The 57,671-nt window shown below is 28.0% G+C and carries 53 protein-coding genes, 1 pseudogene and 1 other annotated feature (1 of these 55 running past the window's edge); of the genes and pseudogenes, 36 read left to right on the plus strand and 18 right to left on the minus strand.

Annotated features, from left to right (window positions below; all coding sequences use genetic code 11):
* The 7 genes and pseudogenes from BLS77_RS14980 to BLS77_RS19990 form a co-directional block, all read left to right on the plus strand.
* On the plus strand, positions 1–277 hold a 277-nt coding region (locus BLS77_RS14980; protein ID WP_139164852.1), incomplete at its 5' end, for an IS3 family transposase.
* A gap of 52 nt (positions 278–329) precedes the next feature.
* Positions 330–758: pseudogene (locus tag BLS77_RS14985) on the plus strand (Uma2 family endonuclease); the annotation flags it as partial.
* A gap of 167 nt (positions 759–925) precedes the next feature.
* Entirely contained in the window at positions 926–2,482 is a 1,557-nt protein-coding gene (locus BLS77_RS14990; RefSeq protein WP_089971683.1) for an AAA family ATPase, read from the plus strand.
* Positions 2,483–2,677: 195 nt separating this feature from the next.
* The gene (locus BLS77_RS15000) at positions 2,678–3,058 is read left to right on the plus strand and encodes a hypothetical protein (RefSeq protein WP_089971686.1); all 381 of its coding nucleotides are present in this window, start codon (positions 2,678–2,680) and stop codon (positions 3,056–3,058) included.
* 156 nt (positions 3,059–3,214) lie between these two features.
* Complete coding sequence (locus BLS77_RS15005; RefSeq protein ID WP_089971687.1) at positions 3,215–3,649, plus strand: nucleotidyltransferase family protein; 435 nt, start codon at positions 3,215–3,217, stop codon at positions 3,647–3,649.
* Positions 3,642–4,064, plus strand: coding sequence for a hypothetical protein (locus BLS77_RS15010; protein ID WP_089971691.1), 423 nt, complete (start codon positions 3,642–3,644; stop codon positions 4,062–4,064). The genes BLS77_RS15005 and BLS77_RS15010 overlap by 8 nt, the downstream gene beginning before the upstream one ends.
* A gap of 287 nt (positions 4,065–4,351) precedes the next feature.
* A complete protein-coding gene (locus tag BLS77_RS19990) occupies positions 4,352–4,525 on the plus strand; it encodes a hypothetical protein (protein ID WP_175490877.1) in 174 nt (57 codons plus the stop codon).
* 152 nt (positions 4,526–4,677) lie between these two features.
* Here BLS77_RS19990 and srtB read toward each other — a convergent pair whose 3' ends face one another.
* The 7 genes from srtB to BLS77_RS15040 all read right to left on the minus strand — a co-directional run bounded on the left by srtB (position 4,678) and on the right by BLS77_RS15040 (position 9,458).
* Complete coding sequence (srtB, locus tag BLS77_RS15015; protein ID WP_089971694.1) at positions 4,678–5,346, minus strand: class B sortase; 669 nt, start codon at positions 5,344–5,346, stop codon at positions 4,678–4,680.
* Positions 5,347–5,419: 73 nt separating this feature from the next.
* A complete protein-coding gene (locus BLS77_RS15020) occupies positions 5,420–6,997 on the minus strand; it encodes a vWA domain-containing protein (RefSeq protein WP_089971696.1) in 1,578 nt (525 codons plus the stop codon).
* Positions 6,994–7,455 carry a hypothetical protein gene (locus BLS77_RS15025; RefSeq protein ID WP_089971698.1) on the minus strand — a complete coding sequence of 154 codons (462 nt, stop codon included), beginning with the start codon at positions 7,453–7,455 and terminating at the stop codon, positions 6,994–6,996. The genes BLS77_RS15020 and BLS77_RS15025 overlap by 4 nt, the downstream gene beginning before the upstream one ends.
* Before the next feature lie 2 nt (positions 7,456–7,457).
* The gene (locus BLS77_RS19995) at positions 7,458–7,619 is read right to left on the minus strand and encodes a hypothetical protein (RefSeq protein ID WP_175490878.1); all 162 of its coding nucleotides are present in this window, start codon (positions 7,617–7,619) and stop codon (positions 7,458–7,460) included.
* Between the two features lie 21 nt (positions 7,620–7,640).
* On the minus strand, positions 7,641–8,330 hold the full coding sequence (locus BLS77_RS15030) for a BsaA family SipW-dependent biofilm matrix protein (RefSeq protein ID WP_089971700.1): 690 nt from the start codon (positions 8,328–8,330) through the stop codon (positions 7,641–7,643).
* Positions 8,323–8,847: a signal peptidase I gene (locus BLS77_RS15035; RefSeq protein WP_089971703.1), complete on the minus strand. Its 525-nt coding sequence runs from the start codon at positions 8,845–8,847 to the stop codon at positions 8,323–8,325. The genes BLS77_RS15030 and BLS77_RS15035 overlap by 8 nt, the downstream gene beginning before the upstream one ends.
* A 5-nt stretch (positions 8,848–8,852) precedes the next feature.
* A complete protein-coding gene (locus tag BLS77_RS15040) occupies positions 8,853–9,458 on the minus strand; it encodes a hypothetical protein (RefSeq protein WP_089971705.1) in 606 nt (201 codons plus the stop codon).
* Between the two features lie 418 nt (positions 9,459–9,876).
* On the opposite strand from BLS77_RS15040, the gene BLS77_RS15045 reads away from it, so the two are divergent.
* From BLS77_RS15045 to BLS77_RS15065, 5 genes are all read left to right on the plus strand, one after another.
* On the plus strand, positions 9,877–11,187 hold the full coding sequence (locus tag BLS77_RS15045; protein ID WP_089971708.1) for a DUF2812 domain-containing protein: 1,311 nt from the start codon (positions 9,877–9,879) through the stop codon (positions 11,185–11,187).
* Positions 11,188–11,205: 18 nt separating this feature from the next.
* On the plus strand, positions 11,206–11,526 hold the full coding sequence (locus tag BLS77_RS15050) for a PadR family transcriptional regulator (RefSeq protein ID WP_089971709.1): 321 nt from the start codon (positions 11,206–11,208) through the stop codon (positions 11,524–11,526).
* Positions 11,527–11,968: 442 nt separating this feature from the next.
* The gene (locus BLS77_RS15055; RefSeq protein WP_089971712.1) at positions 11,969–13,129 is read left to right on the plus strand and encodes an ABC transporter permease; all 1,161 of its coding nucleotides are present in this window, start codon (positions 11,969–11,971) and stop codon (positions 13,127–13,129) included.
* A 9-nt stretch (positions 13,130–13,138) separates the two neighbouring features.
* Positions 13,139–13,810, plus strand: coding sequence for an ABC transporter ATP-binding protein (locus BLS77_RS15060; protein ID WP_089971713.1), 672 nt, complete (start codon positions 13,139–13,141; stop codon positions 13,808–13,810).
* A gap of 93 nt (positions 13,811–13,903) precedes the next feature.
* On the plus strand, positions 13,904–14,614 hold the full coding sequence (locus BLS77_RS15065) for a carbonic anhydrase (protein ID WP_089971716.1): 711 nt from the start codon (positions 13,904–13,906) through the stop codon (positions 14,612–14,614).
* A gap of 109 nt (positions 14,615–14,723) precedes the next feature.
* Here the strand turns inward: BLS77_RS15065 and BLS77_RS20000 are convergent, their stop codons facing one another.
* Entirely contained in the window at positions 14,724–14,885 is a 162-nt protein-coding gene (locus tag BLS77_RS20000) for a hypothetical protein (RefSeq protein ID WP_175490875.1), read from the minus strand.
* A gap of 186 nt (positions 14,886–15,071) precedes the next feature.
* On the opposite strand from BLS77_RS20000, the gene BLS77_RS15070 reads away from it, so the two are divergent.
* From BLS77_RS15070 to BLS77_RS15090, 6 genes are all read left to right on the plus strand, one after another.
* Entirely contained in the window at positions 15,072–16,436 is a 1,365-nt protein-coding gene (locus tag BLS77_RS15070) for an FAD-binding oxidoreductase (RefSeq protein WP_089971717.1), read from the plus strand.
* Between the two features lie 51 nt (positions 16,437–16,487).
* Positions 16,488–17,684, plus strand: coding sequence for a sodium/glutamate symporter (gene gltS, locus BLS77_RS15075; protein ID WP_089971720.1), 1,197 nt, complete (start codon positions 16,488–16,490; stop codon positions 17,682–17,684).
* Between the two features lie 188 nt (positions 17,685–17,872).
* Positions 17,873–18,049, plus strand: a complete 177-nt coding sequence (locus tag BLS77_RS20005) for a hypothetical protein (RefSeq protein WP_167866174.1) — start codon at positions 17,873–17,875, stop codon at positions 18,047–18,049.
* A gap of 263 nt (positions 18,050–18,312) precedes the next feature.
* Positions 18,313–19,920: an alpha-glucoside-specific PTS transporter subunit IIBC gene (locus BLS77_RS15080; protein ID WP_089971722.1), complete on the plus strand. Its 1,608-nt coding sequence runs from the start codon at positions 18,313–18,315 to the stop codon at positions 19,918–19,920.
* A 227-nt stretch (positions 19,921–20,147) separates the two neighbouring features.
* Complete coding sequence (locus BLS77_RS15085; RefSeq protein ID WP_089971724.1) at positions 20,148–21,476, plus strand: 6-phospho-alpha-glucosidase; 1,329 nt, start codon at positions 20,148–20,150, stop codon at positions 21,474–21,476.
* Between the two features lie 134 nt (positions 21,477–21,610).
* Entirely contained in the window at positions 21,611–22,384 is a 774-nt protein-coding gene (locus tag BLS77_RS15090; RefSeq protein ID WP_089971726.1) for a MurR/RpiR family transcriptional regulator, read from the plus strand.
* 170 nt (positions 22,385–22,554) lie between these two features.
* Here the strand turns inward: BLS77_RS15090 and BLS77_RS15095 are convergent, their stop codons facing one another.
* A complete protein-coding gene (locus tag BLS77_RS15095) occupies positions 22,555–23,610 on the minus strand; it encodes a hypothetical protein (RefSeq protein ID WP_089971729.1) in 1,056 nt (351 codons plus the stop codon).
* A 214-nt stretch (positions 23,611–23,824) separates the two neighbouring features.
* On the opposite strand from BLS77_RS15095, the gene BLS77_RS15100 reads away from it, so the two are divergent.
* From BLS77_RS15100 to BLS77_RS15115, 4 genes are all read left to right on the plus strand, one after another.
* Positions 23,825–24,691 (plus strand): tRNA 2-thiocytidine biosynthesis TtcA family protein, encoded by an 867-nt coding sequence (locus BLS77_RS15100; RefSeq protein ID WP_089971731.1) that lies wholly within the window; start codon positions 23,825–23,827, stop codon positions 24,689–24,691.
* 517 nt (positions 24,692–25,208) lie between these two features.
* Positions 25,209–25,961 carry a carbohydrate deacetylase gene (locus BLS77_RS15105; RefSeq protein ID WP_089971733.1) on the plus strand — a complete coding sequence of 251 codons (753 nt, stop codon included), beginning with the start codon at positions 25,209–25,211 and terminating at the stop codon, positions 25,959–25,961.
* Positions 25,962–26,176: 215 nt separating this feature from the next.
* A complete protein-coding gene (locus tag BLS77_RS15110) occupies positions 26,177–28,222 on the plus strand; it encodes a putative bifunctional diguanylate cyclase/phosphodiesterase (RefSeq protein WP_089971736.1) in 2,046 nt (681 codons plus the stop codon).
* An 82-nt stretch (positions 28,223–28,304) separates the two neighbouring features.
* Positions 28,305–28,545 (plus strand) — a binding site (T-box leader).
* Between the two features lie 194 nt (positions 28,546–28,739).
* A complete protein-coding gene (locus BLS77_RS15115) occupies positions 28,740–29,270 on the plus strand; it encodes a tryptophan transporter (RefSeq protein WP_175490879.1) in 531 nt (176 codons plus the stop codon).
* Positions 29,271–29,346: 76 nt separating this feature from the next.
* Here the strand turns inward: BLS77_RS15115 and BLS77_RS15120 are convergent, their stop codons facing one another.
* Positions 29,347–30,066, minus strand: a complete 720-nt coding sequence (locus BLS77_RS15120; RefSeq protein ID WP_089971739.1) for a polysaccharide deacetylase family protein — start codon at positions 30,064–30,066, stop codon at positions 29,347–29,349.
* Positions 30,067–30,294: 228 nt separating this feature from the next.
* Here BLS77_RS15120 and BLS77_RS15125 point away from each other — a divergent pair, with 228 nt between their 5' ends.
* The 3 genes from BLS77_RS15125 to dut all read left to right on the plus strand — a co-directional run bounded on the left by BLS77_RS15125 (position 30,295) and on the right by dut (position 33,871).
* On the plus strand, positions 30,295–32,508 hold the full coding sequence (locus BLS77_RS15125) for a sensor domain-containing protein (RefSeq protein ID WP_242873998.1): 2,214 nt from the start codon (positions 30,295–30,297) through the stop codon (positions 32,506–32,508).
* A gap of 79 nt (positions 32,509–32,587) precedes the next feature.
* A complete protein-coding gene (locus BLS77_RS20010; RefSeq protein WP_089971742.1) occupies positions 32,588–33,265 on the plus strand; it encodes a hypothetical protein in 678 nt (225 codons plus the stop codon).
* 165 nt (positions 33,266–33,430) lie between these two features.
* Positions 33,431–33,871, plus strand: coding sequence for a dUTP diphosphatase (gene dut, locus BLS77_RS15135; protein WP_089971744.1), 441 nt, complete (start codon positions 33,431–33,433; stop codon positions 33,869–33,871).
* 166 nt (positions 33,872–34,037) lie between these two features.
* On the opposite strand, the gene BLS77_RS15140 is transcribed toward dut, so the two are convergent.
* From BLS77_RS15140 to BLS77_RS15150, 3 genes are all read right to left on the minus strand, one after another.
* Positions 34,038–35,954 (minus strand): ABC-F family ATP-binding cassette domain-containing protein, encoded by a 1,917-nt coding sequence (locus tag BLS77_RS15140; protein ID WP_089971746.1) that lies wholly within the window; start codon positions 35,952–35,954, stop codon positions 34,038–34,040.
* Between the two features lie 243 nt (positions 35,955–36,197).
* On the minus strand, positions 36,198–36,815 hold the full coding sequence (locus BLS77_RS15145) for a DUF4397 domain-containing protein (RefSeq protein ID WP_089971747.1): 618 nt from the start codon (positions 36,813–36,815) through the stop codon (positions 36,198–36,200).
* An 8-nt stretch (positions 36,816–36,823) separates the two neighbouring features.
* Positions 36,824–37,468: a hypothetical protein gene (locus BLS77_RS15150; protein WP_089971750.1), complete on the minus strand. Its 645-nt coding sequence runs from the start codon at positions 37,466–37,468 to the stop codon at positions 36,824–36,826.
* Between the two features lie 282 nt (positions 37,469–37,750).
* On the opposite strand from BLS77_RS15150, the gene BLS77_RS15155 reads away from it, so the two are divergent.
* The gene (locus tag BLS77_RS15155) at positions 37,751–39,055 is read left to right on the plus strand and encodes an aminotransferase class V-fold PLP-dependent enzyme (protein ID WP_089971751.1); all 1,305 of its coding nucleotides are present in this window, start codon (positions 37,751–37,753) and stop codon (positions 39,053–39,055) included.
* Positions 39,056–39,126: 71 nt separating this feature from the next.
* On the opposite strand, the gene BLS77_RS15160 is transcribed toward BLS77_RS15155, so the two are convergent.
* A complete protein-coding gene (locus tag BLS77_RS15160; RefSeq protein WP_089971754.1) occupies positions 39,127–40,353 on the minus strand; it encodes a 6-phosphofructokinase in 1,227 nt (408 codons plus the stop codon).
* A gap of 194 nt (positions 40,354–40,547) precedes the next feature.
* Between BLS77_RS15160 and BLS77_RS15165 the strand changes: the two genes are divergently transcribed.
* A complete protein-coding gene (locus tag BLS77_RS15165) occupies positions 40,548–41,105 on the plus strand; it encodes a manganese efflux pump MntP (RefSeq protein WP_089971755.1) in 558 nt (185 codons plus the stop codon).
* 131 nt (positions 41,106–41,236) lie between these two features.
* Complete coding sequence (locus tag BLS77_RS15170; protein WP_089971758.1) at positions 41,237–41,644, plus strand: Fur family transcriptional regulator; 408 nt, start codon at positions 41,237–41,239, stop codon at positions 41,642–41,644.
* Between the two features lie 85 nt (positions 41,645–41,729).
* Here the strand turns inward: BLS77_RS15170 and BLS77_RS15175 are convergent, their stop codons facing one another.
* From BLS77_RS15175 to BLS77_RS15185, 3 genes are all read right to left on the minus strand, one after another.
* Positions 41,730–42,521 carry a metal ABC transporter permease gene (locus tag BLS77_RS15175; RefSeq protein ID WP_089971759.1) on the minus strand — a complete coding sequence of 264 codons (792 nt, stop codon included), beginning with the start codon at positions 42,519–42,521 and terminating at the stop codon, positions 41,730–41,732.
* 42 nt (positions 42,522–42,563) lie between these two features.
* Positions 42,564–43,238 (minus strand): metal ABC transporter ATP-binding protein, encoded by a 675-nt coding sequence (locus BLS77_RS15180; RefSeq protein ID WP_089971762.1) that lies wholly within the window; start codon positions 43,236–43,238, stop codon positions 42,564–42,566.
* A 61-nt stretch (positions 43,239–43,299) separates the two neighbouring features.
* On the minus strand, positions 43,300–43,689 hold the full coding sequence (locus BLS77_RS15185; RefSeq protein ID WP_089971764.1) for a hypothetical protein: 390 nt from the start codon (positions 43,687–43,689) through the stop codon (positions 43,300–43,302).
* A gap of 230 nt (positions 43,690–43,919) precedes the next feature.
* Here BLS77_RS15185 and BLS77_RS15190 point away from each other — a divergent pair, with 230 nt between their 5' ends.
* The 3 genes from BLS77_RS15190 to BLS77_RS15200 all read left to right on the plus strand — a co-directional run bounded on the left by BLS77_RS15190 (position 43,920) and on the right by BLS77_RS15200 (position 47,294).
* Positions 43,920–44,318 (plus strand): DUF6762 family protein, encoded by a 399-nt coding sequence (locus tag BLS77_RS15190; protein WP_089971766.1) that lies wholly within the window; start codon positions 43,920–43,922, stop codon positions 44,316–44,318.
* A gap of 88 nt (positions 44,319–44,406) precedes the next feature.
* Entirely contained in the window at positions 44,407–46,206 is a 1,800-nt protein-coding gene (gene pepF / locus BLS77_RS15195) for an oligoendopeptidase F (protein ID WP_089971768.1), read from the plus strand.
* 107 nt (positions 46,207–46,313) lie between these two features.
* Positions 46,314–47,294 carry a rhomboid family intramembrane serine protease gene (locus BLS77_RS15200; RefSeq protein WP_175490880.1) on the plus strand — a complete coding sequence of 327 codons (981 nt, stop codon included), beginning with the start codon at positions 46,314–46,316 and terminating at the stop codon, positions 47,292–47,294.
* 72 nt (positions 47,295–47,366) lie between these two features.
* Here BLS77_RS15200 and uvsE read toward each other — a convergent pair whose 3' ends face one another.
* A complete protein-coding gene (gene uvsE / locus BLS77_RS15205; RefSeq protein WP_089971773.1) occupies positions 47,367–48,602 on the minus strand; it encodes a UV DNA damage repair endonuclease UvsE in 1,236 nt (411 codons plus the stop codon).
* A 356-nt stretch (positions 48,603–48,958) separates the two neighbouring features.
* Between uvsE and gdhA the strand changes: the two genes are divergently transcribed.
* The 5 genes from gdhA to BLS77_RS15230 all read left to right on the plus strand — a co-directional run.
* The gene (gene gdhA / locus BLS77_RS15210) at positions 48,959–50,305 is read left to right on the plus strand and encodes an NADP-specific glutamate dehydrogenase (RefSeq protein WP_089971775.1); all 1,347 of its coding nucleotides are present in this window, start codon (positions 48,959–48,961) and stop codon (positions 50,303–50,305) included.
* A gap of 283 nt (positions 50,306–50,588) precedes the next feature.
* Positions 50,589–51,977, plus strand: a complete 1,389-nt coding sequence (locus tag BLS77_RS15215; RefSeq protein ID WP_089971777.1) for a glycosyltransferase family 2 protein — start codon at positions 50,589–50,591, stop codon at positions 51,975–51,977.
* Positions 51,978–52,334: 357 nt separating this feature from the next.
* A complete protein-coding gene (locus tag BLS77_RS15220; protein WP_089971778.1) occupies positions 52,335–54,284 on the plus strand; it encodes a DNA gyrase/topoisomerase IV subunit B in 1,950 nt (649 codons plus the stop codon).
* A 22-nt stretch (positions 54,285–54,306) separates the two neighbouring features.
* Positions 54,307–57,216 (plus strand): DNA topoisomerase IV subunit A, encoded by a 2,910-nt coding sequence (locus BLS77_RS15225; protein ID WP_089971779.1) that lies wholly within the window; start codon positions 54,307–54,309, stop codon positions 57,214–57,216.
* Positions 57,217–57,331: 115 nt separating this feature from the next.
* Positions 57,332–57,671 carry the 5' portion of a DJ-1 family glyoxalase III gene (locus BLS77_RS15230; RefSeq protein WP_089971780.1) on the plus strand. It continues 200 nt past the right edge of the window, so 340 of the gene's 540 nt are visible here — the first part of the coding sequence; the start codon lies at positions 57,332–57,334; its stop codon lies beyond the right edge, outside the window.

A 57,671-nucleotide genomic window follows, 5' to 3' on the forward strand; every position in this document is an offset into this window, starting at 1 on the left:
TTATCAATATACAAATAGAACGTTCAAAAGTAAATTAGATAAAATAGAAGCAACACAGAGCATGTCTAGAGTTAGCCGCTGCATTGATAATGGACCTATGGAAGGTTTTTGGGGTATACTTAAAGTTGAAATGTATTATCTAAGAAAATTTGATACGTATGAGGAACTTGAACAAGCCATTGACGAATATATAGATTTTTATAACACACAAAGATTACAGAAAAAGTTAAAAAGTATGACTCCAATAGAATATCGAAGTCATACTTTAACAGCGTAATTTTTATTATTTACCCTGTCTACTTGACAGGGGGCAGTTCACTAACCATCAAGACATAGTTTTTTCATTGTCAATAGAACTTAAAAAATTTTTTGAAAATAGCAATTGTAAAGTAATGATTTCACCATATGATGTCTACTTAGAAAAAGAAGATAAGAAAAAAGAAATATGTGTAATTCCTGATATATCTGTTATGTGTGATAAAAATGGTTTTAATGAAAAAAGATATTGTGGAGTGCCAACTATAATTGTTGAAGTTTTAAGCTCTAATTGGGCAGAGGATATGATAAAAAAACTAAAATTATATGAAGAGTATGGAGTAAGTGAGTATTGGATTGTAGACCCAAGTAGTGCATCTTTTATGGTGTATAGCTATGATTTAGAAAAGAAATCTTATATTCATATACACCAAAAAGATAATGAATTATGTTCAAAGTTATTTTCAGATTTAAAGATAAATATGAAGTCGGTTTTTAATTAAGTTTAAATATCAGATTATATTAATATCTCTATCTTTATATGGTTAGTACTAGCTAGCCTTCACCATGAAATCTACGATATTAGTTTATAGTGTATTTTGTGTTTAAGAAAATAGTAATTTAGGCTATAATAAGATATAGAATAAAAGAGAATGAAGGGGTGAGATCTATGGCAGTATATTTAAATACAAAAAAACAAGAAGAAAATTTTATAGAGCTTTATAATGAAGAATACTTTGTAGACAAGTCAGAAATTATAGCTTTGTTAAATAAAAAAATTTCAACTAAAAATAAATATATTTGTATAACAAGACCAAGAAGATTTGGAAAGTCTTCAGTAGCAGATATGCTTGGGGCTTATTATTCAAAAGCTGTAGATTCTAAAGAAATTTTTGATAATCTCAAAATAAGTAGAAATACAAACTTTATAGAAAATTTGAATAAATATAATGTTATAAGTGTATCGTTTGCTGATGTAAATAATAATTGTAAAAGTTGTAGTGAATATGTAGATAGAATTACAGCGTTATTAATAGAAGATTTGAAGGATGTTTTTCCTAATATAAAGATAAAAGAAAACTATGCTATATGGGATATCTTAAGCGAACTAAATGAAAAATTTATATTCATATTTGATGAATGGGATTATATATTTAATAGTAATCTTTTTTTAGAAGAACAAGATAGATTTTTAGAGTTTTTAATGAAGCTTCTTAAGGATAAACCATATGTAGCATTAGCATATATGACAGGGATACTTCCTATAAAGAAATACTCTAGTGGATCATCACTAAATATGTTTGATGAGTACACTATGCTTAATGATATGATTTATGGAGAATACTTCGGATTTACAGAAAATGAAGTTGAAGAATTATGCAAAAAGCAAAATAAAATATCTTTCCATGAAATTAGTAATTGGTATAATGGATATATAAATGAGAATGGAGATAAATTATATAACCCACGTTCAGTAGTTAAAGCTCTGCAAAATGTAAAATGTATAAGCTATTGGACGAATACTGGTGCTATGGATGAAGTTAAGGAATATTTAAAATATAACATCATGGAAATAAGAGAAGATGTAATAGAAATGGTATCAGGTGGAGTTATAGATATTACAATAGATGAAGAGTATAGGGCAGGACAAGAGGCGCCTAAAACTAAGGAAGAAATCTATTCTGCCATGATTATACTTGGATTTTTATCTTATTATGATGGGTATTTAAAGATACCAAACAAAGAGTTAATGAAGGAATTTGAAAAAGCATTAAAAGATGAATCTTTTGGATATGTATCAGAGATTATAAAGGATTCAAGAAAAATGCTTAATGCAACGATATCTGGAGATTATGAAACAGTAGTTAAAATACTACATGATATTCATAACTCAGAAATCCCAATATTACAATATAATAATGAAAACAGTTTGGCCTGTGTTATGACGTTAGCCTACTTAAGTGCAAGGGATACTTATAGAATAGAAAGGGAAGAAAAGACAGGCAAAGGATATGCAGACTTTACATTTCATCCAAGAAGAAAGGCAGATACAGCCTTTGTAGTTGAACTTAAAAAAGATGAAACAGTAGAAATTGCAATGAATCAGATGAAGGAAAAGGAGTATTTTCAAAAGTTTGAGAATGAATATAAAAATATTCTAGCAGTAGCAATATGTTATGATTCAAAAACAAAGGAACATAGTTGTGAAATTGAAAGAATTAAATAAATGGTTACTGGAATACGGGTAAATTACAATATCCATTTGGCCGAGGCGTGAATTTTCAAATAAGGATTGCTGATGTAGATATCATAAAATCTAGTTTAGTGAAAAATAATGTAGTATTTCTATAATTAAAGATAATACAGGAATAATATTTCCATATACAAAATATTAAAATAAGAAATAAAGGGGAAATTACATATGAATAAATTATATTTAGTAGAGTTAATAGAATATTCTTATGATGGGTATGCAGAGAGCATAGATCAAGAACAACCAGAGGTACTAGGATTATATAATACAAAAGAAGAGTATAAAGCAAGAGTAGAATTAGAAATAAGTAACTATAAACTTGTTAGTAAAACTAACTTAGAGATAACACGAGATGATGAACTTGTAGACGGGTGTATGGATGTAGTGGATATAGTATCAAAAGATTCAAGAGTTACAATAATAGTAACAGAGTTAACTATTGGGGCATCAAAGAAATTAGTAGATTACAATAGAATTAATTATTATTTTGATTATGAAAAAACTACAGATGTTGAAGTAATAAATTTAGGACTGGGCACAGTTATCTAAATAGTACTACTGAGATTAAGAAATTACTAATAAGAGTTAGGGTAAAACTTAGCTCTTTTTGTTGCAAAAAATTAAATTGTTTAAATATATAGCAATAATGATATTATTAGTACTATAGGGTATAATTAAAATATATTGGAATAAGGGGTGAAAAATATGTTTTTTAGTGGAGCTATCGATGAAATGAAAAGTAAAGATGAAATATTAAATATTATTTCACAAAATGAATTTAAAAGTATTTTTTATAAAAATAAAATTACTAATGTAATAATATTTGGTAGCTTATCTAAGGACAATTTTTCATTGGAATCAGATATTGATATAGCTATTATTACAGAAAAAAAGATTTCTATAAATGAAGAATTAGCAATGACAACAGAATTAGAGGAGTTACTTGGCAGAAGTATAGATATAATTGATATTAACGATGATAGTGTAAATAATATTATAAAAATAGAGGCTTTAAATAGTAAATTTATTGTTATACAAAATAATATGTTGGATGAAGCAATAGATTATTATGAAAAATTTTATAAAGAGAATGAGGAGTTCTGGTATTTTTTAGATAAGGAGGTTTTAAGTTTTGAATAAAGAAAGATTAAAGAAACTAATTTATGATTTAGATATAACAACTAGTGAATTAGATAAATCAATTGACTTGGTGAAAAAATATAGTGACCAAGAAGAACTTGTAGGTGAATTTTCTAATAGTCTTAAATATAAATATCTAAGTTTATTTATAATTTATGAAGATTTCATTTCTATGATGTTAAAGGAAAATACTTTATATGAAATAGGAATGAGTGTTGATAAGGCTATAAAGAAACTATATGATAGGAATCATATTACAGAAGAACAATTGAAGTTTTTAAATTCTGCAAGATTAATAAGAAATAAAATAGGTCATAGATATAAGCAACCACCAGTAGAAGTTATAATCGAATTTTTAGAAACTAATGAAACCGTGAAATTAGAGTTGAATAAATTTATTAAGTCATGTATGTAGTTAATTGTATTTAGTAAGTACATATTTAATAAATAGGGATAATGAAAATACTAACATAAACAACGAAGGAGAAATTATATATGAATAAATTATATTTAGTAGAATTAATAGAATATTCCTATGATGGGTATGCAGAGAGCATAGATCAAGAACAACCATAGGTACTAGGATTATATAATACAAAAGAAGAGTATAAAGCAAGAGTAGAATTAGAAATAAGTAACTATAAACTTGTTAGTAAAACTAACTTAGAGATAACACGAGATGATGAACTTGTAGACGGGTGTATGGATGTAGTGGATATAGTATCAAAAGATTCAAGAGTTACAATAATAGTAACAGAGTTAACTATTGGGGCATCAAAGAAATTAGTAGATTACAATAGAATTAATTATTATTTTGATTATGAAAAAACTACAGATGTTGAAGTAATAAATTTAGGTGTAGGAACTGTTAATTAAATTTATGGAACATAGAGGTTTAGATGGTAGGCATCATAAAATAAATAAAAAAATGCAAAAAGTAAAATTTATTACGCCTTATTGAGAGTTAGTGAAATGCTAGCTCTTTTTTCATAAGTATTGCTAGCTTAAAGTTAAGGCATCATAAAAACTTAAATTCTTTTAGCAAATACTAATATTCTAGCGCCCGCATATTCATAACTACAACTATATAAGGTTAAAAAATTATCCTTATCACTTATATTAAAATATACATCATATAAACCATTTGTATTAAGATAGGATTTAAACTCTTCAAAGGAGGTGATTGAACCATTTAAATAGACATTGTCCTCTTTAGCAATAACGACTTGAAAAACATCATATTCAAAAGTTATATCATTAATAGTAAGTGAGATTTTTTTATTATTATTAAAAAAGGTTGGATTTTTATAGTAAACTAAGTTATTAAACATTGAGCCATTCTTCATATTATGACCATAAATAATTATGTTTTTATCTATATTAACAGTATTTCTATAATCCAAAAATAAGGTCCCACTTAAAGATGGATTTTTATAAAAATCATGATTCAAATAAAAGTCATTGTCAATTCCTTGTACAACTGGATAATCTATTTGTGTGTTAGGTATAGTTAACCAAAATTTATAATCCTTATTTGTTTCTTGTAAATTAACTTTTTCCTCATTATCTTTCTTAACTTCTTCATAGAGAAAAGAGGCTTTTTTATTATCGTAGGATGTATAGAAAATTTTATATATACTAAAAACAAATATAGAAGTTAATAACAGTATTAGTATTATAAAAACAAATTTCTTCATAAAAACCTCCGCTATATATACTAAAAGGATGAGGGTGGTAGTCCTCAACCTTCTATTTAAAATTCTAATTCTCTTATTGTGTAGTAGGATTGTATTTTATTTGATTTTCTTTTGATTGGGTATCTGTAAAGAACCTATCATTATCATATTTATTAACAAGTTTTATTGTTATATTAGGATGATCTTTATCTATTGTGAATTTTGGTGTATCTACCTTAAGTCCATTAACATAGATCTCTTTCAGCGTATAATTCATAGGAATAATTTCTTTTATATCATATTCACCAATAGTTAAATAGTATGGATAAATAAGATTTGTTGTATCTTTATCTTTTAATGTAACATCTATCTTTGTTGTGGAGTTTGATGCTAAATCAAAGTTATATTCCTCCATAGATTTTCCTCCATGTAATTTTACAGTGAAAGTATCTCCAAAAGGTGGCTCCATTCCATTTTTATCTACTTCTTTTATAATTGTTATAGAACCTTTTATTGGTTCAAGCTTTACTATTGGAATGTTAAATGTTCCTTCAATTGGACTAGTTGTTTTTGGCATATTATAGTTTAATACAGCTTTATCATTAGTTGGTTCTTCATTATTAGCGTAATAAGCATACTTAGTCTTTACTCTAAAGGAAACCTTGGTACCACTTGTGGTAATTTCATCAATATTAAATGATACAGTATTTTCTGCTGACGATACTGTCATTGGTATAGTACTAGGTTCATTACTATTTGGTATAATTTCAAAGTTTTTTGAAACAATATCAGTCAATACTGCATTTTTTGCAATTAGTAGCTGTAAAACAATATCATTTCTAATTTGTGTATAAATAGAGTCTATATCAGTATTATTTTGTATATCCTTAAAGCCACTATTTTGAATATAGTTTAAAAGCTCATGAGCTTGAACATTCTGCCAATTAGAATAATTTAGCAAACCTAGTGATATAAATTTTGTATCTTTCTTATCAATATTATCAAATTCTGCCTTTGATAGTTTAATATAATTTTCAACGTTAGACCTATTGTCTTCATTAACTACTGGTTCACCTATTGCAGTTGTTGGAATCCCATCTGTAAAAAATATTACATATCTATCAACGTTAGGTCTAGATTTTTCGGAAGCTATTAATTGATTTTTAACAGTTCTTATAGCTACCTGTGTATTTGTAGCTCCAGCAACTGAAATTTTAGTATCAATTACATTAGCAATATTCTTATAATTAATTTCAAAGCCACCGTTAGTAGTTGTTTCAGTGATGATTCTTGCATCTTTCATAGAACGAGTACCGGAAAAAGTATTTGGACCATCAAAATCAATTACAGAAATTCTAGTGTTATTCATTTTTAACATTTTTGAGCAAAAGTTCTTTATAGAATTATTTAATAATGCCATTGAATTTTTCATACTTCCAGATGAATCCATAACAATAATTATATCAGTACCAGTTTTATCTGGTGATGCTGGTCCATCAACTGTTAGTTCAATTTTGTATTCATCATCGCTTATTTTAGTTGCCTCTTTTTTAAATGTTGATCGAGGGGATTCTTCGCATTTCACTTTCTTATAATTACCCAGAGGAAATACTCCTAGTATAAATACTATTGTAAGACAGGCTATTAAGATTGATTTTAAATATTTTTTCATATTTCTTTTTTCCTCCTGCCTACTATTGTAATAGTTATTATTCCACCTAAGCTAAGAATTGCTACTATAACATAAGGTAAAATCCCCTCATCACCAGTATATGGAGTTTTAATAGAAGTCTCTTTTCTAACTGCTGTAAAAATCCATTTAATTTCTCCATATTTATTTTTATATTCATTTCCTATAGTTGAACCTTCAAGTTCTACTTCTCCAATTAATATTTTATTTTCTCCAGGATTTATAACGCCTAAGGATATATTATCTACTAACACATTTTCATCAATTATAATTCCATTATATATTGATTTATCATTATAATTTATTTTAAGATGTAGTTTTTCAAGTAAGTCATATTCCTCTTTTGGAGTTACTCTTTCTGCCTTTAAAAATATTTCATATGGATAATCATAGTCATTTTCTATTACCATTTGCCTTGTAATATTATCCCCTGGTAACATATTTACTCCTTGAAGAAAGGGACTTTCCCAGGAACATTAACTAATCCTTCTGCATTTCCTATTAATTTAACATTAGAGGGGGACGATGTTGTTGCCCACCCTTTTTCTGTTACAAATAAAAGAAGTGCTGCAGCTATAATAAATATTTTCTTATATTTAACCATGCTGTCACTCGTATTATTTTATTAGTTGCTGCCGTTTGGTTCCGCTACATCTGTTGGTGCAAAGGTTGATTTAGCTTCTTCAGCACCTAAATATATCTTTATATTATCAGAAGCCCAGTCCTTATAAGCTCCATTTGAAGCTTGAATTGCTTCTGCTGTAACAACTACATCAAACTTTAAATTTTTATATTCATTCCCAGCTAATGGACTAAGCTTTACTGAGTCTAATAATGTATTGGTATAGCTTCCTGTAGCAACTTTTCCAATGTAATAATATTTGTCGTCAGTACTATCTAGAACCCAAGTTCCTTGTGTACCATCAGTAGAAATGTTTTTAGTCTTTAATTCTACTAACTTATTATCTAATGTATATTCAGTTCCACCTACAGTTACTTTAGTAACTTCTGTTCCAGTTGCATCTTTCCAAACTATTTTAAAGTCAACTCTTATAAATTCATCGTAGCTGGATGTATTTTTAGATTGAACATCTTTATTAATCTCTGTTCCTGGTGTTATGGTTTTAGCATCTTCAAGTTTAAATTCTTCTTGAACCTTTACTCCAGAGTTTGGATTATTTGAATCGTCAGTTATCCCAGTACTAAATGGATTTGTTACAGAGTCGCTTGCAGTAAACCCTGCAAAAGTCCCACCTATAATAGATATTGCTAGTGCACCTGTAATTAATATTGCTGCTGTTTTTTTCTTATTCATTTTTTGCCCTCCCAAATTTTAATTTATATTTAATTACATAAACCACTAAAATTAATAAACTTAGTATTAGGATTGATGTAAACAAATTACTTTTTATATACTCTATTAGTAATCCAACATAAGGGATACTAAATTCAACTTTACCAACTATTTGATTTTGTGTAACTAATTTTGGATCCTCTACTTTATTGTTATCACCCTTAGTTACATAGGTGACTTTATCAAGTTCGTTAATTTTAATTATTCTGTGAGTGGTATTACTACTTTCACTTGTAGGTTTAAATGTAATTATATCTCCAACTTTTACATCAGCTCTTTTTATGGCGATTATTGTTCCTTTATTCAAGGTTGGGGTCATACTTTCTGATAAAACAGTATAAAATTTATATCCTAATATAGAGGTTTCTTTTCCTTTTTTATTATTTACTATTGAAAAAATTAGCATAAGGCTAAAAGTTATAATGAAACTATAAAAAAGTATGTTTGTTAAAACATTAAAAAATTTATTCTTTTTCATTCATACTACCTAATACACAAATTATTTAAAATAGATTTTATAGTAGGGTTATTTATATTTGCCCATGTCTCTACATAGGCATCCTTTGAGGCTTGAACACATTCTGATTTCACATCAATAGTAAGATTATTTCCTCTATACATCTCAGCTATATTTTCATCTACTATATTAAGTTCAACTCCAGCTAATAGTGGAAGTGTACTATCACCAGTTTTTATAATGGAATTATAGTAATAATATCCATCATCTCCATAAATCCAACCTGTATCTGTATTCAAATTCTCGAATTTAAGCTTAACTATGTTGCTACTTGCATCTAATGCTACTGCGTTTCCATTTTTATCTTCCCATCTTGGGGTAATATTTACTCTAAGTAACACATCTGTATTACTTAAGTTTTTTATAGACACTTCCTTTTCCTTAAATAATCCTGACCAATTATCTTCAGTAGTAAATTTCTCTTCAATTTCAATATTAACGTCAGAAACAACAAAATTATTAGTTGCTGTATCCTTTGAATTAAAACCGAAGCTTTCTGCTTGTGTATAAACTGTTGATGTAATTACAAGAACAATTACTGTGCTAATTATTAATATTTTTTTAAATCGCATAGTCAACTCCTTTCATAAAACAAAAAAGATTAGTATTTTTTTATTACATAGAATTAAAAATATTGTTTTGTAGTTTTTCGCATTTATATATACTATTAATGTACAAAAAGAAACGTTACAGAAATTATAAGTATAAATAGTCAGATTCTGGTCTGTTTTGAGAGGTGATCCATGACCACAGCCTTTATATAGCTAACTATGCTAAGGTTGTGAATATTTGGGTAGCATAAAATATCCTCAGAATAGTTGATTTGTTATTTTATTTCGGTTCCCTTATTATGATGAAATTCAAAGTGTTTATGTTAAGTTATAGAAATGAAAATATTGATAATATCGATTATCGATATTATAATTTAATTAAAGATATCGATACTCGATATTAGTGAGAAATAGAAAATGTTTTTTGGGGGAGAGTTTTATGATAATAATAAATACTAAATGGGTTTTATTTAATTTTTTGCCATATGAATACAAGGCTTTAGAAAAATATTTAGAGGATATGGCTTTAAAGGGATGGAAATTACAGAATATAAAAGGACTAATATTAAAATTTAAAAGAGTAGATCCTAAAATAATAAAATATTCAGTGGATATAATGGATAAGGTATCATTTTTTGATGGAAGAAATAGTGATAGAGCATTAGAATATAGAGAATATTGCAGTGTTGCAGGTTGGGATTTTATTTGCGAAAGAGAAAAAATACAAGTTTATTGTAGTGAAAATGAAATAGAAAGTATACCTATTCATACTGAGGAAGAGGAGAAGTTTAATTGTATATTTAAAGCATCTTTAAAATATGTTCTTTTAAATTTATTTACTATTACAATACTTTTATTTGGTCAATATATGGCAACTATAGGCAGTTTTGATGCAAATTTCTTAGCAAGTAATTTGCAATTATTTACATTGATGCTGTATAGCATGTTTGTAATACATGAGAGTATAGGATTTATTAACTTTATTATTTGGATGCTTAAAGGACGAGGAAGTTTAAAAAGAGAAGAAGCTGTATCTTATAATTATTTAAAAGTGATAAAAATTAAAAGGATTATATATAAATTAATGTTACTTCCGCTTTTATTACTAATAGTATCTATGACAATGATGGGAGAGGTGTTTGTATTTAAAATTCTTGTATTAAATTTATTAATAATAGGTGCAATAGCAACAGTGATGAATTTTGTAAGCAAAACTAAATATAAATATAAGAAAAAGAGAATAATTAATATTATAAGTTATGTTGTTATTATTATACTTAGCGTTGTAATAATGAACGGATTAATTTTTAGTGAAATTTTTTCGGGGAATAGAGAAAATGAAATAAAAAAAGATAATTATATTTTAACTCTAAGGGATTTTAATGATGAAGCTATAGATAAAGATAGTATATATATAAATGAGAATAATGGTATTTTAGCATCAAAATTATATTACTATAATAAAGGAAAAAATACAGAGTTATCTTATGAATTATTCCAAAGTAAATATAAGTGGGCAGTAAAGTATGATTTTAATAAGATGATGAATAGTGTGAAGAAAATTAATATAAAGTATATTGAGAAAGAAACTGATTTGCCAGATGATATAAAGGTATATATGAATGAACGTGGCCATATTTATCTTATGGTTTCATCTAATAAACTTATTCAAATTAGTAATTGGGATAAGAACTTAAGTGAAGATGAATTATTTAATAAGGTATATGAAAAAGTATTTATGAATAATTGACATTGGAGGTGATATTAAATGGCAAGGGAGCAATTTCAAAACTTAACTGAGCCAATGTATTATATACTAATGTCATTGCTAGAGGAAAACTGTGGTGTAGATATTATGTCTAGTGTAGATGAAATTTCCAATGGTCGTGTAAGGGTAGGGCCTGGAACCTTATATGCTTTGCTTGGTAAGTTTGAAAAAGAAAATATGATAAAAGAAACAGAAGTTCAAGGTAGAAAAAGAAGTTATATAATAACAGAAAAAGGAAAAGCAATATTGCTAGAAGAATATAGAAGATTAATTTCCATGGCAAGTGATGGGGAAAAATATATTGGGGGAGAATTATTATGAGTAAAAATACAAATTTATTATTAATTTCATAGCATTATAATTTGTATATTGGATAAAATAAAAAGGAAATATTATGGTCGAATTTTTATTTTAGGAGGTATTAATGCTATGAGCGAAAAACAGGATTCTTCTTGCGGAAGTCAACAAGAAAAGGAGAAAAAAGTTAATAATTCTCCAGCTAAACATACAAAAAAGACACATAAAAAAGATTGAAGAACTAAAATTGTATAATAGGTTAATGAAAAGGAGTTATTTTTTTATAACTCCTTTTCATTATATTTAAAAGTTTATTTTATATATTGACTAATACCTGGAAAGAGAATATTATAAAAATATAATAATTATAAAAATATAACAATAATCACAAATATCTAATAATTATCATTAATTATTAGAGCTGATAAATGTATAATATAATTTAAAATTAATAAGGAGGACAAAAATGAAATTATCATTTAAGATAGCATATAGATTTTTAAAAAATAATAAAGGACAAACCCTTTTAATAGCTTTAGCCATAGGACTTGGGATAAGTATTCAAATATTTTTAGGATTATTAATCCAAAATCTACAAAATGATTTGGTTAAAAACACTATAGGGGGAACTTCTCATATTACAATAAAAAGTGAGGATAATACATTAATTGAAAATGGAAGCGAGTTAAAAAAGAATGTAGCTGAAACTGATAGCAGAATAGTTACAGCCATAGAGACATTGGATCAACCGGGGTTAATTTCAAAGGATGATAAAAGTATTGCGGTTATACTTAGGGGGTTTAATCTAAATGAGGGAGAAAAAATCTATAAGTTTAATGACAAGTTAATAAGCGGAAACTTACCATCAAATGTTAATGAAATAATAATTGGAAAGTTATTAGCACAGCAATTAGAAATAGAAAGTGGTGATGAAGTAAATCTTTTAACATCTAAAAAGGATGTTATAAATGTAAAAGTTACAGGGATAATTGACTTAAAGGTGGAAGCTTTGAATAAAAGCTATGTTGTCACAGATTTAAATACAATAAGAAGCATTTATGGATTAGGAAATGATACTATTACTTCTGTTGAAACACAAGTTGGAAATTCAAATATTTTTGATGTAGAGGAAATTTCAAATAAAATTGAGGCTACAGTTGGTGAAAAATATATTACTCCAAATTGGATCGAAGTAAATGAAAGTTTGTTAACTGGTTTAAAGGGACAATCAGCATCAAGCTATACAATTCAAGTATTTGTAGTTTTATCTGTAATTGTTGCAATAGCTAGTATATTAGCTATTACAGTAATGCAAAAAACAAAACAAATTGGTATATTAAAAGCTATGGGAATTACAGATAGGCAAGCATCTAGAATTTTCATTATTCAAGGAGGATTACTTGGAATTATTGGAGCTATATTTGGATTGGTTATTGGGATAGGTTTATTTAAAACCTTCACAGTATTTGTTAAGAATAGTGATGGAAGTTCATTAATATCAGGAAGCATAAATATTAATTTTGTAATATTATCTTTAGTTATTGCAATTGTGGCGTGTATTATATCTTCAATAATACCGGCAAGAAAATCATTGAAATTAAATCCAGTTGAAGCAATAAAGTTATAGGAGGATATTATGATTATTAAGTTAGAGAGTGTTAAAAAAATATATGGTGAAACAATTAAAAATACAGTTCTTAAAGGTATAAACCTTGAAATAGAAAAAGGTACATTTAATGCAATTATTGGGCAAAGTGGAAGTGGTAAAAGTACACTGTTAAATATAATGGGTACATTAGATAAGGAAAGTGAAGGCGAAGTTTATATTAATGGTGTTAGTACAAAATCACTTTCCAAAAATGATATTTCAGCATTAAGAAATAAGGAAATAGGATTTATATTTCAATTTCATCATTTGCTACCTGAGTTTAATGCTATAGAAAATATTATGATGCCAGCACTTATTGAGGGTGTTAAGGATGCAAAGACAATTAGTAAAAGGGCAGAATTTCTTTTGGATAAAGTTGGATTATTAAAATTAAAAAACAATATGGCATTGAACCTGTCAGGTGGACAACAACAAAGAGTTGCTATAGCGAGAGCTCTTATGAATAGTCCAGAAATAATATTAGCCGATGAGCCAACGGGAAATTTAGATTCGGATACAACCATGGAAATATATAATCTTTTGAGAGAAATAAATAAAGAATTTGGGACAACTTTTATAATTATTACACATGATAATAGAATTGCAAGCTTAGCTGATAGAATTATTGAAATAGAGAATGGCGAGATTGCAAAGGACTAAGTTAATGAATATAGTAATCTACGTTGAATAGTATTTGAAATAGCTTGTATATGTCCTCTTTTTTAGTTAAAATTGTAATTTGGAGGTGGTTATATGAGCGGTAATAAAAAAAATGTTTTTTTATTGACTTTATTAACAACATTATTAATAAGCATAGTTTTGATTTCTTGTAGTCCACAAAAGGGAAAACAGTTAAACGTGTCTCCAAAGGGAACAGAAGTTAATGCCGATGAGGCTCTTAATCTTTTAAAAGATGGAAATAAGCGGTTTGTAGATGGAAAAGAAAAAAATACTGATTTAACAGAAGAGACAAAAAGTGATTTGTTTGAAGATGGGCAATATCCTTATGCTGTAATTATAAGTTGCTCAGATTCAAGAGTACCACCAGAACTATTATTTAATGAGGGATTTGGAAATATATTTGTTATAAGAAATGCAGGGAATGTAGTGGATCAAATTTCACTAGGAAGTATAGAATATGGTGTTGAGCATTTAGGTGCACCATTAATTATGGTTCTTGGTCATGAAAAATGTGGTGCAGTGAAAGCCACTATTGATGGTGGAGATTTTAGTGAAAACATTGGAGCTATTGCAAAAGAAATAACGCCTGCCTATAATAGTGCTAAGATAAATATTAAAGATAATAAATTAATATACAGTAATACTGAAGATGAAAATATTAAGCAGAGTGTTAATGAAATTAAGAATAGTGAAGTGATAAAACATTTATTAGAGGAAAATAAAGTGAAAGTAGTTGGGGCAAAGTATTCATTAGAAACAGGTAAGGTAATAGTTTCTGAATAATGCTTCTAAAAGAAGTAGCCAGTTTAAAACTGGCTACTTTTTAGGTGGAGTAACTATTACTCCGAGTTAATCTTTTGGACCTATTATAATTTAAGTAAAGACTAGTTGTTTAAAGAATTTTAGTGCTTTTGTGTCCACAATGATCACATTTATAATTAACTTTTGCATCTTTAAGAGTATCATATGTATAGTCATATTGTTTCATTATTTCATCACATATAGGACATATTAATTCCTTAGATTTATTTTTTATATCATTATTTGATTTCATTTATAGTATCTCCTTTAGTATAATGTATTTAATATATATTATAATCTATTAAACATTTGTATGCTTGTAAATATAAAGTAGAAGGAAATATTAATTATATTGTTGCATTAGTATATAATTAATACTAAAATCTAATAAGTAAATTAGATTATTATAAATATAAACAATTAAAAGAAGGTGAAACAAATGATAAAATTTAATTACGATGCGTTAACAGGTGAAGTAGTTACAAGAGATGATTTTAGTTATGAAGATAGCAGGAAAGCCTGGAATAGAGCTATTGAACAATATCCATTGGTAATTGTATATTGTCAGAGTGAAAAGGATGTTTGCACTGCAATATCTTGGTCTAGAGTGAATTTATTACCTATTAGAATAAGGTCAGGTTGTCATAACTATGAAGGTTACTCAACTGGCAATGATGTAGTAGTTATTGATGTTAGCAGAATGAATGATATTTATATAGATGAGGAAAAAAATATAGTTAAAATACAAGGTGGAGTTAGGAATAGAGAATTATATGAGGCTCTAGGAGAACATGGTTATGTATTTCCAGGGGGTGGATGTCCAACTGTTGGAGTTCCTGGATTTGTATTAGGCGGTGGTTGGGGATATTCAAGTAGGCTTTTAGGTCTAGGTTGTGATATATTAATAGAAGTTAAAATTATAGATTATGAAGGTAACATAATAATTGCAAATGAAAATTATAATGAAGATTTATTTTGGGCTTGTAGAGGTGGTGGCGGAGGTAATTTTGGAATAGTTACTGAAATGACATTTAACCTTCCTAAAAAAATTAAAATGGCAACACTTATAAATATAGATTATCCACATATAGAACTTGAAGAAAGCATTAATATATTCAAAATGTTTCAGACTGAATTTAAAAATTTAGATAGAAGAGTTAATTTAAAAATGGCTATATATAATTCGCAAGATAAAGGGACTGGAATTAAGTTTACAGGATTATTTTATGGTAATGAAGAAGAAGCTAATAATATCTTAAAACCATTTAAAAATATTATTAGTAAGGTGGATGTTAAACTAGAATATATTACGGTGTTAGAGGCTAATAGAAGTATTCAAGATAGCCATCCAGATTATGAAAAATATAAATCTACAGGAAGATTTGTAGATAAGGATTATACTATAAGTGAAATTAAAAATCTTATAAAATTAGTAAAAAATAGACCAGAGGGAGCCGTATATGTATCAATTTCATTATATGGTTTAGGTGGAGCAATTCAAGATAAGGATAAATATAGTACAGCATTTTATTATCGAGGTTCAAAATTTATTATGGGGCTACAGTCCGTTTGGGAAAGGTCAGAATATGCACAAGTAAATAGAGAATGGGTTAAAGAGGCCTTTAATTATATAAAGCTAGTTACTAAAGGGTCATTTATTAATTTTCCTTTTGCAGAACTACAGGGTTATGAAAAAGAATATTATGGTGAAAATATAAAAAAATTAAGAGAAGTAAAAGGAAAATATGATCCTTGTGATGTATTTAATTTTCCACAAGGAATAAAATGTTTTCCTGAAAAATAAAAACATATTAATAAATAACGTAAAATAACAAAAGATAAGAGGAGAGAAATTATGGAATTAAAATTTGATATATTCGAAACAATGGCATTAGCCACTGTCGTGTTCTATTTAGGGAAGTATTTAAAGAAAAAGGTAAAAGCATTATCGAAATATTGTATACCAGCTGCTGTTATAGGGGGAATTATATTTGCGCTATTAATGCTTATTTTAAAGATAACTAATATTGCTACTATAAATTTAGATATAACATTACAAAACATTTTTATGACTGCATTTTTTACTAGCATTGGGTATACGGCTAGTCTTAAAATATTAAAGAAGGGTGGCATAAAGGTTGTCATTTTCTTGGTACTAGCAATTTTACTAGTAATATGTCAGGATATTTTAGGTGCTTCTTTAGCATTATTATTCAACTTAGATCCATTATTAGGACTTTGCACAGCTTCTATTCCTATGGTGGGTGGTCATGGAACAGCAGGCTCATTTGGACCACTTCTAGAAAAAATGGGAATTGCAGGTGCAACTACTGTATCCTTTGCGTCAGCAACATTTGGGCTAGTTATGGGTAGTTTTATAGGTGGGTTTGTTGCAAAAAACTTAATAGAACGAAATAATATTAAAACTCCTAAAGAGTCACATGATAAATCAATTCCTGTAAGTGATTTTCATGAGGATGATAAAGCTATTCTATGTCACAAAAAGCTTATGAATGGAGCCTCTTGGATTTTCCTTGCAATGGGAATAGGATCAATAATATCTAATTTCATTCAAGATTTAGGGTTAACTTTTCCATCATATATTGGAGCAATGATTGCAGCTGCTATTATTAGAAATATTTGTGATATGAGAAAAGTTAGGCTTGAAGAAAAAGAAATTGAAGCAATTGGAGGTATTAGCCTTTCATTCTTCTTATCTATGGCATTAATGGGATTGAAGTTATGGGAACTCTTTGATTTAGCACTTCCTATGATTGTTATGCTTATGGGGCAAACAGTTCTTATGGGACTATTCTCTTATTTTATAATTTTCCGTGTAATGGGAAAAAATTATGACGCTGCAGTTTTTGCATCAGCTAGTTGTGGATTTGGTATGGGAGCTACACCTAATGCAGTGGCAAATATGGATGCGTTAACTAGTAAATATGGGTTTGCTCCAACTCCATATTTTGTAGTACCTATTGTAGGATGTTTATTTATTGATTTTGCAAACTCAGCAATTATTACATTGTTTATAAATATACTTCATTAGTTATTTGAAGATGCCTAAATTAATAATGCTTTGATTTAATATAATTAAAATAGTTGATATTTAAATAAGTTTAAGTGATAATAGAGAAATATTATAATAAGGCACTTTCAAGAAAATAGACTAGTATAATGGATTATTATTTTGAAAAAGATGTCTAAGATTAAATTTATAAAAGTAGGTGAATATATATGGAAGAAGAATATGTAGCAATAATTAATAAATTCAAGTTTGAAAACGATGAATTTAATAGCATACATGTAAGTGATGAAGATGGTAAATTAATAGATATAATTGATATTGAATTTACTTATAAGGAAGAGATGTTTAAGACTTTATGTAATGAATGGATAAAAGAAAACGAGTAAAATTTATAGTTAAATTAAAAAGTCCAGAGAGGTTAAAACTCTTTGGACTTTTTAGCGATTATTTAAAGAAATAAAAATCGTTACTTAATGTTGTGAAAATTCACAATAAAAGATATAAAGTCCTATAGATGGTAAAAATAACTTAATGAGTAGAATCTATTGATAACGTTTAATAATGTTGATAATATAATCTTAACAAAACGTTTTGGTATTAAAACAAGTTAGAAAGCAAACAAAAATAATTTGTAAGGAGAAGAGAATATATGATGCAGAAAATTCAGCGCTTTGGTGGCGCAATGTTTACTCCCGTATTGTTATTTGCATTTTCAGGAATAATGGTTGGATTTTCAATTTTATTTAAGAATCCTGAAATAATGGGTTCCTTAGCAAGAGAGAGCGGATTATGGTATCAGATATGGAATATCATAGAACAGGGCGCATGGACAGTATTTAATCAATTGCCTCTTTTATTCGTAATAGGACTACCTATTGGGTTAGCTAAAAAGCAACAAGCAAGGGCTTGTATGGAATCACTAGTAATATATTTAACTTTTAATTATTTTTTAGGAGCTATACTTTCAACTTGGGGGCCAACATTTGGAGTTGATTTTGCAACGAAAATTGGCGGAGCTAGTGGATTAACAACTATAGCAGGTATTAAAACTTTAGATACAGGTATGATAGGAGCAATATTAATATCTGGTATTGTAGTTTGGATACATGATAAGTACTTCGATGTAGAGTTACCAGAATTTTTAGGAACATTTAGAGGATCGGCGTTTGTTGCAATGATCGGGTTCTTTGCAATGATTCCATTAGCAGTGGTAATGGCATTTGTATGGCCAAAGGTACAAGGCGTTATAGCAGCATTACAAGGAATATTAGTAGGATCTGGAGTCATTGGAGTTTGGGTATATACTTTCTTAGAAAGAATACTTATCCCAACGGGTTTGCATCACTTTATATATACACCATTTATATTTGATTCAGTAGTTGTTGAAGGTGGAATAAATTCTTATTGGGCATTGCATTTATCACAATTCTCATCATCAACTGAACCGTTAAAAACATTATTCCCAGAAGGCGGGTTTGCCCTTCATGGAATGTCAAAGGTATTTGGATCTTCAGGAATAGCAGCAGCATTTTATGTTACAGCTAAACCAAATAAAAAGAAAATTGTATTAGGTTTATTGATCCCCGCAACATTAACAGCAGTAGTTGCAGGAATTACAGAACCGCTTGAATTTACATTCTTATTTATTGCACCAGTATTATTTTTAGTACATGCATTATTAGCAGCAACTTTATCATCAATAGCATTTTCGTTTGGAGTAGTTGGTAATTTTGGTGGTGGATTAATTGATTGGATAGCATTAAATTGGATTCCGTTATTTAGTAATCACACTATGACATATATAACACAAATAATTATAGGATTTATATTTACAGGAATTTATTTTGTAGTATTTAGATACTTAATATTAAAGTTTAAGTTTAAGACACCAGGTAGAGAAGATGAGGACGAAGAAACAAAACTTTATAGCAAGTCAGATTATAAGTTAAAGAAAATAGAAAAATCTTTAACTGAAGATAAACTTGTTGATACAGGAAAAATTTTATTAAGCAAAGCAGAAATGATTGTAAAAGCACTAGGTGGAAAAGAAAATATTTCACAACTTAATAATTGTGCAACTAGACTGCGTATATCTGTAGTTGATGAAAATTTAGTGCAAGATATTTCTGTATTTAAAAAAGCAGGAGCACATGGCTTAGTTAAGAAAGGAAAAGCAGTTCAAGTAATTATTGGACTATCAGTTGTAAAAGTTGCAGAAGAAGTTGAACTATTAATGGGTAATAATTTAAGCATCTAAAAGAAATAGTAGAATTGTAGTTATATTTATAATTGGGATTGTTAGATTGAAGATGACTTAACTAATAGCTGTGAATATTCACAAAAAAAGTGAGTAAGAACAACAAGAGAGCTTATTCCCTAAACAAGCCTAATGTATTGATTGATAAGATCATACTTGATAATATTAAGTTGTAGAAAGAGTTATTAATAAAAACAAAATAAAAAGATATAGAGGAGAGAAAAATTATGAAGAAGTTTTCAATTTTAATAGCAGGTGGAGGAAGTACTTTTACACCAGGGATAGTGTTAATGCTTTTAGATAATTTATATAAATTCCCAATTAGAAAGATTAAATTTTATGACAATGATAAAGAAAGACAAGATGTAATTGCAAAAGCATGTGAAATATTATTAAAGGAAAAAGCACCGGAAATAGAGTTTTTAGCAACAGTGGATCCAGAAGAAGCATTTACAGATGTGGATTTTGTAATGGCACATATAAGAGTTGGTAAATATGCAATGAGAGAATTAGATGAAAAAATTCCACTAAAGCATGGAGTAGTAGGTCAAGAAACTTGCGGTCCTGGGGGAATTGCTTATGGAATGAGATCAATTGGTGGAATATTAGAAATTGCAGGATATATGGAAAAATATTCACCGGATGCATGGATGTTAAACTATTCAAATCCAGCTGCTATAGTTGCAGAAGCTACAAGAAAGTTAATTCCAAATACTAAAATATTAAATATATGTGATATGCCAATAGGAATAGAAGGGCATATGGCACAAATAGCTGGTTTAGAATCAAGAAAAGATATGATAGTTAAGTATTATGGACTTAATCACTTCGGTTGGTGGTCAAGCATTACAGATAAAGCAGGAAATGATTTAATGCCAAAAATTAAAGCACATGTTAAAAAATATGGATATGATACTAAAGTTGAAGATGAAAACCAACATACAGATCCAACTTGGAGTGATACATTTAGAAAAGCTAGGGATATATATGAAATAGATCCTACAACATTACCAAACACATATTTAAAATATTATTTATTCCCTGATTATGTAGTTGAGCATTCAGATAAAAACTATACAAGAGCAAATGAAGTTATGGATGGTAGAGAAAAACATGTTTTCGGAGAATGTAGAAAAATCTATAAAGCCGGGAAATCAGAAGGATCAACATTAGAAATAGATGAACATGCATCATATATAGTAGATCTTGCAAGAGCAATATCATATAATACTCAAGAAAGAATGTTGTTAATAGTAGAAAATAATGGAGCAATAGAAAATTTTGATAAGACTGCAATGGTTGAAATTCCATGCTTAGTAGGAAGTAATGGACCAACAGCATTAACAATAGGTACAATTCCTGAATTCCAAAAGGGATTAATGGGACAACAAGTTTCAGTTGAAAAATTAGTTGTAGAAGCATGGGCAGAGAAATCGTATCAAAAATTATGGCAAGCAATTTCATTATCAAAAACAGTACCAAGTGTAAAAGTTGCTAAAGAAATTCTTGATGATTTAATAAAGGAAAACACAGAATACTGGCCAAAATTAAAATAAAAAATAGTTAATACAATTAAGAAGAGGATGTTGCAAAATTATTTTAAGCAACATCCTATTTTCTATTTCTAATATACGTCTATTAAGTAAGGTATAAGTTTGCTATACTTGTAGATATAGGAAGTGATGATATTATGAGAATAGATGAACTTATTAATGCACATTATGACAAATTAAATCAAAATGATTTACATATATGGAAGTATATATATAGTAATAAAAAGGAATGTTGTGGATTAACTATTGATGATCTTGCAGGAAAATGCAATGTATCAAGAACAACAATTTTAAGGTTTGCACAGAAATTATCATTAAAAGGATATAGTGAATTAAAGGTTTATTTAAAATGGGAAATGACTGAGGAAATTATTGATGAAAACTTTGTTGAAATAGTTTGTAATGAGTTTAAAAGTAGTATTGATGAGATGAAAAAAAGAGACTACTCAAAAGTTTGTGAGATGATTTATGAAAGTAGAAGAGTGTTTATATATGGTACTGGTGCAGTTCAAAAATCAGTGGCACAAGAAGTAAAGAGAATTTTTTTATCTGGAAAAGAGTGTTTTGCAGTTATAGATGGAATAGCAGAAATAGATTTAACATTAGATACTATGACCTCCAATGACTTAATGATAGTTATATCATTATCAGGAGAATCAAGTCATATTAGGGGGTTTGCAAAACAATTATCAATAAGAAATATACCATTTATCTCAGTGACTAAATTAAAAAATAATGAACTAGCAAAATTAAGTAAAGAAAGTTTGTATATAAACACTTCTGTAGTAAATATAGGTAATAGTGTAGAGTATGAAGCAGTAAATTTATTTTTTATATTAGTTGAAATATTATTTTTGAAGTATATAATGTATAAAAATAATAGGAAGTTAGAAGAGGTAAATAAATTATAATAAAAATATATAAACAGCAGATATTATGAAAAAAATAAAAAGCAGTAAGTAAATTCTAAAATAGGATTTACTTACTGCTTTTAAATATTAAAAAAATTTAATATTTATTTTGAAATTATTAAGTTTTTAAAGTTATATAAAAATGTATTTAGAGATTGGCTTGGTAGAAATCAAATAGTTTTCCAAGGATCAGTTGTTTTACCTTGAGTTATAGAATAGGTAATAGATCTTGCTATATCTTTATCTATTTTAGGATCTCTAAGTTTTGAGTTGAATTCTGAAGAAAAATGTGCTAAAGCTTTTGGAATTACTTTTGTAGAATTATTAAAGTTTTCAAGAGGATTAACAGAATGGGTATTTCCTCGTGTAGCATTAATAATAGTAACAGTTTCTTCACATGCTTCATTTGCATATTCGATTATCTTATCTTTTATGGTTTCATCTAGAGTTTCTGGGTACATGACTTCTAGTTCAATTGTGTATTGAGTGTCTCGAGAGGAAACACATGGAATTGTATTTTCAATATTTTCACTATCTACAATTCCTATAGGTTGAACTATAAAATCATCTTTTGTTTCGGGTATATTTAAGGAAACTAATGTTTTACTAACTGATTCTCTAACTTCGCTATTAGTATAAAGTTTTTTAGCGTTTTTAAATCCATTTTCATTAGTTTGTCTAGATAAATTGTCTTCAAGACAACTTTCACACTTATTTCTATAACAAACAAAAGAATCTATTCTTCTTAAATCTACACCAAAATAAGCCCAGCGTCTACCGAACCATCTTAAACCAGAAACTGAAACTCTATCAACATTTAATAAAAATGCCCAGTAGTTTCTACCACCTCTTTCCCAAATATAAGTAAATTGGAAAAGACAAAATTTTATTGAGTTTTGACTTACGAATTTTGATTGAGGGCCACCATAATTAGATGAAGTTAAGCTTTTTACCGCTTTATCATTTTGGTTAGGAATAAAATTTGGAGGTGCACCAAGTTGCGATGGATTTATATTTACACCCGGGACGTTTACACCAGGGACGTTTCCACCTTGGGGATTACCACTAGGAAAGTTGCCACCAGGAAAATTTGGAGGTTGAAAGTTTGGGGTAAACCCACCAGGTATTTGAGGAATACGTTGCATTTCTTCAAGCGGAAATGAAGAAAATTCATATTCATCAAATGTTTCATTTTTATTTTCAAAAAGATTATCTTTATAGAACATTATTCTAAAAACTCCTACGTATTACTTTATAAATAGTATACTTATAAGACCTTATAAATGTTACTAATAAAAATAATTAGTAAGTCAGTATGCTGTATATTTATTAGAATGTAGTTTAAATGAATAATAAGTATTATAACTGGGATAAAAGATTTGCAACTTAGAAAATAAATGTTATACTTTGAGAAAGATTTATTATATAGAGGTGATTTAAATGAGCGGCATAGCAGGAAAAGGTTGCGAGATAATAATTCCGCAAGAAGAAAAAAAGACAGTTAAGGAAATAGAACGTAGTATAGTTAAAACATATAGAAAAGAACTTTGGACTAAATTTATAAAAGCTGTTAAAGATTATAATTTAGTACAAGAGGGAGATAAAATAGCTGTAGCTATTTCAGGTGGTAAGGATTCTCTTCTTTTAGCTAAATTAATGCAAGAATTAAAGATACATGGTAATGTTAATTTTGAATTAGAATTTATAGCTATGGATCCTGGGTATCATTCACAAATAAGAGAGTTGCTTGAGGAAAACTGTAAGCATCTAGAAATACCAGTAACAATTTATAAATCGGGTATTTTCGATGTTATAGATGAAAAAGCTAAGGAATATCCATGTTATCTTTGTGCAAGAATGAGACGAGGTTCCCTTTATGCAAAGGCAAAAGAACTTGGATGCAATAAATTAGCACTTGGACATCATTACAATGATGTCATTGAAACAACTATGTTAAATGTTTTATATGCAGGAAACTTTAAAACAATGCTTCCTAAATTAAAGTCAGCAAATTTTGAAAATATGGAGCTTATAAGACCAATGTATTATATAGAAGAAGATAATATAAAGAAATTTATAAACTACTGCGGAATTTGGCCTCTTAATTGTGCTTGTATGGTAGCTGCTAAGAAAATAGGGAATAAGAGATATGAAATTAAAGGTTTAATTAAAGAATTAAAGAAGAACTTTGATGGAGTTGAAAAGTCTATATTTAAATCGGCTGAAAATGTAAATGTTGATTCTATATTAGGTTGGAAAAAAGACGGTGAAAAAGTTTCTTATTTAGATGAGTATGATGAAAGGTAGGGTTATCCTACCTTTTTTTTAGCTTCCTTAGAAACAGGAATAAAATAATGCAATTAAACAAATAATATAAAGAAATAATAAAGGGAGGTGAGATTATGGCTAAACATGGACAAAGGGCTACTTGGGAAAATGATCATTTTCAAGCACCTAAAAAAAATGATGTTGCACCAGTTCCGGAAGTAAATAAAAAGGGTAAAAAATAACTAATAAAATATAATTATTTAACTTCTTTTTCTTAAATAAAAAAACTTCAATCAAGGTAAAAATATTTGATTGAAGTTTTTTTTATTTTCAAAAAGAAACTTTATATATTAATGAAAATATGGTATAGTTTACATAGATGACAATTTGGATTTAGGGAGCAGAAAGAAAACAAAAAGTCAAGGATTTGAGGATGTTTTGCTATAGTATAAGAACTATAATCGGCGAATAGACAAGAATATGACTAGTTATTTTAAAAGCTCTTAAATTATAGACAAAGTAATAAAATAGGTACAAGATAAGGGTGGTGAATAATATGAAATTAATAGTAAATGGTGATGATTTTGGGTTAACAATGGGTGTATCTAAAGGTATAATAGATGCAATGAAAAATGGAATTATGACCGATACAACTGCAATGGCAAATATGCCTTATTTTGAAGAATCTATGAAGATGGCTAAAGAAAATGGAATAAATGAAATGGGAGTACATCTTAATTTAACTTGTGGGAAACCAATTTTATCACAAAATGAAGTTGCCTCATTAGTAACTGAAGATGGTAATTTTTATAAAAAGCCAAACTACATGCCTAAAGAAATTGATATGGATGAATTAGAAAAAGAATTAAGAGCACAAATAAGTAAATTTATATCTACAGGTATGGAATTAAATCATATTGATGGACATCATCACTTTTATATATTTAATGAAAGTGTGTTTAGATTAGTCCTTTCCTTAGCTAGAGAATTCAATGTTCCAGTAAGGTGTCCAAGTAGTGAATATATGCATATTGTAAAAAAATTTAATATTAAATCACCAGATATTATGATTGGAGATTTTTATGAAGGTAATGCAAATGAAGATTACTTAATTAAAAGACTAAAAGAGTTAAATAGTGTAGATGTAGTGGAGGTTATGGCTCATCCAGCTATAATAGATGAAGAGTTACGAAATATTAGTTCTTATTTAAACTATAGAACTATAGAACTTAATGCTTTAAAATCAGAAGCTATAAAAAAATTTGTAAAAGATAATAAAATAGAGTTAATAAAATTTTCGCAAATATAAAAAATGTTATATATATTGGGAAATAGGCAATAATTATAAAAAGAGAAAAGGGAGTGAAAATATGAAAGCTAAGAAAATAGGGAAAATGGCTTTATTAATAGCAGCTACAGCAGCATTAGTTGCTACATTAGTTAATGATAAAAAAATTAAAAAATAAAAAGTGAAAAATAAATTATTTAATATATAAAAATAAGCGTGGTAGAGGGTAGTATATTATGAATAGCAAATATGAAAATAACAAGGACGTTATATCATTTAAGGGGATAGGGGCAAGTGAGTGGAGATTCAACATTCAAAGCAATGAATTTTTTTGCAATGATGAAGTATACAATAAAGAACAAATCACAGGGATTTGTTGCTATAATAATTTACTAAAAAACGTACATTGTGATGATGTTTCTAGAGTTGAGGACTTTTTTAAAGGAATAAAATATGAATCAATCAACGAAGCATCATTCGATGAAATTATTTTTAAATTTAGAAATAATTATGGGGAGTTAATTAAAATTTTTGCGCGATCAATAATAAATATAGAAAACCCTAATATAAGAGAAGGATACTTCTTTAATATTAGCAATGTGCTTGAAAAAAGCAATAATGAAGGATTTTTATCTAAAAATAGAGAAGAATTAATTAAAGGTATTTTTATTGTTACTAATAAATATGATGGCATAGTTTCATTTTACGGCAATAACAAAGATATAATAGGATTAGATAATATATGCATTAACATGAATTTTAATGACTGTATAAAATATATTCATAAAGATTATATTAAAGAAATTAGTACATTAATAAATAATCCTACTCAAAGTATTTATGAAGGCTTAGAAATTAAAATTAACGATATATATGGCAAAGAAAAATGGATTAGCTTGAAGGGACGAGTTAAAAGGAATTCCGACGGTAGTTTAATTGGTTTTGAAGGGTATATAGATGATATAACAAATGAAAAAGAAGCTAATATTAAACTTAAGTATATAAGTAATTATGACGAATTAACAGGTGTTCATAATAGAGGTTACTTAAAACAAATAATAGAAGATTACATAACAAAACATAAAGAAAATGAATCAAGAGGATCACTTATTATAATAGATTTAGATAATTTTAAATTTATTAATGATTCATATGGTCATAGATGTGGAGATTTATTTATTGAAGCAGTAGCATATGAATTAGAAAAAATATCTGAAGATAAAGAATTAATATGTAGGTTTGGCGGAGATGAATTTTTAATATTTATTCCTAACATTACAAGTTTAGTAGATGTAGAAAAAATGGCTAATAAAATAATTCATAGATTTAAAGATGCATTTTATATAGAGGAAAATGAAATATATTCAACAGTTAGTATAGGAACATCTATATTCCCTGATGATGGTGTTGATTTTGAAGAGTTATTAAAAAATGCAGATGCAGCTATGTATATAGCAAAAAGTAATGGTAAAAATCAGTATCAATTCTTTAATTATAATATATCTCATGAGCTTAATAAAATATATACAATACAAAAAGGGTTAAGAACAGCTTTAGATAAGGGAGAAATGTTTGTAGTTTTTCAACCAAAAGTTGAACTTAATAATGATAAAACTGGTGGGTTTGAAGCTTTGCTTAGATGGAAAAGTGAAGAACTTGGATTTGTGAGCCCTGTGGAATTTATTCCTATAGCAGAGACAACCAGACTTATTATACCAATTGGAAACTTTGTTTTAGAAGAAGTTTGTTCAAAGATTAAATATTTATTAAAAGAAGGTTATGATAATTTTAAAATAGCTCTTAATTTATCAGAGGTACAGCTAAGAGATAGAACCCTAGTAAATACATTTAAGACTGTAATGGAGATGTATGATATTTCTCCTAAATACATAGAAATAGAAATAACAGAGAGTATGCTTATGAAAAGTTTTGATAAAAATATTGAAGCTTTACTAGAAATTAAAGCTCTTGGAGTATCTATTGCCTTAGATGATTTTGGAACTGGGTATTCATCACTTAATTACTTAACTAAATTACCTATAGATGTTTTGAAAATTGATAGAAGTTTTGTTGTAGACATGATAGATAATCATAAAAGTAGATGTATAGTAGAAAATATAATACAATTATCTCACAAGCTTGGAATTAAAGTTGTAGCAGAAGGCGTAGAGGTAATAGAGCAAGTTGATTACTTAAAAAGTATCTATTGTGATATTGTTCAAGGTTATTATTATAGTAAGCCACAAGTATTTGAAAATGTAATAAATATGCTACCGAGATAGTATATAATATAAAAAAATATTTAAAATTAAAAAATAGTTGACAAATATGGTGAAAGAACATAGTATAGAATAAAGAAACAATGATATTCCATTGAAGAGGGATAGTAACTAATTTGGTAAAGATTCAGAGAACCGAAGGTGGTGTGATTTCGGTACTGCAGCAAATAGTGAATGGGCCTTTGAGGAGCAAAGTGAAATCTAACGATAGTAGCTAAGCCGTGGGTTGCACGTTACAGCAAATAGGGTATTATATAGTACCTGAAATATAAGTGGCTTTTTTATAAGCAATTTAGGTGGCAACGCGGATATTCTCCGTCCTATTAATTTAGGACGGAGTTTTTTTATTATCTAAAAAGGAGTTGAGTGGTATGTTATGAAGTGAATGTGTAATCAAGTGGGTATTAGTTTCAGAGGGGATTTGCTTAATAGTAATACCACAGGACAACTAAAACTTAGAAAATTTATCTAGTGGGAGAAAACTTAAATTTATTATTAAAATTTCAAGGGGGAAATAGAAATGAATAAAAAAATGGATATAAAGAAAATGACAATTAATTCGATATTAATAGCAATAGGTGCAATACTGCATCAAATAACTCCAACAATAGGATTACCAATGCAACCAGATTTAGCTCTAGCAATGTTGTTTATAATAATAATATTAAATAATGATTATAAAACTACTTTGATATCAGGAATTATAATTGGGGTTTTCACATCTTTAACAACAAAATTTCCAGGGGGGCAACTTCCTAACATTATAGATAAAGTAGTTACTTCTAATATAATATATTTTGCATTATTACCATTAAGAAATAGATTTAAAGATATTACTAAAATGGCTATATGCTTACCTATAGGAACTATAATAAGTGGATTGGTGTTTTTATTATCGGCACAATTTATTGTAGGTTTGCCAAGTGAATTCATGGCTCTTGTAAAAGTGGTAGTTATACCAGCTGCAATAATGAATACTATAATTGGAATAATATTATTTAAAGCTGTAAAGGTCGCATTAAAAGCAACGAAAACAACAGTAAAAGCTTGAACTACAATTAATCAAAAGTTATGATTAGTAGATAAAAATCTACTAATCATAATTATTTATTTTTTAAATTAATAGCTTAGTTATTGTGTTTTGTAACTTTATAAATTTCTGGAGTTGTTTCGTCAATTGCTTTAAATGTATAACCTTCTTTTTTATAATGTTTTATAATTGAAGGTAATGCAGTAGCACTATTTTTATTTATGTAGCCACAATGCATTAATAGAGTTATATTGTTTTTCTCGCTGATAGATTTTTTAAAAATACAATCTGGAGAAGAATTAGCATTTGCACCATCACAAGTATCTTGAGTCCAGTCATAAATTCTTAAATCATTTTCGTGAATTAAATTTACTAAGGAATCTGTTAATTTATAAGTATTATTATTACAACCAAATGGAAATCTTAATATCTTATATTTTTGACCAGTAGTTTTTTCTAAAATTGCTTGATCATTTAACATTTCCTTTAAGAATCCTTCATTGCCATGATATAGTTTATTTCTATCATGGGTTACACTATGTAATCCTATACTGTGACCTTCGTTTTTCATACGCAAAATAATATCTTCTTGATTTTGGACTTGACATCCAATTACAAAAAATGTAGCTGGAACACCTTCCTCTTTTAATGTATCTAAAATTTTATTAGTTATTTTACCGCCAGGACCATCATCAAAAGTAAGATAAATAACCTTTTCAACATCGGTTTGGCAAGCTAATGATGTTAAACTTAATGATGAGAATAAAAATAAAGTTAAAAATAATATTATAATGTTTCTTAAAAAAAATTTTTTCACAAAGAATTCATCCCTTCCTTTAGTTATTACTAGATAATCTTAGTATGCCAAAGTATTTAAAAAATAAAAGAGTAATTATATGGTGATAATATTATAAATTTCTATTTAATATAGGAATTAGAAATCGTTTTTTGTAAATGTATATCATAATTTGATAAAAAACAGTATAAAAAGTAAAAATATGTGATAATGTAATATATATATTATTGTAAAGGTATTGGTGAATATATGAGTAAAAGAGAGGTCTTTTTGGGATTAGGAGCTATAATATTTTTTGGATTTATAGCTATTTGCATATGTATATATTTAATGAAAAGGATTATTTTAAAAAAAGAAGAATATGAAAAAGCAAACAAAATGTCTAAAAGAAATTATAAAAGATATAATATGGCTATAGAAGCCTTAAATGGATCTATATGGGAATGGGATGATAAAAGTAAAATCTTATATTTATCTAGTACAATAAAAGATATTTTACAAGTGAAGAGTAATATAGATACCTTTGGAAAATTGTTTGAGTTTATTGTACCTAAGGATAGAGCTAGAGTTGAGGAAATAATTAGTAATATATGTAATAATAAAATAGTGGAGAAATTTGATATTCAATATACTTTTAAAAATACAAAAGGAAAAGAGATAATTATAAATTTAAATGGAATAGGAAGGTTTAAAGAAGGCGTATTTTACCTTGCAGGGATAATAAATGATATAACAGAAAAGGTTAAACAACAACAGTTAATAGAAGAAGGAAATAAAAAGTATAAATTAGTTGTAGAGGGGTCTAGCAATATAATTTTTTGTATAGATATTGAAAAAGAAAAAATTATTTTTGATAAAAAAATAGTTAATTATTTTCAGTATAATCATGATAGTTGTATAGGGCTACATGGAGAGGTAATAATAACTTTAAAACAGTGGGAATTTTTTATATTTAGTAAGGATATTAAATCATATAGAGAAAAAATACAGAAATTATTATATGGAAAAGATACTGTAGATTATGAAGTTGAATATAGACTTGTAAGTAAAGAAAATAAAATTGTATGGGTTCATGCTAGTGGAAAGAGATCTATAGGTGATGATGGTAAAATGTATGTATATGGATCATTAATTGATATAACTGATATAAAAGAAAAGGAACTTAAAATTTATTTTATGAGTTATTACGATGAGGTAACTGGAATTGCTAATAGAAGATTATTTGTTGAAAATGTTAATAAATCACTTGAAAGTAATAAGGGGAATGAAAGTATAGCTATTATATTTATAGATTTAGATAATTTTAAATATATAAATGATACATATGGACATAATTTAGGAGATTCTTTATTAGAAAAATTTTGTGAAGAGATGTATGGAATAATTGATGAAAATAGTCATTTTGCAAGATTAGGTGGAGATGAATTTGTAATTGCTAAAACTAAAATTAAAAATAATATAGAAGTAGAGGAATTAATACAAGCTATAATAAAGAGATTTAACGATTCTATAAAAGTTGATGGAAAAGATGTTTATTGTACATTAAGTATAGGGGTTAGTTTATATCCATTTGATGGAGAAAATCTAGATTCATTATTAAAAAGAGCTGATATAGCTATGTATAAGGCTAAAGCTAATGGGAAAAATAGATATCAATTCTTTGATATAAACCTATTAAAAGAATTTAATAGAGATTTTGAAATTGAAAAAGGATTAAGAACAGCGCTAGATAAAAATGAGATTATTGTATTATATCAAGCTAAAGTAAATACTTTTACAGAAGAAGTTGTTGGATATGAATCATTAGCTAGATGGAATAGTTCAGAGCTTGGGATTGTATCACCAACAGAATTTATACCAATAGCAGAGCGAACAGGTCTTATAATTAATATAGGTAAATCTATAATTGAAGAGTCAATAAAAAGGTGTAAACAACTTTCATTAACTACAAATAAGAAATTTAAAATAGCTATAAATTTATCTGGCATACAGATTAGGGATGATGAAATAGTCGATTTTGTTTCAGATACACTTAAAGCATATAATTTACCTCCAAGTTATATAGAATTTGAGATAACAGAGAGTATAATAATGAAGTCTGTAGATAAAAATATAGATATTTTAAAAAAACTTAAGAAAATTGGAGTAAGTATTGCATTAGATGACTTTGGAACAGGATATTCATCTTTAAGTTATTTAAAAATTCTTGCAATAGATGTACTTAAAATTGATAAAAGTTTTATAGATGGAATAAGTATTGATAAAAAAAGTGAATATATAATAGAAAAAATAGTGGATTTATCACATTGTTTAGATATAGTAGTAGTGGCTGAAGGGGTAGAGACTAAAAAGCAGGTAGAGTATTTAAAAAGTATTAAATGCGATATAATACAAGGTTATTATTATAGCAAGCCAAAGCCTTTTGAATTAGCTAAAAAGATGATGTTGATAGATTTAAATTAATATCAATTAGTTTTTTATTAGCACCAAAATATAAGTATAGACGTATTATGTAGATATATTATACTTAGGGGGCCTAGAAATGAAAATAAGGATAGATGATGAATATTCTAACTTAGGAGAAGATTTAAATATTGTTTTTGGTGAATATTGTGAAAATGATATAAGTAAACAAGAAGATGGTACGTTTGGAAAAGAAAGTAGTTGCTATAACAATAATGATAGTATCTATGAAAGATCAAATAATAATGAATTTGATATGGAAATACAATATCCAGAAGAGTCTAGTTATGAAGATAGTACTGATGAAAAGCATATAGAATATGAAGCATTGGATAAAAAATATGAAGAAAAGTGTGAAGAAAAATATGAAGAAAAATATGAAGAAAAGTGTGAAGTATGTGAAGAAAATTATGATGATAGTAGTGGCAAAATTAAAGTATCAGTTAAATTAGAGGATAGTAATGGTGTTGAAATTAAAGGGGCAAAAGTTAATTTATATGAATTGAATGGTGTTTGTCCTAAATTACATGAATCAAAGTTAACAGATTTTAAAGGGGAGATTATTTTCGATAATTTAGTAAATGGATGTTATAGAATAATTTCATTAGTAGATAGAAAATTCTTTGAAAAGCCTGTTTATATTACATGGAATGAAGTAACTATTGATAATTCCATTAAAGATGCAAATATATGTGTAGTAAATAAAATTAAACCATCTTGTTATAGGGAACTTCAAAAAATATCTAGTCAGATTTAAATATATTTTCTTCCAACGACCATAAGGATCATTCGAATAAATAAAAGATAAATAGTTTTTTTAGACCATAATTTTTTGCTAAAGTTATGGTCTAAAAATATATTAGGCACTTTCAAAAAAATATGATAATATTTAAGTATATTGAAATATATTGGAGGAGAAAAAATGAATAAGATGTCATTAAAAGTAGAAAGAATACATAAGGATGCAATACTTCCAAGATCCGCACACTCCGGTGATGCAGGTTTAGATTTATATTCTGTAGAAAATATAGTAATTACCCCAGGAGAAAGTGCATTAATTAAAACAGGAATAAAAATAGAATTGCCAGAGCAAACTGAGGCTCAAGTTAGACCAAGAAGTGGATTAGCGTTAAAATTTGGTATAACAGTTTTAAATACTCCAGGAACTATAGATGAAGGTTACAGAGGGGAAGTTGGAGTTATATTAATTAATCATAGTAAAAATAGTTTTACAGTTGAAAAAGGAATGAAGATAGCTCAAATGGTAGTTAAACCAGTATGGAAAGTTGATATAATAGAAGTAGAAAAATTATCATCAAGTGAAAGAGCAGAAGGTGGGTTTGGATCAACTGGCCTAAGATAGGTTTTATAAAGGGATCTACAAATAAATAATTAATCAGATTCTGGTGTATTTGGCACTAGGCTTCGTTACCACAACATTTACATAGTGAGTCTATGTAAATGTTGTGGTTCTTTGCCTAGCTCAAAATATCCTCAGAATCTTTGACTTATTATTTTATTTAAGCTCTTTAAGCTAAATTTTCCCATTCTTCATAAAGGGAAGAGACTACTTCTTCAAGAACAGCTATTTCTTTATTAACTCTTTCACTTTCTTTTGGATTTGCATAAATTTCTTCAAGGCATAATTGTTCTTGAAGAACTAATAAATCATCTTCCTTTGAAGCAATATCATCTTCAATTTTTTTTAGCTTAAGTTTTACAGTTTTCTCTTCTTTTTCTAATTCTCTTTTCTTTTTCTTTTCGTCTTTAACTTGAGTTTTAGTTTTACCATTTTGTAATTCTTCAATTTCTTGGAAACGAAGGGGATTAGCTTTTTTCTCAAGATAGTAGCTGTAGTTACCTAAGTACTCATTAATTCCACATTCCTTAAGTTCTAGTATTCTATTAATTACTTTATTAAGAAAATATCTATCATGAGATATTATCATTAAGGTACCATCATAGCTTAAAATAGCATCTTCTAGCGCTTCTCTTGACATAATATCTAAATGGTTTGTTGGTTCATCTAATAAAAGTAAGTTAGAGCGAGAAAGCATAAGTTTTAAAAGATTAATTCTACACTTTTCTCCACCACTTAAGGTATTTATGATTTTAAATACATCATCTCCTGTAAATAGAAATGAAGCAAGTGCATTTCTAAGTTTAGAAGTAGTTAAGTGAGGGAAGTCATCCCAAACCTCGTCTATTATACTTTTATCTAAATTAAGATTAGATTGCTCTTGATCATAATATCCAACATTTACGTTAGTGCCAAGAATAACATTTCCTTTCTCTGCACCTACTGTGTTCATGATGATTTTAAATAAAGTAGTTTTACCACGTCCATTTTCACCAATTAATGCGACTTTTTCTCCTCGTTTTAAATCAAAATCAAGAGTTGTAAATAATGTTTTTAAACCATAGCTTTTAGCTAAATTTTCTGCATGTAAGACATCATAACCACTTTTAACTGAAGTTTCAAATTGTATTTTTGAAGCTTCTTTATCTTTATCTGGGGTATCAAGTCTATCAATTTTATCAAGAGCTTTTTCACGGCTTTCGGCAGCTTTAATACTCTTTTCTCTATTGAAAGATCTGAATTTTTCAATAATAGCTTCCTGTCTTTTAATTTCAACCTGCTGTAGAGTATAAGCTTTTAATTGAGCTTCATGGTCTTTTGCTCTAAGATCTAAGAATTTAGTGTAAGGAACGTTATAACAATTAACATGACCATTAATTACTTCAAATGTATGTGTAGTAACTGCATCTAAGAAGAATCTATCATGAGAAACTACTAAGACTGTTCCTTTATAAGATTTCAAATAATCTTCAAGCCATTCTATAGCTTCTAAATCTAAATGATTAGTAGGCTCATCTAAAAGAATTATATCTGGTTTGCGAAGAAGTAGTCTACAAAGAGAAACTCTAGTTTTTTGCCCCCCACTTAATGTAGATATAGTTTTATTAAAGTCATCTTCAAGAAATCCAAGTCCTTTTAAAACTTTAGATATTTCACCTCTGTAAGTGTAACCACCTCTAGGTCCATATAAATCTTGAATATTTGTATAGTCTTTTATTAATTTATCATGATAAGCAGCATTATTTTCATCATAAGGCTCGCTCATTTTGACTTCTAAATTAGCAAGCTTAGTCTCCATGTTTAGGAGTTCTTGAAAAACACAAACTAACTCATCATAGATAGAGTTATTCATATTAAGTGTAATGTTTTGAGACAGGTAACCAAGGGATTTATTTTTATCTAAAAATATTTCACCATTATCATAATTTAAATCCTTTGTAAGAATTTTAAAAAGAGTAGATTTACCTTCACCATTTCCACCTATAATACCAACTTTATCACCTTCGTTAATAGAAAATGTAACATTTTTTAATACATCTCTAATACCGTAGCTTTTTCTTATATCCTTGCAACTTAAAATTACCATTGTTATCCTCCATCTTTCAAGGCAGCTTCAAAAAATAACTAGTCATATTATTTTAGCTCCCTAATTGCCATCTTTGCAGCTTTAAACTGTCATTTTTAAAGAAGGCTCATCTATGTAAAAAATAATAAAAATCAAATGTCATAGTTAATTATACTATCAACTAGTAAGGTAATCAAATTATGAAATTATAAAATGAAAAAAAGATGCAAATTTAATAAAATCACACCTTTTTTTATATTTAAATTATAGGCTATCTCTTAAAACTAAATATCCAAGTGGAGGAGTATTGTTAAATAAACCTATTATATATATTGTATAAAACTGTCCATTAAGAAGTCTGAGGTTTGTAATAAGTTGAGATATTGCCTGAAGAGAGGAAAGCGTAACTCTAAAGTTATAAATGCCTGGTGATAAGGGATAATATCCTGTGGTTTCTACATATTCAACATTACTAAAAAGGGGAACATTATTTAATAAAGAAAGGGTTAGTAATGGCGAATTTGGAGATAAATGTATAAATCTTAAAAATGAGTTAGATATACTAGGACCACTAGTTGAATCATTTAATAGAAACAAGTCAATACTATTATAGAAAGTAATAATAGAAACAGTTGATGCACTGTTTGGAAGTAAATTAATTGTCTTAGTAAAAAGTGGGTTATCATATAAGCCAGAAGGATATAATTGAATTTCATAACTTCCAGGATTTAATTGTAAATATGGTACAACTTTCCCGAATAGTAATCCTTTGGCAATAAGTTCACCATTAGCATAAACATCAATAGAGCCCGCCTCAGGAAGGGCATGGATTAATCTAAGCCTGCTTTGTGAATTAGGCAATGTTTCTCTATAAAAGTTCATAATATCACCTACTCTTCCCTTGAATAATCAAGAGTTAATTTAATAATTTTTTTAATTATTAAAGTAGCAATTGGATAAGGAATTTTATATGATTTTAAGGTGCTAAGCACTCCGTTATTATTTTTTTCCATATCATTAAATATTTTATCAATATCATCAGAAGAGCAACACCTAGTATCATTTGTAATATCAGAATTAATAGATAAATCAAAATCTCTAAGTATATCTAAGTGAGTAAGCGCATTTGTAAATCTATCAATATTAGTATCTTCAGTGTAGTTGTATAATTCACTTTCAGGTAATTGAGGTAATGCAGGTAATTCAGATGGATAAAGTTCATCTTTGTCAGCTATGTTAGTTGGAGTAGAATTATTATTAGTAGTATTATTGTCTGAACTGTATATTGAAGGTGTAGGAATAGTTGCTGGATAAAGAGGTACTGGGTTAGTATTCATATTAGGAAGAGGATTAAAATCCTGAGTAGTTTGTAAATCAGGTAGCCCTATAAAGAAGTTATTAGTCATATTATTAGCATCTACATCCATACAAGGAACCCATGAGGAATCTTTAGATTTAAATGGTTCTTTAATGTTTAAAGGAATGAAAGTTAAATCATCAGACCTATCAACCAAAGTATTTTTTTTTGAATTCATTTTTTACCTCCAAAAGAATATTTATTATAAATATATGATAGATATTTATATATGTTACCTTAGGGACATGAAAATACAGGAATTTGATTAACTGTTTTTTGAAGCCCTTATAGATTATGAGAATGAAGATGGTTCTAGTACTAAAAAATAGTATAGTGTTGTAATTTGTGTCATAAATTAATATTTTGAATAATATATAGTGGAGCTACTAATATAAAATTTCATTACAAGCTGATAAGTAAGTTCTAATATTAAAATGTAAAATTTTGAGTGTCACTTATAATGTTTAATGGAAGGGTTGATAAATTGAGAGATTTATTTATAGGACTAGATAAAAAGGTGCCTATTTTAGGTGGGCATAAGGTAATACCAATAAATTTTGATAATGCAGCTACTACACCAGTATTTAAGCAAGTTATTAATAAAATAATAGAGGCTAGTGAAGATTATGGTTCTATAGGAAGAGGACTTGGTCAAAAATCTGAGTTTTCCACAGCGGTATATCATGAGTGTAGAAATTTCATTTCAGATTTTTTTAAAGCTCCTTTAGATAAATACACTATAATATTTGTTAACAATACAACAGAGGGGATAAATAAGTTATCTAATATATTAATAACAAGTAAATATGATGTAGTGATAACTAGTAGAATGGAACATCATTCTAATGATTTGCCCTGGAGAAATAAATGTATAGTAGATTATATAGAAGTTGATAATAATGGTAGATTGAAGATAGAGGAATTAGAGGAAAAGCTTATAAATTATAATGGGAAGGTTAAGTTTGTATCGTTAATAGCGGCATCTAATGTAACTGGATATGTGAACGATCTAACTAAAATTGCAAAAACTGTGCATAAGTATGGTGCAAAATTAATAGTTGATGGTGCTCAAATTGTGGCGCATAAAAGAATTTATATGACATCTAACCAGGAACTTGAAAATATAGATTTTTTAGTGTTCTCAGCCCATAAAATGTATGCACCTTTTGGTAGTGGCGCAATAGTTGGACTAAACACGTATTTTAATGATGTAGAACCAGATATAAAAGGTGGAGGAACTGTTGAGGCAGTGTTAGATTATAGTGAAATATGGCTACAGACACCTGAAAAAAATGAAGCTGGAAGCCCTAATTTCTTTGGAGCGGTAGCATTAGTAGAGGGGATTAAGGAACTAGAGAAAATAGGATATGATAAAATTGAAAAGCATGAAAAAGAAATTTTATCAAAGACATTAGAAGGTATGAAAGTTATACCAAAAATTATAAACTATGGGGATTTGGAAAATTATGAAGATAGATTAGGAATTACAGTATTTAATATTGAAGGTATATATAATGCTGAAGTTGCTAAAATATTAGCAGAATATAAAGCAATAGCAGTAAGGCAGGGTGCTTTTTGTGCTCATCCATATGTAAGAAGACTGTTACATTTATCAGATGAAGAAGCAACAGCGTATCTAACAAATTCAAATTTGAAGATGCAAGGGATGGTTCGGGTAAGCTTTGGAATATATAATAGCATAGAAGAGGTAAATATATTTCTAAACACAATTGAATGGATAAGTAATAATATATCAAAATTTTAATTAGCATATTAGCTAATTAATAGCAAAATAGCTATAAGCTATTTTGCTATTTTCCTTTAGATTACTAAGTTTTACTTATTCTTAGGATTATTAAAAGATTTAAACTTAGGCAAGTAATTTTCAAGTATTAAAGATGGTTCGCCGTTAACTAAAGGAGTAAAGTAGTTTAGTGCTTCTTCAGTTAGATGATTACCAGCCGTGTTTACCCATTCCGTTGGAAAGTATTTAACATTATTAGCTATTTTATCTGCTGGGACTAGAAAATATGATACTTTATAAGGGGAATTAGAATCCCTTTTAATTCCTACCATATAGCCAGACATACCATCTCTTGCAAATTCTAATGCTGAATACCCAGCATCATAAGCTTCTTGTAAATCTACATTGCTAGCGCAATGTATTGCACATCTTTGCAGTACACCAAGCTCAAGTGATTTAACTCTTGTAGTTATACCAGAGTTAATTATTAAATGCTTAAGATAGTTACCAACTCCACCAAGCTGAGCATGTCCAAAAGTATCATGTTGTTTTTCTACTTCAGTTACAAATGTACCTTCCGCATTTCGTATTCCTTCGGATACAACTATATAAACTTGGTTTTGTTCCTTAAACTTTTGGTTTACATCACTTAAAAATTTATCTGTATCAAAAGCTGTCTCAGGTAGATAAATAAAATCAGCTACAGGTTTTCCATTAATTTGAGCAAGGCAGGCTGAAGCTGCAAGCCATCCTGTATCACGGCCCATAGTCTCTAGTATGAATATACCATTATTTATATAAACTGATGAATCAAGATAAGTTTCTAAAATAGTTGTTGCAATAAACTTTGCAGCACTTCCGAATCCAGGTGTATGATCTGTAAACATTAAATCATTATCTATAGTTTTAGGTATTCCCATAAACTTTATATCAAGTCCAGTTTCCACAGCATATTTTCCTAGCTTAGCAATAGTATCCATTGAATCATTACCGCCTACATAAAAAAATGCTTTAATATCATTAGCTTTTAAAATTTCTAAAAGTTTATCATATTCTTCTGCTCCATCTTCAAGGTTTTTCATTTTATATCTACAAGATCCAAGGCCAGAAGAAGGTGTATGTCTAAAAATTTGGATTTCTTCATCTGAAAGGGTTGTTAAGTTTATTAGGCTTCCATTTAAGATACCTTCAATTCCGTTTAAGCCGCCATAAACATTGTCAAATAAATCTAAATCTTTATTCGCCTTAAGTAAACCTACTACACTTGAATTAATTACAGATGTTGGTCCGCCTGATTGGGCAATGATACAATTAGCCATTTGAATACGCTCCTTTTATTATAAAATATGCAATGTGATATACTTTTTAACTTATTATGTACTCTAATTAATAATATACAACAAAATATGCATTAAATAAAGGGTTTATTAAAAAAAATAATATGATACATAAAATAAAAAAAATATAATAAAATATATAGTAGACTCTATAAAATAGGAGGATAAGTATATAAATGGGGTTAAGAGAGGTTATTATAATAGGAGTAGCTATAGCTATGGATGCATTAGGGGTAACTATAAGTTTAGGTTTAAATTGTAAAGTAAGAAGAAATACTAAAATTAAATGCATACTATCTTTTGCAATATTTCAGTTTTTATTTATTTTAGTTGGAGGAATATGGGGAAATTTTTTTGATACATATATAGCAAGCATTCCCAATTTGATAGGTGGAATTATTATGGGGATTATTGGTATGGTTATGATACTGGGAGGAATAAAAAGTGATGGAGATGAAAAGTCTATACTAGAGAAGAAGTATATGCATATTCTTCTTGGTATATCTGTAAGTATAGATGCCTTAGTAGTTGGATTTACAACATTTCATTATATAGGCGGTTATTCACTTATGTTTGTAGATTCTGTATTAGCAGGATTAATTACATTATTAATTTGTACTATTGGTTTCTATTTATGTAGGTATGTAAAAAAAATAGATTTTATATGTAGGTATGCAGATTTTTTTGGTGGAATAATACTTGTTTTATTTGGACTTAAGATGATATTTTTATAGTATTATAATTGAAGTCCTAATATGATATAATATATATTAGGGATTTTAAAAAATAACAAGTCAAGGCACAAAATATACTAGCATAGTAGCTTGTTATTTTTTGAATAAGCCTTAAATGAGTAGGTGAAAGTATGGAGTGGAATAATTATCTTAAAAAAAATGAAATAAAAATAACAAAAGCTAGAATAGCTTTATTGAATATTTTAGAAAATATAACTAAAGGTATTTCGGCAGAAAATCTTTATGAAGAATGTAAAAATCAGGGTATAAATGTGAATTTAAGTACAATATATAGGGGTCTTGAACTATTTGAAGAAAAAAATATTATTAATAAAGTAAGCCTTGGAGAAGGCCATTTTATTTATTCCTTAAAAAAAAATAAACATAATCATACAGTAGAATGTGATATTTGCCATAAGGAAATAGCATTTCCTTGTCCAATGCAACATATAGAAGAATTATTAAAGGCTCAAGTTGGATTTACATTAAAAGAACACAAACTAGAAATGAAAGGTGTTTGCGAGGATTGTAAAGAATAAGTAAGCCTCAAAAAAAGCTAGGTAGGAATGAATTTTAGTTTTTCTAAAATTTATTCTTACCTAGCTTTTTGTATTTGAATCTACATTAGCCTCTAAAACGTTCATATATGATAACCATAATAAGTGTAAATACAGAAGTTAGGGCAATAGTACCACCTGGTGCACTATTTATGTAATATGAGAAAACAAGACCTAACATAATATCTATAAAACCAAATATTATTGAAAATATAAGAGTAGTTTTAAAGCTTTTCTTTAGTTGCATTGCAGTAGCAACTGGAACTACCATAATTGAGGATATAACTAAGATTCCCATTATTCGTATTGACATAGATATTGTTGCACCAACTAATAATGTAAATATGTAGTTAATAGCTTTAACTTTAATTCCAGAAGTTTTTGCACCTTCTTCATCAAAAGTTATATATACAAGTTTATTATAAAGAAGCATAAGTATAGCTATACAAGTAATACCTACAATTGATATTAACACAATATCGGATCTAGTTACTGTTAATATACTGCCAAATAAATATGAATTAACATTAGCAGAGGCTTTGCCACTACTAATTAATATAATAGCAATACCAAGGCTAAAAGTAAGGACTAGTGACATTACAAGCTCAGCATATTTTTTATAGTAATCTCTTAAAAACTCTATAATTAAAGCACATAATGAAGTGAATAGGAAAGCTGTTATTAAAGGATTAAGACCAATAACTAAGCCTATTGCAACTCCAGCAAATGAAGAGTGAGAAAGAGTATCCCCTATCATTGAGTATCTTCTAAGGACTAAGAAAAGTCCTATAAAGGGACATAGTATTGAAATAATAAAACTTGCCATAAAGGCATTTTGCATAAATTCTAATTGTAACATTGAAACCTACCTTTCTGTATAAATTAAAGCTTTAAAGAAAAATTAAATAGCACTGTTTATCTCAAAATTTCTATCTCTTAAGATTTTATATTCGCTAGATGTATAAAGTTTAACATTTCCATTATGTACTTTAAGTATATGTGTTGAATATTTAAGGGCTATGTGAATATTATGTTCAATAGATATAATAGTTTTTTTATCCACTTTATTAATTTGAGATATAATGCTATAAATTTCTTTTTGATTAGCTTCATCTACACCCGTAGAAGGCTCGTCAAGTATGATAATATCAGGATTCCCCATTAATGCACGTGCAATTAAAACTCTTTGTTGCTGACCACCAGAAAGGTTACCTAATAATTTATTTTTATATTCATATAAATTTACACTTTTCAAAGCAGCAGGAATATCTATTTTTTTATTTTTGCCTAAAGTTTTTTTATGACAATCAAGCACTTCAGTTACAGTGATTGGGAATTGGGCGTTAAAAGAATCTAACTTTTGAGGAACGTATCCTATTGAGTTAGCCGTAATGTTAATAGAGCCAGAAGTAGGATTTAAAAGTCCAAGGATAAGTTTAATTAGTGTTGTTTTACAACTACCATTTTCGCCAACAACAGAAACATAAACACCAGAAGGTATATTTAAATTAATGTTATTTAGTATATATGGTGCTTTGTTTGTGTATGAAAAACACAAATTATTTATGGTAATCAAAAAATCATCTCCTAAGTTTTCTAACTCTATTATACAAGGAAATGCGAATAATTTGCAATAACTAATTTTCTGAAGAAATTAAGGAAGCTTTATTAAGTTTCCAAACTCCGAAAGAGGTCTTTTTGAAAGATGCTTTTACATTAGTGTTACTATGAGGATTTTCTTTGCCAGGGCCAGATACGTCTACAATTGCACTGTCATCATCTTGAAACACTAAATTTACGTCCTTGACCTCTAGTAAGCGTTGCTTTTTTTCAGATTTATTTGTTAAAGTATAATTTATTGAATAAGATAAGTTTTTACACTTAGAATTAATATATAATTTATAAAATAATGTGGTAAATATAATAGCGCAGCTTAAAAAAATTATAGTACCTAAAAAAAACATTTTTCTTCTTTTCTTAAGTCTTACCTTTCTTTTAATCATTACATTTTTCTTCTTACTTCTCATAAATACCCTCCTTAAGGTAAATTAAGTCATCTTAAAAATAACTATTAAATATAAATTCTGCGGTGACTTGTTATTTTGTAGATGCATAAATTAAATAATTAGAACCTTTTATAACAATATTACCATAAATTTACAATAAGTAAATACATATATTGATTTATGTTATGGGTACAACATATAATAGAGGTGTAGATAAAATAAGAAAAATAAACCACGGAAGGAAGATTAATATGGATTTTTCAAGTTTAGTATTAATGGAAAAAGATAAAGAGACAGGATTTATAACAAAGGAGCTAGGAAGTTTTAAAGTATCAGATGGAGCGTTATATGTAAAAAAATTATTTGTTTTAGATAATACAATTAATTTATACTTTGATACAAATAAAGATATAGAAGAATGGGAATACTCAGCTATATACGATGTTTTTAACTATAGTATTTTTGAAGAAAATAAATTTGCTATAGAAGATTCTTTAGATGAATTTAACCCAACATTCTTAGTAAAGTTTGAATATAATGAAGACTATGATGTTGTAAAAGGTAGAATAGACAAATGTGTAGCTTTAATAGAAGAATCAATGGAAAATGCATTTAAAGATATCCAAGGAAAGGAAGCAGAATATATTTAATGGAGTTTCAAAAAAACAACTAACATATTTATTAGTTGTTTTTTCCCAAATTCCTTATTTAATATGAAGAAGGGAGAAATTAAAAAATATGAGTGAAAGTAAAGTTCTTAAAATGAGAGATGAAATAGAAGAGAAGTGCAAATGGAAAGTTAATAAGGTATTTTCATCTGATGAGGAATGGGAAAAAGCCTTTAAAGAATTGAAAGAAGAAGCACCTAATTTAAAAAGCTTTGAAGGAAAATTAGAAAATGCAGAAAATCTTATTAAATACTTAGATATTTATGAAAAAACATCTAGAAAAGCAGAAATTATTTATGTTTATGCACATTTAAGATGCGATGAAGATACTAAAAATTCAAAGTATCAAGGGATGATGAGTAAAATAGATAGTTATATGGCTGAGTTTGCAACATATACAGCATATTTTGTTCCAGAAATTCTTGAGATGCCAGAAAATTTTATTAAAGAATCAATTAAAAAAAATCCAAAACTTAAAATTTATGAATTCCTATTTAATGATATTTTAAAAGAAAAGCCACATATTTTAAGTAAATCACAAGAAGAATTATTAGCAGGAGTTTCTGATTGTTTAGATTCACCTTCATCAATTCATAGTATTTTTACAAATGCAGATATGAAATTTGGAGATGTAACAGATGAAGATGGCAAAAAGGTAGAATTAACAGAAGGAAATTATTCATCATTTATTAAAAGTAAAAATAGAGCTGTAAGAGAAGAAGCTTTTAAAACTTTATTTAAAGAGTATAAGGGTTTCGAAAATACACTAGCTACAATTCTTTCAAGTTCAATTAAGAATTTTAATTTTGGTGCAAAAATTAGAAAGTATGAAGGGGCACTAGATTCATCTTTAAAACCTAATAATATCCCACTAGAGGTATATCGTAATGCTATTAAAACAATTAATGATAATCTTTCATCTATGCATAGATATGTAGCATTAAAGAAGAGACTTTTAGGCTTAGAAGAAATGCATATGTATGATTTATATGTTCCTGTTATTGAGGTTCCAAAAAATCATATAGAATTTGATGATGCAGTTAAAATGATAGTTGAAGGGTTAAATCCTCTTGGAGAAGAATATTTAAATATATTTAAAGATGGAGTTAAAGATGGCTGGATAGATATATACCAAAATAAAGGTAAAAGAGGCGGAGCTTATTCTTGGGGTGGATATGATACTATGCCATATGTGCTACTTAACTATAATTATGAGTTAAATGATGTATCCACATTAGCTCATGAGATGGGTCATTCAATCCACTCATATTATTCAAGAAAAGAACAACCTTATATTTATGCAGGATACACTCTTTTTTGTGCAGAAGTTGCGTCAACAACTAATGAAGCTTTATTAATTCATTATTTAATTAATAAAGAAACAGATAAGCAAAAGAGATTATATTTAATAAATCAAGAGCTTGAACAAATAAGAACAACAGTATTTAGACAATTAATGTTTGCAGAGTTCGAACTTTATACTCATGAAAGTTTAGAAAATGGAATTCCATTAACTGCAGAAGATTATAACAAAGCATGGATAGAATTAAATCAAAAATACTTTGGACCAGATATGATAGTAGATCCTGAAATAGATGTAGAATGGTCAAGGATTCCACACTTTTATTCTGATTTTTATGTTTATCAATATGCAACTGGATATGCGGCAGCTTCAGCTTTTGCTAAGTCAATCTTAGATAAAAAAGAAAATGCAGTAGAAAAATATGTTGCTTTCTTAAAGAGTGGAGGAAGTAATTACCCTATAGAAATTCTTAAAAAAGCTGGAGTTGATATGACAACATCAAAACCAGTAGAAGCAACAATTGAAAGATTTAATGAACTTCTAGATATGATAGAAAAAGAAATTTAGGTGTTTTAAAGTAAGTATATAAGTATTTTAATAGGGCATTTTTAAAAAATAACAAGTCAATTGAGTATATATTTTTTGAAGGTGCCCAACCTTGGGAGATGGCGTTTGTGGAAAAGTTTGAAAAGCTGTTTTTTAATATGTTATCTAAAGAAGCAGGTTTCTTTATGAAAGATTATCACAGTAAATATAGTGATAAAGATAAATGGATTGGAGTGTTAGACCTTGGAGAATCTATTTATACAGTTATAGTTACAACTGATGTAGAAGAATCTGTTAACTATAATGAGGCTAAAGAATTTTTAGGTAGGGCTTTTAATAAGCCTTACTCTTTAAATAGTGTAATTGTTACAAATGGTGATTATATATTAATAGATAAGGAAAGCTATAAGAATAAACTTATATTTTCGTTAGGAGATCAAAAAATATCTTATTGTCATGAAAGTTGTAAGCCTTTAGGACAAATAATTGATAAGATGGTTAAGGTAGACATAACTCCAAAAGAAAAAATAAACAAATACAAAGCTACATATATATTAATTTCTTTAAATATATTGATATATTTAGTTTCAGTAATTAAGGCTAGAAATTTATTCGAAATAGATATATATACACTTGCAAATATGGGAGCTAAGGTCAATGTGCTAATTAATGATGGACAGGTATGGAGACTTATAACAGCTGCATTTTTACATGGTGGATTAGTACATATTGGGTTTAATATGATGGCCCTTAATGTTATAGGCCCTCAAGTGGAGAAAATATATGGATGGAAGAAATATTTAATTATTTATTTTTTATCAGCATTAGGGGGAAGTTTACTAAGTTATATGCTTAGTCCACAGAGTATTTCAGTTGGTGCATCTGGAGCAGTATTTGGACTACTTGGTTCTATGCTAGTGTTTGGAGTTATAAATAAGAAGAGTATAGGAAAGTCTTTTATGATGAATATTATAGAAGTAATAGTTTTAAATATAATAATAGGACTATCAGTACCTAATATTGATAACTTTGGACATTTTGGAGGCTTAATTCTAGGTGGGTTAACAGCTTTAATATTTTATTGGTTAGGAAAAAAAGAGGCGCATTAGCGCTTCTTTTAATTTTTAAAATTAAGTTTATAAAAGATGTTTTTTTGAAGATGTCTTAATAGATTTAGCATATCAATTAAAATAATAAGATTTATAAATAGGAAGATTATATCTTAAAGCTAGTTTAAATAAATATTCCTTAGCACCAATGTATTTATTTTCTTTATATAATTTATTAAAATGACTTATTTCTTTAGGAATTAGTGATTCTTTCATTTCTTTAAAAGCTCGATTTAAACTATAATTATAGAAGGGTGGAGTTTGATTAGATAATAAAAGAGTATCTATATACGAATACAGATCTATAAATGAGTTTTTGGTTTCTAAAATACTAACAGCTTTTGATAAACAATCTTCTCCATATGACAAAACAATTAATTTATACCTGTCTAATTCATTATAAAGTTCGTCTATAGAAACAGTTCCGTTTAACTCGTTTATAACATTTAAAATTTTAATTGTTGAAACATTTTTATCCTTGACTTCTAACATAATATCTAAATCAAAATTTTTAACATTATTATAATAATTTAAAAAATCTAAAACTATAATAGTTTGGGAATGTGAGCCTTTCTTTTTAGAAGAATTCTGTTGACTATAATGAACTTTAATATTTCCATCATCTAAGGGCCAGGTAGCCTTAACTCTAGTTAATATCTCTTTTAAAGTATATATATTATCAGCAAAGCAAAAATTGTGAAAATTATCAAAAACAACAGGAATCTTACAAGTAGTTCCTATTAATAAGACTTCATCAATAGAGTAATTTTTTTCATCATTTTCTATAATTAATCTTTTCTTTATATTATTATCTAAGTTTAAAAAAGTATTTATGAATCGATTTATTGCGGCGGGTTTATCTCCATAAACACCACCGATATGAAGAATTAATTTATGAGTTTTATTTAGACCAAGGCTATCTAAAAACTTGGCTTGATAAGATAAATCCAGTACAGATCTTTTTACTATTTCATTATTAGGAGAATTTAACACTGTATATTGACCTGGATGCATGGAAACTCTCATATTATTTTCTTTTATATAAGTGCCAATTGATAAGAGTTCATCTTTAAAATATTCACTCCAATTAAATGTATTTATATAATGACTACCAAATGGGATGATGTCTGAGCTTATTCTAAAAAGTTTAATAGAAACTGAGTTATTATATATTAAGATGTTTTTAAGGTCATCTAAATTTTCTTTTATATATTTAATTAAAATATCTTCGGAATAATATTTTAATTGAAATCTTCTTGTAGTTTTAAAAGGAAGTAGTAATGGCGTGCAAGCATATCCTATTTTCATTTTGCCCTCCTAGTTAAATACTTATATTTTCAGTTAAAATATAAGTAATTGTGGTTATTTATTTAAAAGTGTATTAGTTATTTTTAAAATAGTCCAAGTTTACATATATCTTTTTCAATATACTTTAGTTTATAGTAATAGGACAGATATAATACATAAGGATATGTGGTAATTATAACATGTAATAACAAAATAATACTCTATGGGTTTCTGGATATTCCTTATATTAGTGGTTTGTTAAAAAAATAAAGTAAATAAAATGAATTTAATGAAAAAATAACAATATTTAAAAAAATATAGCAAAATAATCTACTATAATGTATTATATAAATAAAAATAAAAAAGGGGCTGGAAGTATGATTGGAGAACAATATGTTCAAAAAGTAATAGACCAAGTTAAACAAAGAAATAAAGGGGAAAAAGAATTCCAAGATGCAGTAACAGAAGTGTTAAATTCATTAGCACCTGTATTTGACAAACATCCAGAATATGTTCAAGAAGGTATTTTGGAAAGGTTAGTAGAACCGGAAAGACAAATATTGTTTAGAGTACCATGGGTTGATGATAATGGAACTGTACAAGTAAACAGAGGGTTTAGAATACAGTTTAACAGTGCGATAGGACCATATAAAGGTGGGTTAAGATTCCATCCGTCAGTTAATGCAAGTATTGTTAAATTTTTAGGATTTGAACAAATATTTAAAAATTCATTAACAGGTCTTCCAATTGGAGGAGGTAAAGGTGGAGCTGATTTTAATCCTAAAGGGAAATCGGACAGAGAAATAATGAGATTTTGCCAAAGCTTTATGTCAGAGCTTTGTAAACATATAGGACCAAATCTTGATGTTCCAGCAGGAGACATTGGTGTCGGTGGACGTGAAATTGGTTATATGTATGGATATTATAAAAAAATAAGAAGTACAAATGATCAAGGCGTTTTAACTGGTAAGGGACTTACTTTTGGAGGAAGCCTTGCAAGAACAGAAGCAACAGGATTTGGATTAGTTTATTTTACAGAGGAAATGTTAAAAGATAATAATTTAAGCTTTAATAGAAAAACAGTTGTTATTTCAGGTTCAGGTAATGTTGCTATATATGCAACACAAAAGGCTACTGAGCTTGGTGCAAAAGTTGTTGCTTTAAGTGATTCAAATGGATATATATATGATGAAAATGGAATTAACTTAGATGTTGTAAGGGAAATTAAAGAAGTTAAAAGAGGAAGAATTAAAGAATATTTAGAAAGTGTACCATCAGCTAAATATGTTGAGGGATGTACAAAAATTTGGGAAATTAAATGTGATATAGCGCTTCCTTGTGCAACACAAGGAGAAATAAATGAAGAATCAGCTAAAATATTAGTTGGAAATGGAGTAAAAGCTATTTCAGAAGGTGCTAATATGCCATCAACTTTAGAAGCTATTGAAATAATTCAAAATGCAGGGATATTATTTGGACCTGCTAAAGCTGCAAATGCAGGTGGAGTTGCTTGTTCAGCTTTAGAAATGTCTCAAAATGGGATGAGATTATCATGGACATTTGAAGAAGTAGATGAAAAACTTCAAAGTATTATGAAAAATATTTATAAAAATGCTAGTGAAGCAGCAAAAGAATATGGAGAAGTAGGAAATATTTTAGTAGGAGCAAATATTGCTGGGTTCATGAAAGTAGCAGAAGCTATGATGTCTCAAGGAATAGTTTAAGGGAATTTTAAAAAAATTAAGGATGTCTATTTAGACATCCTTATTATTTTGAGTAATAATAAGGTATATTTGACTTGTTATTTTTTTGAGACATATAAAGCATATTAAAAAACTTTGTAAATATAATAATATAAGAGTAAAATAGAGTTAATTAAAAAATTAATTAATTTTTAAGAAATCAATACTTGATTTTTTAAGTTGATTAGAATATATTTATAAAGGATTGAATTAAGAGGATTAAACATAAAATGGGGAGCAAGTCCTTTAATTAAGGAGTGATATAATGGAGAAAATTACTTTTGCTGTAACATGCGTATTTCAAGTTTTAGTATTTACTTTAACTATGTATTATTTTGTTTTGGCTTTTTTCGGGTTACGAAGAAAGGATGAGAAGAAAACTTATAATTCAGAGAAAAGATTTGCCATGCTTGTAGCAGCTCATAATGAGGAAGTAGTTATTGGTAATCTTGTAGAAAGTTTAAAAAAACAGAATTATCCAAAGGAAATGTATGATATTTTTGTTATAGCTGATAATTGTACAGACAATACAGCTAAAATTGCAAGAAAGTATGGGGCAGATGTTTACGAAAGATTTAATAAAGAACAAAGAGGTAAAGGTTATGCTTTAGAATGGATGTTTGCAAAAATATTTAAAATGAATAAAAAATATGATGTAGTAGCTGTTTTTGATGCAGATAACTTAGTTTCACCAGATTGGATAAAAGAGATAAATTCAAAAATGAGTGAAGGATATAAGGTAGTACAAGGATATATAGATAGTAAAAATCCAAATGATTCTTGGATTGCAACTTCGTATTCTGTAGCATTCTGGTCTCAAAATAGAATGTTCCAATTGGCGAGAGCAAATGTAGGGCTATCAAACCAAATAGGTGGTACTGGATTTGCAATTGATACAAATATGCTTAAAGATTTGGGATGGGGCGCAACTTGCCTTACAGAAGATCTTGAGTTTTCATGTAAACTTATTTTAAATGGAGAAAAAGTTGGTTGGGCTCATGATGCTATTATTTATGATGAAAAACCTTTAACGTTAAAACAATCATGGATACAAAGAAAAAGATGGATGCAAGGATTTACAGATGTAGCTTCTAGATATTTCTTTAAGTTACTAAAAAAAGGTTTAAAAGAGAAGAAATGGTTTATTTTAGATTGTGCATTATATGTTATACAACCATTTTTAACTTTAATGTTAGGTATATCAATGCTTTTAACAGGTATAGAGCTGATTAATCCAGAGCTAATGAATATATTTTCATTTAATGATTTATTTGGGGATGTTCTATTTACATTATTAGCTGGGATCCAATTTGTAATAATACCAATTATTTTGAAATTAGATAAAAAGATATCACGAGGATTCTTTATATTATTAATATTCTACGCTATTAGTTTTGTGGTGATTCCATTAATTATAGGAAAAGAACATACAATGCTAGTGTTAGTAGCTGATGTTATATACAATTTAGCTTTCTTACTTGGAACTTATTTATTCCTTGGAAAGAAAACTTGTATTTTCTTTTTCAGATTCTTATTATATTCTTTATATACATTAACTTGGATACCGATAACAATTCAAGGTATATTAAATAAAAATAATAAAGAATGGAATCCTACTAAACATGTTAGAAGTATAGAAATTTGTGATGTTTAAAATAATAACCCAGCACTTAGGTGCTGGGTTATTATTTTGAAAAATAGTTTGGCATTTTTCAATGATAAGAGAACATTAGTTTGACAAAAAAAATAAAAGAATATATATTTTTAGGGTGAGAAGAATTATAATAAAATTATAAAAGTTGATTTATAAATAGAAAATTATAAAAAGTTATAAATTTGGACAAATTATTATTGTATATAGATATTTTGAAATATAATAAAAACTAAAATTTTTAAATAAGAGATATTATTTAAAATCATTAGGGCTCTAAAAGAAAATAAACTAGAATATAAGTAGTTATTTTTTGAAAATACCTTAGTGTTAGGATGTAATTAATTTTGGAGGTTTGTTATGGGTAAGGAAATAATTAAGGGCTATGATGTTACGGATTTAACTTCCTTAGAAAAGCTAGAGCCGGTAAGGGTAAGACCTGGAATGTATATTGGATCTACAGGAAGCAAGGGGCTACATCATTGTGTGTGGGAAATATTAGATAACTCTATTGATGAAATATCTAATGGTCATGGTGATAGAACTACAGTAATTATAAATAAAGATAAAAGTATAACTATAATAGATAATGGACGAGGTATTCCAACAGGAATACATCCAATAAAGAAAAAATCTGGCGTTGAAATGGTATTTACTGAGTTGCATACTGGAGGAAAGTTTGATAATAAAAATTATAAAACTTCTGGAGGATTACATGGAGTTGGAGCCGCAGTAGTTAATGCTCTTTCAAAATGGTTAGTAGTTGAAATTTATCAAAAAGGAAATTTATATAAACAAAGGTTTGAATATTCCTATGATAAAGAACTAAAAAAAGATATGCCAGGAACAGCTGTTACTGGGCTAGATATAGTGGGCACAAGTAAAAAAACAGGAACTAAAGTTACATTTATGCCAGATAAGGATATTTTCTCAACAATTGATTTTAAATTTGATATTATTGATGAAAGACTGCAACAGTTAGCATTTCAAAATAAAGGAATACATTTAGAGTTAGTAGATAAAAGAAAAGATGAAGAAGTAAAGAAAGAATATTACTCAGAAAGAGGTCTTTTAGACTTTATTGAATACTTAAATGAAAGTAAAACAACACTTCATCCAAATCCTATAATTTTTGATGGCGAAAGATCATTAGAGAATGTAGAAATGTATGGAGAAGTATGTATTCAGTTTACAGATTCAACTACAGAGTATATTGGAAGTTATGTTAATAATATACCAACTACAGAAGCTGGTACTCATGAAACTGGATTTAAAACTGGGATGACAAGAAGTTTTAAAGAAGGTGCGAAAAAATTAGGCTTAGTGAAAGAAAAGGATAAGGATTTTGAAGGTGATGATTTAAGAGAAGGTATGACCGCTATCCTTAGAATTAAAATTACTGACCCTGTATTTGAGGGACAAACTAAAACAAAACTTGGAAGCTCTGAAGCATACACAATGATGAATGATTTAGCATACACTAAGTTTAGCGAATGGATAGAAGATAACAAAGAACTCGCAACTAGTATTATTAATAATGCCCTTCAAGCAGCTCAAAGAAGAGAAAAAATAAAAAAAATTAATGATGCTGAAAAGAAAAAGATAGGTAAGGGTACATCACCACTTGCAGGGAGGATAGCTGTATGTACGTTAAAAGACAAAACAGTAAATGAATTCATTGTAGTGGAAGGAGAGTCCGCTGGAGGGTCTGCAAAGCAAGCTAGGGATAGAAGATTCCAAACAATAATGCCTTCAAAAGGTAAAATAATGAATACTGAAAAGCAAAAGCTTGAAAATGTTTTAGCCTCAGAGGAACTTAAAATATTTAATACTGCTGTAGGAACAGGAACATTAGATAATTATAAAGAACAGGATTTAAAGTATGATAAAATAATTATTATGAGTGATGCAGATGTAGATGGATACCATATAAGAACATTATGGATGACTTATATATACAGATATATGAGACCACTTATTGCAAATGGACATTTGTATTTAGCTAGACCACCATTATATAAAGTTTATAAAAACACAAAAAGTGGAGAAGTAGCTAAATATGCATATAGTGATGAAGATTTAGAAAAGGTTAAAAAAGAAATAGGTAAGGGAGCTCTTATGCAAAGATACAAAGGGCTTGGAGAAATGAACCCAGAGCAATTATGGCAAACAACACTAAATCCTGAGTCAAGAACATTAATGCAGGTAACTATAGAAGATGCTACAAAAGCAGAAAAAATGGTTTCACTTCTAATGGGGGAAATTGTTGAGCCAAGAAGGAAATATATGTATAAATACGGAGAATTTTAATAGATAAGGATGGAGAAGTGTTATGGCGAAAAAAGTTAATGAGATACCAAGAGATAATAATATTATAAGAGTGCCAATTGATGAGGCAATGCCTGATAATTATCTTCCTTATGCTATTGAAGTAGCTAAAGAAAGAGCTCTTCCAGATGTAAGAGATGGTTTAAAACCAGTACATAGGAGAATATTATATGGAGCCTATCAATTAAAAGCATATCCAGATAGACCTTATTATAAATCAGCTAGAATAGTTGGGGATATTTTAGGAAAGTATCATCCACATGGTGATACTTCTGTTTATGATGCTATGGTAATTATGGCTCAAAACTTTTCAACAAGAGCACCACTTATTGATGGACAAGGAAACTGGGGTTCAAGTGATGGTGATGGAGCGGCTGCAATGCGTTATACAGAAGCAAGACTTGCACCAATTGCTATGGAAATGCTAAGAGATATAGATAAAGACACAGTAGATATGGTTCTTAACTATTCAGAGAGTGAACTAGAACCTAAGGTATTACCAAGTAGATATCCTAATTTACTTGTAAATGGAACATTTGGTATTGCAGTTGGACTTGCAACTAACATACCACCACATAATTTAGGTGAAGTTACAGATGGAGTACTTGCTTATATAGATAATCCAGAAATAACAACTAGAGAGTTAATGAATCATATCAAAGGACCAGATCTACCAACTGGTGGAATACTTATAGGTAGAAATTCTTTGATTGCGGCTTATGAAACAGGTGAAGGTAAAGTAAGTTTAAGATCTAAGTGTTCTATAGAAAAATTGGAAAATGGAAGAGTTGGAATAGTAATAACGGAGTTTCCGTATAGAAGAAATAAGGCGAAGATGCTTCAGCTAATATCAGAAATGACAGGCGATAAAAGACATGCAAAAGCATTAGAATCTATTGTTGATATTAGAGATGAATCGGATAGAAATGGGATTCGTTCTGTTATTGAGTTTAGAAAAGCTGTAGATGAAGATATGGCTGATAAAGTTCTTAAATATTTATTTAAGAAAACTGACCTTCAATGTAACATAAGCTTTAATATGGTAGCACTTGCAGATGGGAAACCTCAAACAATGGGGCTTAAGACTATAATTGAGCATTATGTTAACCATCAAAAGGATATAGTTACAAGAAGGACTATAAGAGAATTAGCAATATCGGAAAAAAGATTCCATATTGTAGAAGGGTTTATAAAAGCAATTGATGTTTTAGATGAGCTTATTAAAATAATTAGAGCTTCAAAATCTAAAAAGGATGCAGGCGAAAATATAAGAGCTAGATTTGATTTTACTGAAATTCAATCTGATGCAATTTTAGAATTAATGCTTTATAGATTAACAGGTCTTGAAATAAAAGTATTCCAAAAAGAATATAATGAATTAGAAAAGTTAATTAAGAAGCTTAAAAATATATTGAAAAATCCAAGTGAACTTTTGAAGGTTATTAAAACTGAGTTAATAGAAATAACAGAAAAATTTAAAGACCCAAGAAGAACGGCTATTATAGAAGATGATAGTGAAGCTAAAATTGATATAGAAGAATTAATAATAGTAGAAGATATAATGGTTACTCTTTCAAAAGATGGATTTATTAAGAGTATTCCTCTTAAAACCTATAATAGATCAAATGCAAATCCAGAAGATATTGATTATAGAGAAGGTGATAGTCTTAAATTCCTTGTTAAATCGAATACAAGAGATACATTGCTGATATTTACAAATAAGGGGAATATGTATCAGACTAAGGGGATTAATATACCGGAACTTAAGTGGAAGGAAAAAGGCGAAAAAGTTGATAGATTAATTAAGACTTTAAACTTAGATAAAGAAGTTATAGTTTCAGTAATGTCGGTATCATCAATGATGCCAAATAAGATGCTTCAATTTATTACAACTCAAGGTTATATTAAAAAGAGTAGCTTAGACAAATTCCAAACAACTTATACAAAGCTACAAGCTTTAAAATTAAAAGATGGCGATGAAGTTATGGATATAACTTTATTGGAAGAAAATAATAAATCAGAATTCTTAAGAGTTGAAACTAAAAGAGGATTAAAATTCAGTTTAGAGTTACCAGAAATTGAAGAAGAACCAAGAAATATATTAGGATTACAATTATTTAATATTTCAGCTAAGGATGAAGTTCTTAGTGTAGAGTATTCAGATAAAATGGAATTTGCAGAGTTTACAATTGGTGTAACAGCTAAGGGGAATATTAAAGGATTTCAAAGAGCTAGGAAGCAAGATAAACTTAAAGTGAATACAGATTCTAAAAGTGAAGTACTTATGTTTACAAACCTTGGAAGAGTATATAAGGTTCCAGCATTCTTACTTCAAAGTGTAGATAAAGAAGAAATTCCCTTAAAAACTATTATTGATGATATAGCTAAAGGTGAATTTGTAATACAATTATGTTCAATTAAGAGATTTGAAGATGATAAAATAGTTTATTTATTTACAAAAAAGGGAATGATAAAGAAAACTTATTTAAAAGAGTTTGATGGAAGTTATTCATATCAAATTTCATACAAATTTAAGTATGAAGGTGATGAAGTAGTATCTATAGAAATTTGTAATTCTAAGGAAGCAGAACTTGTAATGGTAACTAAAAGAGGAATGGCAATTAAATTTTCATCAGAAAATGTAAACGCCATGGGTAAATTAGCTACAGGGGTAACAGGAATAAGTTTAAAAGAAGATGATTCAGTTTTATTTGGTAAAGCTATAGTTATACCAAATAAACAAAATGATTCAGAAATTTCAGTAACTATTGAAAATAAAATAACTCTTGTATCTAAGAATAAAGAAAAGAAAGAACTAGATATAGAAGAAATAAAACTTCAAAATAGAGCAGGTAGAGGCAGTAGCATAATGGTAGTAGTCCTTGAAGATGAAATTAAAGAAGTAATATTTTAACTTAAGCATTAAAAAAATAACCAGTCAAGGTGCAACCTATGGCACAAAATAGACTAGCATATTGGCTTGTTATTTTTTTGAAGCTCCCTTAGGGGCATGAAAAGGAGCGATTAGTATGGAAAAGGTAGCAGTTTTATTAGCAGATGGGTTTGAAACAATAGAGGCATTAACGGTTGTTGATATTTTAAGAAGAGCAGAGATTTCTTGTGACACTTTTGCATTAGAGGGATTAGAAGTATGCTCATCTCATAAAATAATTGTTAAAGCTGATAAAAATATAAATGATAATGAAATAAAAGATTATGATTGTATAGTCTTACCTGGAGGAATGCCTGGGGCAAAGAATTTAAAAGAAAATAGTAGAGTTATAGAATTAATAAAAGATTTCAATAATAAAGGAAAATTAATTTGCGGAATATGTGCAGGTCCAATAGCCTTAGGGGAAGCTGGTATAA

Source organism: Clostridium gasigenes (genome assembly GCF_900104115.1).
GTDB lineage: Bacteria > Bacillota > Clostridia > Clostridiales > Clostridiaceae > Clostridium > Clostridium gasigenes.

Bases quoted from the DNA above. Each gene is read 5' to 3' on its own strand.
- BLS77_RS15100 (WP_089971731.1), top strand. From the start codon at position 23,825: ATGAGCGGCATAGCAGGAAAAGGTTGCGAGATAATAATTCCGCAAGAA.
- BLS77_RS15025 (WP_089971698.1), bottom strand. From the start codon at position 7,455: ATGTTACCAGGGGATAATATTACAAGGCAAATGGTAATAGAAAATGAC.
- BLS77_RS15215 (WP_089971777.1), top strand. From the start codon at position 50,589: ATGGAGAAAATTACTTTTGCTGTAACATGCGTATTTCAAGTTTTAGTA.
- BLS77_RS15220 (WP_089971778.1), top strand. From the start codon at position 52,335: ATGGGTAAGGAAATAATTAAGGGCTATGATGTTACGGATTTAACTTCC.
- BLS77_RS15030 (WP_089971700.1), bottom strand. From the start codon at position 8,330: ATGAATAAGAAAAAAACAGCAGCAATATTAATTACAGGTGCACTAGCA.
- BLS77_RS15090 (WP_089971726.1), top strand. From the start codon at position 21,611: ATGAGAATAGATGAACTTATTAATGCACATTATGACAAATTAAATCAA.
- gdhA (WP_089971775.1), top strand. From the start codon at position 48,959: ATGATTGGAGAACAATATGTTCAAAAAGTAATAGACCAAGTTAAACAA.
- BLS77_RS15045 (WP_089971708.1), top strand. From the start codon at position 9,877: ATGATAATAATAAATACTAAATGGGTTTTATTTAATTTTTTGCCATAT.
- BLS77_RS15070 (WP_089971717.1), top strand. From the start codon at position 15,072: ATGATAAAATTTAATTACGATGCGTTAACAGGTGAAGTAGTTACAAGA.
- srtB (WP_089971694.1), bottom strand. From the start codon at position 5,346: ATGAAGAAATTTGTTTTTATAATACTAATACTGTTATTAACTTCTATA.
- BLS77_RS15155 (WP_089971751.1), top strand. From the start codon at position 37,751: ATGTTTAATGGAAGGGTTGATAAATTGAGAGATTTATTTATAGGACTA.
- gltS (WP_089971720.1), top strand. From the start codon at position 16,488: ATGGAATTAAAATTTGATATATTCGAAACAATGGCATTAGCCACTGTC.
- BLS77_RS20000 (WP_175490875.1), bottom strand. From the start codon at position 14,885: ATGAAATCAAATAATGATATAAAAAATAAATCTAAGGAATTAATATGT.
- BLS77_RS15055 (WP_089971712.1), top strand. From the start codon at position 11,969: ATGAAATTATCATTTAAGATAGCATATAGATTTTTAAAAAATAATAAA.
- BLS77_RS19990 (WP_175490877.1), top strand. From the start codon at position 4,352: ATGGATGTAGTGGATATAGTATCAAAAGATTCAAGAGTTACAATAATA.
- BLS77_RS15080 (WP_089971722.1), top strand. From the start codon at position 18,313: ATGATGCAGAAAATTCAGCGCTTTGGTGGCGCAATGTTTACTCCCGTA.
- BLS77_RS15085 (WP_089971724.1), top strand. From the start codon at position 20,148: ATGAAGAAGTTTTCAATTTTAATAGCAGGTGGAGGAAGTACTTTTACA.
- BLS77_RS15185 (WP_089971764.1), bottom strand. From the start codon at position 43,689: ATGAGAAGTAAGAAGAAAAATGTAATGATTAAAAGAAAGGTAAGACTT.
- BLS77_RS15110 (WP_089971736.1), top strand. From the start codon at position 26,177: ATGAATAGCAAATATGAAAATAACAAGGACGTTATATCATTTAAGGGG.
- BLS77_RS15165 (WP_089971755.1), top strand. From the start codon at position 40,548: ATGGGGTTAAGAGAGGTTATTATAATAGGAGTAGCTATAGCTATGGAT.
- BLS77_RS15140 (WP_089971746.1), bottom strand. From the start codon at position 35,954: ATGGTAATTTTAAGTTGCAAGGATATAAGAAAAAGCTACGGTATTAGA.
- BLS77_RS14990 (WP_089971683.1), top strand. From the start codon at position 926: ATGGCAGTATATTTAAATACAAAAAAACAAGAAGAAAATTTTATAGAG.
- uvsE (WP_089971773.1), bottom strand. From the start codon at position 48,602: ATGAAAATAGGATATGCTTGCACGCCATTACTACTTCCTTTTAAAACT.
- BLS77_RS15145 (WP_089971747.1), bottom strand. From the start codon at position 36,815: ATGAACTTTTATAGAGAAACATTGCCTAATTCACAAAGCAGGCTTAGA.
- BLS77_RS15020 (WP_089971696.1), bottom strand. From the start codon at position 6,997: ATGAAAAAATATTTAAAATCAATCTTAATAGCCTGTCTTACAATAGTA.
- BLS77_RS15040 (WP_089971705.1), bottom strand. From the start codon at position 9,458: ATGCGATTTAAAAAAATATTAATAATTAGCACAGTAATTGTTCTTGTA.
- BLS77_RS15005 (WP_089971687.1), top strand. From the start codon at position 3,215: ATGTTTTTTAGTGGAGCTATCGATGAAATGAAAAGTAAAGATGAAATA.
- BLS77_RS15050 (WP_089971709.1), top strand. From the start codon at position 11,206: ATGGCAAGGGAGCAATTTCAAAACTTAACTGAGCCAATGTATTATATA.
- BLS77_RS15060 (WP_089971713.1), top strand. From the start codon at position 13,139: ATGATTATTAAGTTAGAGAGTGTTAAAAAAATATATGGTGAAACAATT.
- BLS77_RS15190 (WP_089971766.1), top strand. From the start codon at position 43,920: ATGGATTTTTCAAGTTTAGTATTAATGGAAAAAGATAAAGAGACAGGA.
- BLS77_RS15065 (WP_089971716.1), top strand. From the start codon at position 13,904: ATGAGCGGTAATAAAAAAAATGTTTTTTTATTGACTTTATTAACAACA.
- dut (WP_089971744.1), top strand. From the start codon at position 33,431: ATGAATAAGATGTCATTAAAAGTAGAAAGAATACATAAGGATGCAATA.
- BLS77_RS15000 (WP_089971686.1), top strand. From the start codon at position 2,678: ATGAATAAATTATATTTAGTAGAGTTAATAGAATATTCTTATGATGGG.
- BLS77_RS15150 (WP_089971750.1), bottom strand. From the start codon at position 37,468: ATGAATTCAAAAAAAAATACTTTGGTTGATAGGTCTGATGATTTAACT.
- BLS77_RS20010 (WP_089971742.1), top strand. From the start codon at position 32,588: ATGAAAATAAGGATAGATGATGAATATTCTAACTTAGGAGAAGATTTA.
- BLS77_RS19995 (WP_175490878.1), bottom strand. From the start codon at position 7,619: ATGGTTAAATATAAGAAAATATTTATTATAGCTGCAGCACTTCTTTTA.
- BLS77_RS20005 (WP_167866174.1), top strand. From the start codon at position 17,873: ATGGAAGAAGAATATGTAGCAATAATTAATAAATTCAAGTTTGAAAAC.
- pepF (WP_089971768.1), top strand. From the start codon at position 44,407: ATGAGTGAAAGTAAAGTTCTTAAAATGAGAGATGAAATAGAAGAGAAG.
- BLS77_RS15225 (WP_089971779.1), top strand. From the start codon at position 54,307: ATGGCGAAAAAAGTTAATGAGATACCAAGAGATAATAATATTATAAGA.
- BLS77_RS15125 (WP_242873998.1), top strand. From the start codon at position 30,295: ATGAGTAAAAGAGAGGTCTTTTTGGGATTAGGAGCTATAATATTTTTT.
- BLS77_RS15095 (WP_089971729.1), bottom strand. From the start codon at position 23,610: ATGTTCTATAAAGATAATCTTTTTGAAAATAAAAATGAAACATTTGAT.
- BLS77_RS15175 (WP_089971759.1), bottom strand. From the start codon at position 42,521: ATGTTACAATTAGAATTTATGCAAAATGCCTTTATGGCAAGTTTTATT.
- BLS77_RS15105 (WP_089971733.1), top strand. From the start codon at position 25,209: ATGAAATTAATAGTAAATGGTGATGATTTTGGGTTAACAATGGGTGTA.
- BLS77_RS15115 (WP_175490879.1), top strand. From the start codon at position 28,740: ATGAATAAAAAAATGGATATAAAGAAAATGACAATTAATTCGATATTA.
- BLS77_RS15035 (WP_089971703.1), bottom strand. From the start codon at position 8,847: ATGAAAAAGAATAAATTTTTTAATGTTTTAACAAACATACTTTTTTAT.
- BLS77_RS15170 (WP_089971758.1), top strand. From the start codon at position 41,237: ATGGAGTGGAATAATTATCTTAAAAAAAATGAAATAAAAATAACAAAA.
- BLS77_RS15160 (WP_089971754.1), bottom strand. From the start codon at position 40,353: ATGGCTAATTGTATCATTGCCCAATCAGGCGGACCAACATCTGTAATT.